The following is a 57,671-nucleotide window of genomic DNA, read 5'->3' on the forward strand; positions in this document are numbered from 1 at the left end:
TATCTCCGTCTGGGTTTTGCCTTGGTGTCACGTCCGAATCCCCGTCGCGTGTCCCCGGCGGGGCGGGTGCCCGCCCCGGCCACCCGCCCCGCCTCTGAAATGGCCCGCTCACGGGCCGCCGCAGCTCCTGCCGGAAGCTACGGCGTGACCTTCTCGATCCGGACGCTGCCGACGCCCGCCGCGGTCCCGCGGCCGTTGACGAGCTGGACCTCACCGAAGAACTGCCGTCCCTCGGGCGCCGGGCTCCCCACCACAACCTGGGCGGCGACCTGCGCCGAGGCGCCGTTGGCGAGCGCCACGGCCTTCGACTCGTCGACCTTGACCTCGCCGAGCGAGGGCGCGAAGTACACGTCCCGGTAGTCGTACTCGGTGGTGCCGGCCGGGACCGCGTAGCCGATGACCTCGAAGGTGTAGGTGCCGGCGGCCGGCTTGTCGAGGCTGACCGTCTCCTCCGAGTCGCCGTCCGCCGACGAGCCGACCAGCTCGCCGTCGCGGTAGACGTTCAGGTCCAGGTCGGCCGCGTTGTCGGAGACGCCGCCGATGGCCACGTCGAGCCGTTCGACGCCCTCGCCGACCGCAAGCTCGGTGGTCTGCGTCTCGCCCTCCTTGATCGACGGACGCGCGGACTTGGACGAACCGAGCGAGCCGCCCTTGAGCTTGCCGTCGATCGCCGCGAAGCCGTTGGTGACCTTCCACTCGACCGGGGCCGGCGTGCCGACCTTGGCTTCGGGGAGCGTCTTCACCTCGGGGTCGAAGGACGCCCCGAGCGCGGTGACGTCGAGCTTGTACGGGTTGTCGAGCAGCGGTGAGGTGCGGCGCGCCTCGACCTCGATCTCCCAGACGCCCGGCTGCGGGTCGGCGTAGCTGCGCAGGTCCGGACGGCAGGTGTTGGCGGGGTTGTCGTAGTTGTTGTAGCAGTTCGGTGTGGAGGTCGGATCGACCGGGACGCCGTAGGGGTGGACGGCGATGAAGCGGGTCTGGCTGGTCTTCTTCAGTCCGCCGATCGTGACTTCGAGGGTCTTGGCGCCCTCGGGCACCGTCACGAAGTACGACTTGGAGCTGTTGCGCTGCACAGTGCCGGAGGTCGGGACGGTGTACCCGGGCTTGGCGAGCGGCGTGGCCACCACCACGGTGGTCATGATCTGCCGGTCCACGCCCTCGGTGCGCTCGTCGTCCACGGTGAGGATCGCGCTGTGCAGTCCGGCGGTGGCGGCCTTGGCCTCGACCCGGACGGTCACCGGCTTGTTCAGCGGCAGGTCGGCCTCGTCGTAGCTCGCGAGGCGGAAGGTGCCGTCGTTGTTGGCCAGACCGATCTTGTGGCGCACCGCGCGGTCCGGGCCGGAGGTGCGGGTGACGGTGATGTCGTACGTCTTCTTCTGGTTCGCCTTGAGGCCGCCCTCGCGGTCGTAGAGACCGGTGCCGAAGCCCGGCTCCTTGAGCGCGAAGTCGATGGCGGTGTCGACCGGGGCCTTGACCGTGTAGTCATGGGCCGAGGCGTTGTTCCGGATGGACTTCCAGGCGCCGAGGATGTCGATCAGGCCGGAGCCCTCCTCGTACGCCTGAACTCCCTTGATGTGCTTGGCCGTGCTGGTCAGCGCGGTGCGCAGCTTCGTCGGCGGCAGCTCGATGTCCTTCTGCTTCGCGGCGGAGAGCAGCAGCGCGGAGGCGCCGGCGGCCTGCGGGGAGGCCATCGAGGTGCCCTGGAGCATGCCGTAGCCGGCCGGGAGGGTGTAGCCCGCCTCGGCGACCGGGGCGCCCGGCATCCAGGTCTGGATGGTGTTGATGGAGGCGCCGGGGGCGGAGATGACCGGTGTGAAGCCGCCGTCCTCGCGCGGGCCGCGCGAGGAGAAGGGCATCATGCTGTAGCTCTTCTCCACCTGTGAGCCGTAGTTGGCGGCCCAGGTCTCCTTGGAGACGGTGGCGCCGACGGAGATCACCTTGTCGGCCAGGCCCGGGTCGCCGATGGTGTTGGCGCCGGGGCCGCTGTTGCCGGCGGATATGACGAGTTGGACGCCGTAGTCGTCGATCAGACGCGTGTAGAGCTCGGCGCGCGCGTTGTTGCCGTCGTTGAGCGCGGGCAGGCCGCCGATGGACATGTTGACGATGTCGACGCCGCGTTCGGTGACGAGGTCGATCATGCCCTCGGTGAGTGCGACGTTGGTGCAGCCGCCGGTCCAGGTGCAGGCGCGCGAGGAGACGAGCTTGGCGCCGGGCGCCGCGCCGTTCATCTTCCCGCCGAAGAGGCTGTGGGCGGCGGTGATGCCGGCGACGTGCGTGCCGTGCTCGGACTCGATGATGCCGATGTTGACGAAGTCGGCGTGTCTGCCGACCCAGTCGCCGCCGTACGGGTCCGTGGGGACGTCCTTGCGGATCTCCACGACGAACGGAACGCGCTCGGCGACATCGGTCGACGGGTCGTCCTTGCCGAAGTACGCGACCTGGTGGCCATCCTTGTACGGCTTCATCACCTCGTCGTCGGTGAAGTCGCCGTTGTCGTCGAGGTCGACGCGTACGGTTCCCGCGGCCGGGTCGTAGAGCACACCCCACAGGTCGGTGGTGTCGCCGTCCCGGTTGAGGTCGCCCTTGGCGTCGCCGCCGGTGCTGGCCGACTCGCGGAAGACGTTGACCTGGTACGAGCCGGCGGGAGCCGTCCACGTACGCCCGTTGAAGGTGAACGTGGGCCCTTCGACCGGGTTGGTCATCCGCCGCCAGGTGGCGTCGGCGTCCACGATCGGGTCGGTGGCCGTCACCCAGTCGACGATCTTGCGCTCGCCGGTGGTGGTCTTCTGCAGCGCGGGATGACCGAGGTCCACGCCGGAGTCGAGGATGCCGATGGTCACGCCCCGGCCGTCCGCCTTCGGGTTCTGCTTCACGAAGTCGACGGCTCCGGTCTCGAAGGCCGGCTGGTACGGGTTCTTGGCCGGGGTGTTCTCGTCCGGCGCGGGATGGGTGCCCTTCGCCTTCACCGCCGCGCCCTTGGCCCGGTCGGCCTTGGGCGTCGGGTCGTCCAGCTCGATCTCCTGCCGGAGGTCGATGGCGTGGACGCTGGAGAGCTTCTTCGCCCCGGCGATCGCCGCGTCGGCCTTGCCGGTGGGCACGGTGGCGCGCACGTACCCCAGCTTGTCGTCGGTCCGGCCGACCGAACCGCCCTTGACCGCGTCGAGCCGGTCCGCGACCTGTTCGGTCCGGCCGGGTGCCGTGGCGATCATCAGGGTGACGTTCTTGTCGCCGTCGGCCTTGGCCTCGGCGAGGAGGTCGGCGTCGGCCGAACCGAGCTTGTCGTCCGCCGACTTGACCGGGGCGGGCGCCGGGGCGGCCGGGGCGGGGTCGCTGTCCGCGGCCAGTGCCGTGATCGGCGCGGCGGCGAGGGCGGCCACCAGTCCCGCGGCGATCGCGATCCGTACCGTGCGTCTCGGCCCGGGTGCGGGCGACTCGGGTATCGAAGGTGAAGGCATGGTCATCCCTGCTTCTCAAATGGAAAAGGGGGTCCGGATTTCGGAACCGGATGACCGAACTTTTATGTAAGGGACCGGTGTTTGGGGAGAGTTGCCCCACACGCAATGACCCCGTGGCACATTTCCGCCAGCCGCCACCGACCCCAAAGTGCAGCCAATGCGGGCAAGTCGACCCGCATATGGTCACCCGTGGTCGTCATCCGTACCGGCGCCGTGGCCGACAGGGGGCGCGCCCGACCCTCACCCGGTGCTTCCGGTGCGGGCCTCCGGCGCTCCGCGCGAGCTGTGGCGGCGCTCCGCGCGGGCAGCGGCGGCGTTCCGCAAGGGAAGTGGCGGTGCTCCGCGGGGATCCGGTGGAGCAAGCGCGTACCCGGCGGAGTGAACACCCGGTGAGCACCGGATCTCCGGCGTGCGAGGAGCGGATGGCGGTCCGTGGCGAACGTGATCCATGTGCCGTGATCGGCGTCGCTCGTTTCTGCTCCGTTCAAGCTCAAGCCACCCCGAGTGCCAAACATCCCAGAGGCGGGGAACCCCGCCCGCGACCCACCGCACTCGGGGAGAAAGCGCATGTCCAGGACCACGTCCGCCGCCTCCGCCCTCGACCGCCGCTCGCTGCTCGCGGCCGCCGGCGCGGTCGGCGTCTCCGCGGGGCTGGGCCTCGCGTTCGGTCCGGCCGGCGGTGAAGCCGAGGCGTCACCGCCCCCGCGGGCCGGCGGCGCGGGGCAGCGCGCCGTTCGGGCCGCACCCGGCGCGCCCGGCCGCCCGGCCGCGCCGTCGACCGCCGGCACCACACTCCGTACGGTCTCCGCCCCGCGCGGCACCGGCGGCTACCGGCGGCTGACCGGTGGACCCGCCTGGGTCCGGGTCGTGCGCACGGAGACGGCCGCCGCGGGGTCCGGCCGAGAGGACCGCCGTACGGCCCTGGCCTCCTTCGTCCAGTTCACCGACCTCCACGTCGTCGACGTCCAGCACCCGCTGCGCTACGAGTACCTGCGCTCCCGGACGGCCAGCGCCTGGCGGCCCCAGGAGGCCCTGTCCGTCGCAGGCGCGGTCTCGCTCGTCGAGCGGGTGAACTCCCTGCGCGGCGGCCCCGTCACCGGTGCCCCGCTGTCCTTCGTCATCACCACGGGCGACAACACCGACAACAACTCCCGCACCGAGCTGGACTGGTTCCTCACCACGATGAGCGGGGGCCGCATCGTCCCCAACTCCGGTGACCCGAAGGTCTACGAGGGCGTGCAGGACAGCGGTCTGAGGCTGTACTGGCAGCCGGACTCCGCCGTGCGCGACAGCGACAAGCGGCTCGGCTTCCCGCGCATCGAGGGCTTCCTCGACGCCGCGATCCGCGCGGTCAACAGCCCCGGCCTGCGCATGCCCTGGTACTCCACCGTCGGCAACCACGACAGCCTGCCCGGCGGTTGCTATGCGCCCGGCCGCGGCTTCTTCGCCGACTTCGCGGTGGGCGGCCGCAAACTGGAGACGCTGCCGGAGGCCGAGGGCGCAGCCTTGTGGAAGGCGGTGAAGAAGGGGCTCGACCCCGCGGGCGAGAACTTCCAGGAGCTCCTGAAGAAGTACGCCCCGAAGATGCGCAGCGTGACGCCCGACCCGGGCCGGGCCCCCTTCACCCCGCGCGAATATCTCCAGGCCCACCTCGACCCGCGGTACAAGGGCGCGGGTCCCGTCGGTCACGGCTACACAGCGGCCGATCTCGACGCCGGCCGCCTGTACTACACCTTCCGCATCTCCGACGACGTCATCGGTATCTCTCTGGACTCCACCGACCCCGGCGGACACTACGAAGGCTCCCTCGGTACGGCCCAACTCCGCTGGCTGGAGCGCACGTTGGAGCAGCACCGGGGCGACTGCGCCCTCATCTTCAGCCACCACACCAGCGCCTCGATGCGCAATCTCCGCCCCGACCCGGAACGGCCCGGGGAGAAGCGGCACGGCGGCGACGAGCTGGTCTCCGTACTGAAGCGCCACCGCAACGCCGTGGCCTGGATCAACGGCCACAGCCACATGAACCGGATCACTCCGCACGGCACCTTCTGGGAGATCTCCACGGCCTCGCACATCGACTTCCCCCAACTCGCCCGGATTGTCGAGCTGGTGGACAACGGAGACGGCACCCTGTCGCTGTTCACCACCCTCATCGAGTCGTCCGCCCCGTACCGTACGGACTTCACCGACCTCTCCCAGACGGGTCTGGCGGCGCTGTACCGCGAACTGTCCTTCAACGCGCCCGGGACACGGTCCACCCTGGCGGGCGACCCGGCCGACCGGAACACCGAGCTGCTGCTGAAGAAGCCCTGAGCCCGCCTCCTCACCGGGGACGCGTGGTCGCCGGGGCGCCCTCTTCACCTGGGGAGCACGATCACATACTCCGCTGGCTCCCGGTCCCCCGCCGACATCAGCGCCGTGCGGACGACGGCTGCCTGCTGGTCCATCGCCTCCCGCAGCTTCTTCGGGGTGGTGTGCACGACGGTGATGCCCAGCCGCTCCAGGCGCTCACGCTTGCGCGCGCCCTCCGCCCATGCGGTGTTCTCGTCCTGGCGGGGGGAGCGGGCGTCGATCGCCAGGGCCACCGAGCAGTCCGGCCAGTACGCGTCCACGCTGCCCAGGTGCGGGCCGCCGGGCAGGCGCAACTCGACGTTCCACAACGGCTCGGGGAGACCCGACGACCGGACCAGCTCGTAGAGCCGGCCCTCGGCCAGAGCCCTGCCCTCGGCGAGGAGAGTGTCGACGGCGTCGATGACATGCGGGCGCGAGAGCAGCCGTGCGCGGCTCAACTCACTGACGACGGCGCCGGGTTCGCAGTGCCCTCCCCGTACGGCCTCGGTCAGCAGGCGGCGCACGGCGGTGGCGCTGGAGAGCTGTGCGACGGCGTCGGCCAGAGCCCGCGGCACCGGGACGACGGGCAGTCCGGTGATCTCCTCCGGCTCGGGCAGCTCGCCGGAGCGCAGGATGCGGGCCAGTCCCGCGGAGCGGACCCGGCGGGTCCGCGGTACGAGCACGTCGATGCGTTCCAGGGCGCGCAGCGGGGGTGTGGAGGAGAAGCCGTGCAGGGTGAGTGCGGCGAGACCGCTGATCATCGCCGTCTCCCCGGAGCCTTCGGCGGATGGAGGCGCACCCGGGCGCAGACCGGTCGCGGGAGGGCGGTCGGCGTACAGCAGGGCGGCGTGCAACCGCTCCTCGCTCGTGGGCGGTCCGGGGTGGAGCAGGTAGACGCCGGGCAGTAGGCGCTGCCAGCAGCCGCCGGGGCGGGTTCGCTCGGCGGCGTCGGCCGAGGAGATGCCGTGCTCGCGAAGCTGACGAAGCGACAGAACGCGGCGCTGGGCGTCGGAGAGGTGGCGCAGGGGGCGGGGGGAGAGAGGGGTGTTGGAGTTCATGACCCGCCGATTCCCGTCGGCCTGCCGCCCGCTAACCGCTGTTACACGCTCGTCGATAAACCCGGACAGTACCGCCCTAAAGTACGGGCGTTCGATTGCCGAGAGCGGTTCCGCCGAACGGGGGTTCCGGACGGCCGGTCACCGCTCCGTCCCTGGCGGGAGGGGTTGTGTGCAAGGTTGTCGGTCGCGCCGGGGCGCCTTCGGTCGCGGACATGCCCGCGTTCTTCGGCGTGCGCCCCGGCGTGAGGGGTTCGCGGAGCGCACCCCATCGGCTCCGCGCGCCCGCGTTGGCTTCCTCAACGTCAAGCGCCCGTAAGGGAGTTGGTCGACCTCGGTTCTCGAATCACTGCGTACCCGGGTGTTTCCGGCGGTGAACGGCCGGTGACCGCGGACACCGGCCGATAGCCACCCGCCTCAACAGGAGCCCAACGCCAGCCGCTCTCCAGGGCGTTGAAGGGCGGCGGGGCCTGCCGCGTCCGTGCGACGGCCCGGCACGGCCGTCCTACGGACAGACGTCTCACCTGTCGTGCGACAAACGTCTCATGTCCCGGCCGCGGCAACCTTCGCGTCGCAGTCCTGCGCGCGCACGGCCCGTGCCAGGTCGTCGTGCGCCTCGAGCACCAGGCGCCGGAGCGCGGACGGCGCGTCCGGGTGCTCGTCCAGCCACACTTGGGACATCTCCAGTGTCCCGCGGTCGTCCTGGAGCGACGGGTAGAGCCCGCGGACGATCGCCATCGCGATCTCGATCGACCGCTCCTCCCAGACCCGTTCGATCGCGGCGAAGTACCGCGGCGCGTACGGCGCCAGCAGCTCCCGCTGCCCCGCCTGGCAGAGGCCCGAGATCGTCGCCTCAACCAGCGCGTTGGACAGTTCGTCGGATTCCACCACGTCCGCCCACGCCCGCGCCTTCACCTCGGCGGAGGGGCGTGCGGCCCGACAGCGCACCTGGTGCCGTTTGCCGGACGCCGTGTCGTCCCGCGCGAGTTCGGCGTCGATCACGGACGCGTCGGCATCGCCCTGCGCGGCCAGCGGCTCCAGAAAGGTCCAGCGCAGCTCCTGGTCCACGTCCAGCCCGTCGATCCTGGCGGTGCCCGCCAGCAGGCCGTTCAGCAACTGCCGGTCCGCGTCCGAGGACGCGACGTGCGCGAAGAAGCGCGCCCACGCGAGCTGGTGCCCGCTCCCCGGGGCGGCCAGGCGCAGTTCGCGCAGCGCGCCCTCGGCGAGCGCCCGGCCGCCCTCCTCGCGCCACCCGGGTGCCGCGTAGTGGGTCAGCGCCGACTGGGCCCAGGCGTGCAGCATCTGCAGTACGCCGATGTCGCTCTCCCGTCCGGCGAAGCGCAGCACCAGGTCCACGAAATCGCGGGCGGGCATCAGCCCGTCCCGGGCGAGATTCCACAGCGCGGACCAGCACAGGGCGCGGGCCAGCGGGTCGCCGAGGTCCCCCAGGTGCGCCCGCAGCGTGGCGAGCGAGTCCTCGTCGAAGCGGATCTTGCAGTACGTCAGGTCCTCGTCGTTGACCAGGATCAGATCCGGCCGCTGGGCCCCGGCCAACTCGGCCACGACCGTACGCGGCCCGGCGACGTCAGCCTCCGCGCGGGCGTACCGGACCAGCGCCCCGACGTCGGAGGCCTCACGCCGGTAGAGCCCCACGGCGACACGGTGCGGCCGGAGCGTGGGGTGCGCCTGAGGAGCCTCTTGGAGGACGGCCAGTTCGGTGATGCGGCCCTCGGCGTCGTAGGTCGCCTGCGGGGTGAGCGTGTTGACGCCCGCGGTCTGCAACCAGGCCCGCGACCAGGCGGACATGTCGCGCCCCGAGGTCTCCGCGAGCACCTCCAGCAGATGCTCGAGCCGGGTATTGCCGTACGCGTGCCGCCGGAAGTAGCGCCGGGCGCCCTCCAGAAAGGCGTCCCGCCCGACGTAGGCGACGAGCTGCTTGAGTACCGAGGCGCCCTTGGCGTAGGTGATTCCGTCGAAGTTGAGCTTGGCGTCCTCCAGATCACCGATGTCGGCCGTGACCGGGTGGGTGGAGGGGAGCTGATCGGCGCGGTAGGCCCAGGACTTGCGGCGGTTGGCGAACGTGATCCAGCCGTCGGTGAATCGGGTCGCCTCGACCAGTGAGAAGGCGCCCATGAAGTCCGCGAAGGACTCCTTCAGCCACAGGTCGTCCCACCACTCCATGGTGACGAGATCGCCGAACCACATGTGCGCCATCTCGTGCAGGACGACGTTGGCCCGGTGTTCGTACGAGGCCTGGGTGACCTTGCCGCGGAAGACGAACTCCTCGCGGAAGGTCACACAGCCCGGGTTCTCCATCGCGCCGATGTTGTACTCCGGCACGAACGCCTGGTCGTACTTCCCGAACGGATACGGGTAGTCGAAGTGGTCGTGGAAGAAGTCCAGGCCCTGCTTGGTGACGGTGAAGATGTCGTCCGCGTCGAAGTGCTTGGCCAGTGAGCGCCTGCAGAGCGCGCCGAGCGGGATCTCCAGGGCCGAGCCGTCCGGCAGCTCGCGCCGGTAGTGGTCGTGCTCGATGTGGTAGGGACCGGCGACGACGGCCGTGATGTACGTGGAAATGGGCTGGGTTGTCATGAAACGCCAGGTTGCGGAGGACTCCCCGACCGGTTCCGGATCGCCGTCCGCCGCCCCGTTGCTCAGCACCGTCCAGTCCGCGGGGGCGGTGACGGAGAAGGCGAAGGGTGCCTTGAGGTCCGGCTGCTCGAAGCCCGCGAAGACGCGCCGGGCGTCCGCCGGCTCGTACTGCGTGTAGAGGTAGACCTCACCGTCCTCCGGATCCGCGAACCGGTGCATCCCCTCACCCGTCCTGCTGTACGCGCACTGGGCGTCGACGGTCAGGACGTTCTCGGCGCGGAGCCCCTCGAGGGCGATCCGTGCTCCGTCGAAGACAGCGGCGGGGTCCAGCTCCTGTCCGTTGAGAACCACCGAGGTCACCGATGGTGCGACCAGATCGGCGAAGGTGGACGCGCCGGGCTCCGCGCAGCGGAAGCGGATCGTCGTCACCGACCGGAAGGTGCGCCGGCCCTCGCCGGGACCGGGGGCGGACGCGGAGCCGGCGCCGATGGCCGACCGCACGTCCAGTGCGACCTCGTACCCCTCGACGGACAGCAGCCGGGCCCGCTCGCGGGCCTCGTCACGGGTCAGGTTCTCACCGGGCACGGCGGCTCCTCAGCCAGTCTCACATTCCGAACGCCCGTCATCGTGTCACGCGGCTGCGGGCCACGGGTACGAGGCCCGGCGGGAATGCCAGGGCCACCGTGCACCGTTGACTTGAGCGACCTGTGCGACCGTTCGGGTAGTGATCACGAGGAGCATTTGTGACAGATTCCGGCAAAACCCTCCCGTCGACCTCTTCAGGGGCAACCCCGGTCGACTTCTGGTTCGATCCTCTCTGTCCGTGGGCGTGGCTGACCTCACGCTGGATGCTCGAGGTCGAGAAGGTGCGGCCGGTCGAGGTGCGCTGGCATGTGATGAGCCTGGCCGTCCTCAACGAGAACAGGACCGAGGAGCTGCCCGAGGCCTACCGCGAGATGATGGCCACCCGCGCGTGGGCCCCGGTCCGCGTCGCGATCGCGGCCGAGCAGAAGTACGGCAACGGGGTGCTCGGCCCGCTCTACACCGCGCTCGGCACCCGCTTCCACAACCGGGGCGAGGGCCCCACCCCGGAGGCGATCGCCGGAGCCCTGGAGGACGCGGGCCTCCCGGCCGATCTGGCCGACTTCGCGGACTCGGACGAGTACGACACCGAGCTGCGCGCCTCTCACCGCGAGGGCATCGGGCTGGTCGGCGAGGACGTCGGCACGCCGGTGATCGCGCTCCCCGGCGCCGATGGCGACCGCATCGCGTTCTTCGGGCCCGTGGTGACCCCGGCGCCGAAGGGTGAGGCGGCGGCAAAGCTCTGGGACGGCACCCTGATGGTCGCCTCCACCCCCGGATTCTTCGAGATCAAGCGGACCAGGACGGTCGGCCCATCCTTCGACTGAGCACCCTCCGGAGGCCGCCCGAGCGGTGGAACTCCGATGCGGGAGAGCCCCCGCGCGTCACGTCCGCGCGGAGGGCTCTTCCTCTTTTCTCCGCCCGCAAGGTGAACGGTGAGAAGACGATCACGCCTGCAGGAGGCCTCGGCGGGTCCGCGGACCGGCGGCCCCGGTACCTCGGGGAGGGCGGATGGCCGGGGGTCTACGGCGCGACCAGCAGCCCGGTCGCCCGCTCCTTCGCCGCCGCGTAACGGGCCGCCACATCCTGCCAGTTGACGACCTTCCACATGGCCTCGATGAAGTCCACCTTCTGGTTCCGGTACTGCAGGTAGAAGGCGTGCTCCCAGGCGTCGAAGACCAGGATCGGGATGCTGCCCTGGCCGACGTTGCCCTGGTGGTCGTAGACCTGCTCCACGATGAGGCGGCCGCTCAGCGGCTCGTAGGCCAGGACGCCCCACCCAGAACCCTGCGTGGTGGCGGACGCCTTGGAGAGCTGGGCCTTGAAGCGGTCGAAGGAGCCGAAGTTCTCGGCGATGCCCTCGGCGAGCTCGCCCACGCCGTCCTTGTCCAGCGGCTCGCCGCCACCGTCACCGCTCATGTTCTGCCAGTAGATGCTGTGCAGGATGTGGCCGGACAGGTGGAACGCCAGGTTCTTCTGGAGTCCGTTCACCGACCCCCACTCGTCCTTCGTGCGGGCCTCTTCGAGTTGCTCCAGCGTGTCGTTGGCGCCCTTGACATAGGCGGCGTGGTGCTTGTCGTGGTGCAGCTCGATGATCTCGCCGCTGATGACGGGCGCCAGCGCCGAGTAGTCGTACGGCAGCTCAGGAAGTGTGTAGGTGGCCATGCCAACGCCCTTCGAAACACTTATTGCAATGAAGTTGCAACTGCACGATACCAACAGCAAGCACGGAACTGCGGCAGGAGCGGACACGAAAGGTCCCCGCACGCGGGGCGTGCGGGGACCTGGTGGGCCTGAGGTGCGGACGGTCAGGATCGCCGTTCCGCCGACGCCCGCCGGCGTACGGAGCCGATGAGGGCCAGCACCACCGCCAGGCCGCCGGTGAAGTAGAGCTGGGTACGGGTGTCTCCCTCGCGCAGCATCAGCAGCAGGATGGCCACCACCCCCGCCAGCGCCAGCCAGGTCAGATACGGGTAGGCCCACATGCGGACCGTCAGCTTCTCCGGGGCCTCGCGCTCCAGGCGGCGGCGCATGCGGAGCTGCGCGACCGCGATGAACCCCCAGACCACCAATACCGCGGCACCGACCATGTTCAGCAGCCACTTGAAGACGGTGTCCGGCCACCAGTAGCTCAGCAGCACGGCGAAGAAGCCGAAAGTGGAGGACGCGAGCACCGCGCGGCGCGGGACGCCGCCGCTGACCTTGCCGAGGGCGCGGGGGCCCTCGCCGCGGGCGACGAGGGAGTACGCCATGCGGGAGGCGCCGTAGATGTTGGCGTTCATCGCGGACAGCAGGGCGACGAGGACGACCACGTTCATGATCTGCCCGGCGGCCGGAATGTCCAGGAACTCCAGGACGGCGACGTACGGGCCGTCGCCCACCACGGACTTGTCGTCCCAGGGGATCAGCGTGACGATCACCAGCATCGAGCCCACGTAGAAGAGGGCGATCCGCCACATCGCCGTGCGCACGGCCTTGGCCACGCCCTCGCGCGGGCGCTCGGACTCGGCGGCGGCGATGGTGACGGTCTCCAGGCCGCCGTAGGCGAAGACGGAGGCTAGGAGGCCGATGACCAGGCCGTTGACGCCGTTGGGCAGGAAGCCGCCGTCACCGGTGAGATTGGAGGTCCCGGGCGCGTCGGTGCCGGGCAGGATCCCGAGGATGGCCAGCGCGCCGAGTACGAGGAAGGCGGCGATCGCCGTGATCTTCAAGGCGGCGAACCAGAATTCGAACTCGCCGAAGTTGCTCACCGCGGCCAGGTTCGTACCGCAGAACAGGGCCATGAAGAGGGCGACCCACATCCATGACTCGGTGCCGGGCAGCCAGCCCGTCATGATCTGCGCGGCGCCGATCGCCTCGGCCGCGATGCCCACGCACAGCAGGACCCAGAACATCCAGCCTGCGGTGAAGCCCGCCCACGGTCCGATCGCGCGCTCGGCGTGGACCGAGAAGGAGCCGGAGGCCGGGTTGGCCGCCGACATCTCACCGAGCATGCGCATCACGAGCAGTACGAGCAGCCCGGATGCGGCATAGGCGAGCACAATGGCGGGGCCGGCGGCGGCGATGCCGGCGCCCGAGCCGATGAAGAGGCCCGCGCCGATGACTCCGCCGAGGGCGATCATGGACAGGTGGCGCTGCTTGAGGCCGTGCGAGAGCGGGGTGCCGCTCTGTGGGGACTCATCGGTCGTGCCCTGTGGGGGTGTGGGCCCGACGGACGTGGGGGTCCGGTCCATTGGCGTGCCGTCCATTGGTTGAGGCGACAGAGAACCGCAACAGTCTGGTGGTCTGCACCGCTCAGTGACAAAACGATCTCCGGATACGACCGCTATCCGGACACCTCGGTGACCAGGCGCGGTTGCGCCACGGCGGTACGCGAAACCGTGCAACGACCCAGTGGGCGACGGGCTTTGGTGGAACACAACAGCGGAGCACAGGCCGTCTCCCGCGCCGAGTCGATGCCGCACGGACGCCCGTCCGGCGCCGGACGCACCTGAGCGGTATCACTTGACCTGCCTCAACGGCCCGTATCCAAGCGGTCGTTCGGTTCCCTGCCGTGCTCCGGAACCGCCAAGGACTTGAGGGTGCGTTTGTCGACTGCCCACGGTGATCGGGCCATTGCAGCTGGGTTAACGTCACGGTGTGTCAACCGTCCCGTCCCTTCTCACCCGCGGAGCCCACGAGATGAGCACTGCCGCCGCCACCAGCCGTCCCGGTACGGTCCTCGCGGACCTGCTGCCGGCCACCACCGCCGGCCGCGCCCGCGTCCGCGACGCCGCGCTGGTCTGCGGCGGTGCCGCGCTCACCGGCCTCGCGGCCCGGATATCCGTGCCCGTGCCCGGATCCCCGGTGCCCGTCACCGGCCAGACTTTCGCCGCACTGCTGGTGGGCGCCTCGCTCGGCGCGGGGCGCGGCTTCCTCTCTCTCGCCCTCTACACCCTGGCGGGAATGGCCGGAATGCCGTGGTTCGCGGGCGGGGCGGGCTCGGCCTCCTTCGGGTACGTCCTGGGGATGCTGCTGGCCGCCACCGTCGTGGGGGCGCTCGCCCGGCGCGGGGGCGACCGCGGCCTGCTGCGCACCGCGGGGACGATGGTGCTCGGCTCGGCGATCGTCTACGCGGTGGGAGTGCCGTATCTGGCGGTCGCTGCGCACCTCTCGCTCGGCGAGGCGGTCGCCGCGGGCCTCGTCCCCTTCCTCATCGGTGACGCGGTCAAGGCCGCGCTGGCGATGGGCGCGCTGCCCGCCGCCTGGAAGCTCGCCGGGCGCGAATGATCCGGGAGACCACGCCCGAGAACGGGCCGTGGCCCGCACCCGTTGCGATCGGCCGTGCGATCGGGTGCGGGCCACGGCCCGTTGTGCCGTCCGCCGCGTCGCCTCCCGCGCGGGGCGGGGAGGCGCGGCACTGCGGTCGGGGTCCTACGAGCGGGTGAGTGCCTCCGCGTCGTTGTCCTTCGTTCCGCCGGAGCCCGAGCCGACGCGCTCGCGCACCAGGGAGATGCCCACGACGATCGCCGCGACGAGCAGGGACAGCAGAACCTGCTTGCGCCCGGCGTCGTCCGTGAGCATGTAGACCAGCACGAACGAGATCATCGCGATCGTCGCCCAGGTCAGGTACGGGAAGAGCCACATCCGTACGGTCAGCTTCTCCGGCGATTCGCGCAGGATGATCCCGCGCATCCGCAGCTGGGTGATGCAGATGACCAGCCAGACGAAGAGGGCCACCGCACCGGATGAGTTGAGCAGGAACTCGAAGACAGTGTCCGGCCACCTGTAGTTGAAGAAGACCGCGACGAAGCCGAAGATCACCGAGCCGACGATGGCCGCCTGCGGAACGCCCTTGGCGTTCGTCCGCGCGAAGGCCTTCGGCGCGTCACCGCGCTGCCCGAGCGAGAACGCCATACGGGAGGCGGTGTAGAGACCGGAGTTGAGGCAGGACAGCACGGCGGTCAGCACGATGACGTTCATGACCTGGCCGGCGTGCGGGATGCCGATCGAGTCGAGCGCGGCGACGTAACTGCCGTGCTCGGCGATCGCCTTGGAGTCCCAGGGCAGCAGCGTGACCACGACGAAGATCGAGCCGAGGTAGAAGACGGCGATCCGCCAGATCACGCTGTTGGTGGCCTTGGTGACCGCACGCCGCGGGTTCTCCGACTCCCCGGCGGCGAGGGTGACGATCTCGCTGCCCATGAAGGAGAAGACGACCAGCAGCACACCGGTGAGGACCGCGCCGGGGCCGTTCGGCAGGAATCCGCCGTGCGAGGTCAGGTTGGCGAGACCGGCCGACTCGTTGTCCGAGCCGGGCAGCACGCCGAAGACGGCGAGGCCGCCGATGAGGATGAACGCGGCGATCGCGACGACCTTGATCCCCGCGAACCAGAACTCGAACTCACCGTACGAGCTGACCGAGGCCAGGTTCGTGGCGGTGAGCACCACCATCACGATGAGCGCCCAGGCCCACTGCGGTACGGCCGGAACCCAGCCCTCCAGGATCACTGCACCGGCGGTCGCCTCGACCGCCAGCACCACGACCCAGAAGAACCAGTAGAGCCAGCCGATCGAGAAACCGGCCCAGCGGCCGAGCCCGCGGTCGGCGTACTCGGAGAAGGATCCCGAGGTGGGGTTGGCCGCGGCCATCTCGCCCAGCATGCGCATGACGAAGACGACCATCACGCCGACCAGGGCGTACGACAGGAGGATGCCGGGGCCCGCGGCGGCGATGCCGGAAGCCGAGCCGACGAACAGGCCGGCGCCGATGACGCCGCCGATGGCGATCATGGAGAGGTGTCGGTTCTTGAGACCGGCCTTCAGACCGTCGGGGGAGGTGCCGCCCTCGGGGGTACCCGGGGCGGCCGACGTCTTCGTGGCCGTGGGTTGCGCGCTCATGTGCAACGATCCTTTGGCTCTGGGGTTACGAGCTCCGCCAGTGAAACGTAGGGGAAGCCAGCGGAAAACCTTTGAATCCAGAACGTTATCTTTGAGATTCCCTTGAGATGTGGCAGAAACGTCCCGCGGGACCCGAGCGCGCCTGCCCAGTTCTCCTCGTGCCACACTCGGATCATGCGCGTCTACCTCGGCTCCGATCATGCCGGTTACGAACTGAAGAACCACCTCGTCGAGTGGCTGAAGGCCCACGGCCACGACCCCGTCGACTGCGGCCCGCACATCTACGACGCCCAGGACGACTACCCGCCGTTCTGTCTCCGCGCGGCCACGCGGACCGCCGGGGACCCCGGCAGCCTCGGCATCGTGATCGGCGGCTCCGGGAACGGCGAGCAGATCGCCGCCAACAAGGTCAAGGGCGTACGTGCCGTGCTGGCCTGGAGCGAGCAGACCGCGGCGCTCGGCCGTGAGCACAACAACGCCAATGTGATCAGCGTCGGTGGGCGCATGCACACCCGGGACGAGGCGACCAAGTTCGTCGAGATCTTCCTGAACACCCCTTACTCCGGCGAGGAGCGCCACACGCGCCGCATCGCCATGCTCACGGAGTACGAGAACACCGGCCAGCTGCCTCCCGTCCCCGCTCACCACCCGCAGGAGGGCTGAGCGCCGGATGCCGGAGGGGCACACCATCCACCGGCTGGCCGCCGACCACTGCGAGAGGTTCGGCGGCCGGTCCGTGCGGGCCACCAGTCCGCAGGGCAAGTTCGCGGACGGTGCCGCACTCGTCGACGGCATGGAACTGGCGGAGACCGACGCCCACGGGAAGCACCTTTTCCTGGGCTTCGGGGCGGTCGGCTGGATCCACGTCCACCTCGGCCTGTACGGCACGTTCCGCTTCGGCGACGGGCCCGCTCCCGCCCCCGTCGGCGCGGTACGGCTGCGGCTCGCCACCCCCGAGGCCTACGCGGACCTGCGCGGCCCGACCGCCTGCGAGTTGATCACGGACGGCGAGAAGGAGGGGGTCCACGACCGGCTCGGCGACGACCCGTTGCGCACGGGGGACGACGGGGCGCGCGCCTGGGCCCGCATCGCGCGCAGCCGTACGCCGATTGCCGCGCTGCTCATGGACCAGAAGGTCGTCGCGGGTGTCGGCAATGTCTATCGCGCCGAGGTCCTGTTCCGGCATGGAATCGATCCGTACCGGGCAGGACGAGAAGTGTCCGAGTCGGAATGGGACGCGATCTGGGCGGACTTGGTGACGCTCATGCAGGACGGCGTACGGGACAACCGGATCGACACCGTCCGGCCCGAGCACACGCCCGAGGCGATGGGCCGCCCGCCGCGCGTCGACGACCACGGTGGCGAGGTGTACGTCTACCGCCGCGCCAGGCAGCCCTGCCACATCTGTGGCGGCGAGGTCCGCACCGCCGACCTCGCCGCCCGCAATCTCTTCTGGTGCCCGGCCTGTCAGCCGCCGCGGGTGTAGACCGCACCCCAGCCCCCGGGACCTGCACGCGGCGCCGGAGGCGCGCAACACGCCCGTGCCGGGCCCGGGTTCAGAATCCGTGCGGCAGCCAGGGCTGGACGTCGCACGCGAACGCCACCGACGCCTCCCGCAGCGCGCCCTGCCGCAGTTCCCGCACCCGCCCGGCCGCCGCCAGCTCGGAGAGCGTGATCCCGCCGAGATAGGCGGCCCCCAACTCCTGTACGGACAGGGCCAGATCGGCCGGCTCCCCGGTCCGCCGGCAGACGGCGCCGTCCTTCGCGTCGGCCGTCAGCCGCCAACGCCCTTCGTTCCAGGGGCAGAAGGAGTCGGTGACCTCCAGCACGACATCGGCCCGCGTCGTGTACGCCCGCGACTCCAGCGCCGCGCCGACCTCCACGAGGCGCACGTGCAGCGAATCGCGGATCCCTATCCTGCAGCGGCGGATGTCGGATGCCAGATGCAGCAAGGGGTCATCCACCGGACGGTTCCGGAACGTCACCGTCGACGTCAGATCGATCCCGAACAGGAACTGCCACAGCGCCGCGTACGCAGCCGGGTCCGGAGCGCAGATGTCGCGCAGCACGACGACGCCCTTCGCGCCGGCCGCGTCCCACTCCGGCTTGATCGCGTATCGCGCATAGCCCACGATCTCGCCGTCGTCCTCCGCCACAACGCACTGCAGGGGCGAAGCGCCCGCACGCTCCGACTCGGGATCCAGCAGCGGCAGCCGCTCCCAGCCCGGAAGCCGCGCCAGCATGCCGGGGCGCAGCGGGACCGAGGCCGCGTACACCGCCTCGCACGCGTCATCCACCGCGGCGGGATCCGCCAGGCGCAGCCGCAGTTCGTCCGTTTCCGGCGGGACCGCCAGCCGGATCCGGTGGGTGTCCACTTCCGCCGTCATCTGCCGCGTGGCGATCCCGTAGCCGAAGCGGCCGTAGATCTCCGGCTCAGAGGCGGTCAGCACGGCGAGCGGCTCTCCCCAGGCCCGTACGTCGTCCAACTGCCGCCGCATCATGGACCGCAGCACCCCGCGGCGCCGGTGCGTCGGGGCAACACCGACCATCGTGACGCCGGCCGCCGGGACCAGTCCTCCGCCCGGCACCGTCAGACGGAAGCTGAACGCCCCGGCCGTGCCCACGCACGCCCCGTCGTCCCAGGCGCCGATGGAGCGCTCCGACTCGGTCAGCTCGCGCCACAGGGAGCGCTCCTCGGAGGACTCGGCGACCCAGCCGAAGGCACGGGTGAGCGAGTCGTACCACTCGTCCCACTCGGCGGATCGCAGCACGCGCAGCTCAGCCGCCACTTCTGTCGTCATAAGCCATCCCTATCAGCGCATTCCTGGACGTGCGAGCGCATTTTCCGTACGAATGTGCCTCACCCTGCGGCCGACGGTGCACAGCGGTGGCCCAGGTGGATAGGGTCCCGGTGCAATGGCACGCGTCGTGGGAGCAGAGACCCTGACGGCCCGGATGCGCATGAGGTGGCACCGGGTCCGGGTCGGTGTGCGCCGCGCGGGCGTCGACTACTTCCGCGGCGACGGATCCGACTGGATCGCCCTCGCCGCGCTCGCGCTCACCATCCCGGGGATCGTGGCGGGAACCATCGCCGTACCCGACTGGTGCCCGCCCGCGACCCTCGTCCTCCCCGTCGTCCTCGGCGGACTGCTGCTGCGGCCGGCGAGCCTGCTGCTGCTGTACGGCGGCTCCGCGGTGGGGCTGATCCTCGAGGCGGCGATCCTCGGCCCGTACAGCCAAGGCCCCTCGCGCGTCACCCCGGGCACCATCCTGCTGGTCGGGGCGGTCGGCTTCGTGGGACTGATCATCGCCCAGTTCCGCAGCCGGGTCGGCGTTCCGTGGCGGCGCGGCGGCACGATGCTCTTCGACCTGCGCGAGCGCATCCGGGTGCAGAGCAAGCTCCCGAAGCTCCCCGCCGGCTGGCATCGCGAAATGGCCCTCCGGCCCGCAGGTGGACAGTCCTTCTCCGGCGACTTCGTCGTCGCGGCCCGTACGAACGGCGGCCGTACCCTCGAGGTCGTCCTCACCGACGTCTCCGGCAAGGGCATGGACGCGGCCTCGCGCGCCCTGCTGCTCTCCGGGGCCTTCGGCGGGCTGCTCGGCTCGCTGCCGCCGCACCAGTTCCTGCGGGCGGCCAACGGCTATCTGCTGCGCCAGGACTGGCAGGAGGGCTTCGCCACCTCCATCCACCTCGTCCTGGACCTGGACAGCGGCGACTACGAACTCCTCTCCGCCGGCCACCTGCCCGCTCTCCAGCGCAGCGCCGGTACGGGCACCTGGGAGCAGAAGGCCGGCGAGGGGCCGCTGCTCGGGGTGTACGACGGTGCGCAGTTCGACCCGGTGAAGGGGACGCTGCGCCCTGGTGATGTGCTGATGCTCTTCACCGACGGTCTCGTCGAGTCCGCGGACCGCGATCTGACGGAGGGCATCGACCGCCTGACGGGCGCCGCGGACCGCTACATCACCGCGGGGTTCCAGGGTGCGGCGTGGCACCTGATAGAGGCGGTGGCGAGAGACGTCAACGACGACCGCGCGCTGTTGCTGCTGTGCCGCGAACGGGGCTCGTACGCGGCGTAGGTCCAGCGGCAGACGTCGCTCTGCCGGCGCCGAGTCGCTGGGGCCCGTCTGCCGGGGCCCATCTGACAGGTCCCGTCCGCCAGGTTCCGTCTGCCACGTTCCGTGACAGGGCCCGTGCCAGGCTCAAGGGGCCGCGCGGCCGGGGGAGTTGCGCCCTGGGCGGCCGGGGAATGCGTTGCGCGGCCCTGGCCTCCCCGTGTACCGCAGCCACGTGCTCGCTGTCGGGATCCGCCGTCCCGGGGGGCAGCGGCGATCCGCCCCCGGGCCAGCAGTGACCCCTGGGGAAGCGAAGGGGCTGCGCCACAGAACGGCCCCGGAGCGGGCTCCGGGGCCGTTCGCACGGGCGGTGTGTCGCAAGGGCGGTGTGCGGCGGATCGCCGCCTCAGGCGGCCTTGGCCGTCTTCGTACGGTCGCGCGCCAGCTCGGCGGCGTCCTTCTTGAAGGCCCACTCCATCCGGGGTTCCATCGCGAAGCGGAACATCCGCTGCACCGGCCGGGTGCAGAGCACCGTGACCACGGCCGCGGCGATGATGGTGACCGCGATGGCGCCGAGCGGCGTCCGCAGCCACTCGTACGTGTCGAACCAGCCCCAGAAGCGCGAGCCCTTGGCGAGGAAGCCGTGCAGCAGGTAGCCGTACAGCGTCCCGGCGCCCAGCGCCGTGAACCACATCTTCCGCCGCGGCACCCAGGCGAAGAAGCAGGCGACGAGGACCATCGAGCAGCCGAAGAGTGCGAGCGTCATCACCAGGCCGCTCCACCACGGCGCGGTCAGCTCCTGGGCGCTGTCGCGGTGGTAGAACCAGGCCGAGGACATGCGCGGGGCCGCCCAGTAGGCCACGACGGTCGCGGCGGCCATGATCGGCACGGACAGGATCCTGACCTCGCGCCGCCGCATCATCTGGAAGTGCTCGGGCTTCATGACGAGGCCGATCACGAAGAACGGCAGGAACTGCAGCACCCGCTGGAGATCGAGGTCGTCACCGATGTCCGGCGAGACCGAGGCGAGACCGGCGATGGCCAGCGCGAGCGCCACCGGCCAGCGCACCATCTTCCACAGCGGAGTGGTCAGCCGCCACACGAACAGGGCAGCCAGGAACCAGGTCAGATACCAGGGGTCCAGCAGGCTGATCGGTTGCGTCGGATCGTCGTCCGCCCAGCGCTTGAAGAAGGTGTAGGCGACCTCGAAGAGGATGTACGGCACGGCGATCCCGGACACCAGCCGCTTGAGCCGGTCCGGCCGCATGTCGAAGCTGCGGGAGAAATAGCCGGAGATGATGATGAACGCCGGCATGTGGAACCCGTAGACGACCATGTAGAGCGCCTCGGCTGCGCGGCTGCCGTCGGTGAGCGGCTCCCAGGAGTGGCCGCAGGCCACCAGAACGATGGCCAGGTATTTCGCGTTGTCGAAGAACGCGTCGCGCTGCTTCGCGGTACCGGGCTGCTGTGAAGTGTCCGGTTTGTCGCGTACGGGCGGGGATGAGGCGGTTTCCTGCTTGATGTCCGACGGTTCCCGGGCCGGGGGAAGGGGCGTCCGCCGATAGCCGTGCGGGCTCAGTGAGTTGGTCACAGGCCCTCCCACCAAGAGCTGGGGGAGACGATTCGCGACCTCACTGCACATGCGGGGGTCAGAGCAGCGTGGAACATCTGAGGCACGATAGCGCCGGGTGCTGAATCCGTAAAACCTTCCCGGCTATGCCCGTCAAGCGTCCGTTCTATCACGGCTAGTCCTACTTAAAACGGTCAAATCCATCGACTGGTGGACGGCGTCACGGGGCTGGAACAGTTGGCCGACGAAGTGTCACCGGGGAGCATTACTGGCCGTGTTGGTGGCACGATGGTGAAAGTGGGGGGTGGCCGGGCATGCTCCCCGGGCCGGTATGACGATCCGGCCGAGCCGGTGTGGCGTTCCGACCGAAGGTGTGATCCGTTGTGGCCATTTCGCTGTCCGTGGTGGTGCTGTTGGCGATCGTCCTGGTGGTCATGATCCGCTCAGGTTCGATCAAGACTGGGCCTGCCATCGTGGCGGCACTGTTCGGATTCTTCGTGGCCTCGACCGACATGGCCCCCTCGATCAATCGCTTTCTGAACTCCATATCGGAGACCATCAGCCAGATCAATCTCTGAAACGTTCCGAATCGTTCTGATTCCGAACGCTCCGAGCGTGCGCCGCCGCGCACTGCGGAATCCACCTCCCTGTGGAGCGGGGTCGTGTGCGCGGGGGTGTGCGGGCACCGGGCATGTGGGCGCGCGGGACCGGGGCACGTAACCAGCGGCCAAGGACACGTACATGACCACGTGCGTGAGACGGACACGGGACGCCCTCCATGACGTACGCGCCGTACGCCGAAAGACCTCCGGCCCGATCCGGCGCGCCTCCCCACGGGAGCGCGCCGGATCGGGCCGGAGGTCGCTGAGCGGGCGACGGGAATCGAACCCGCGTAGCCAGTTTGGAAGACTGGGGCTCTACCATTGAGCTACGCCCGCGTGCGCCGGACGGTCACATGGAGTCGGCCGCACGGACTGCATGTTAGCGGTTCCCGGGGGTCCCGCGCACACTCGATCCCGGCCCCTCGAAATGCGGCGGCCGCACCTTGGCTGGGCATGTACCCTACGTGTCGCACCAGCGGGGTGTGGCGCAGCTTGGTAGCGCGTCCGCTTTGGGAGCGGAAGGTCGTCGGTTCGAATCCGGCCACCCCGACCATCAAGATCACCTTGTGGGGCCCGTCCCGCTTGCGGTTACTATGCAAGCTACGTGCCCGTGTGTCTCTCTCCGGGCGCGATCCGCCGAACTCGGCCGTGCTGAGACGGCAGAAACCCGAAATTCAGCCCCCAAGGAGACCCAACCGTGAAGAGCGCCGTGGAGACCCTGAACCCGACCCGGGTTCGGCTCACTGTCGAGGTGCCCTTCGAGGAGCTCAAGCCCAGCCTCGACGCGGCGTACAAGAAGATCAACCAGCAGGTCACGGTGCCCGGTTTCCGCAAGGGCAAGGTGCCCGCGCGCGTCATCGACCAGCGTTTCGGGCGTGGTGCGGTGCTCGAGGAGGCCGTCAACGACGCGCTCCCGAAGTTCTACACCGAGGCGGTCAACGAGGGTGAGCTGAACCCGCTGGGCCAGCCCGAGGTCGACATCACCGAGCTCAAGGACAATGAGCTCCTCGCCTTCACCGCCGAGGTCGATGTCCGCCCGGCCATCGAGATCCCGGACTACTCCGGCATCGAGGTCGAGGTCGACGCCGTCGAGGTCTCCGACGAGGACGTGGAGAAGTCCGTCGAGCAGCTCCGAGAGCGCTTCGCCTCCACCACTCCGGTCGAGCGTGCCGCCGCCGACGGCGACGTCGTGACGATCGACCTCGAGGCCAAGGTCGACGGCGAGGTCCTGGAGGACGGTGTCGCCAAGGGCGTCACCTACACCATCGGTTCCGGCGAGCTCCTCGACGGCATCGACGAGGCCCTCACCGGCGTCGAGGCCGGCGGCTCCGCCACCTTCACCTCCGAGCTCAAGGGCGGCTCCGCCGCGGGCAAGGAGGCCGAGGTCAAGGTCGACCTCGCCACCGTCTCGGCCCGCGAGCTGCCCGAGCTGAACGACGAGTTCGCCCAGATGGCGAGCGAGTTCGACACCTTGGAGGAGCTGAAGGCGGACAGCCGCATGCGCCTCGAGCAGATGAAGAAGTACGACCAGGCCACCCAGGCCCAGGAGAAGGTCCTGGACGCCCTCATCCAGCTCGTCGAGGTGCCGATCCCCGAGAAGCTCCTCGAGGAGGAGATCCGCACCCGTAAGCACAACCTGGAGCACCACCAGCTCGGTCAGATGGGCCTGGACCTGGAGGCGTACCTCAAGATCCAGGAGAAGACCGCCGAGGAGTTCGACGCCGAGCTGAAGGAGCAGGCGGAGAAGGGCATCAAGACCCAGTTCGTCCTCGACGAGCTGGTGAGCAAGGAGCAGCTCAACGTCGGCCAGGAGGAACTCACCGAGCACCTCATGCGCCGTGCCCAGTCCTCCGGCATGAGCCCCGACCAGTTCGCACAGGCCGTGGTCGAGGGCGGCCAGGTGCCGATGCTCGTCGGTGAGGTCGCCCGCGGCAAGGCCCTCGCGGTGGTCGTCGAGGCCGCCACGGTCAAGGACACCAACGGCGAGATCGTGGACCTGGACGACGAGGACGAGACCGGCGAGACGGTCGAGGCCGGCGCCGAGGGCGACAGTGGCGCCTCCGAGGAGGCCGCCGCGCCCGCCGAAGCCGCTGAGGCCGCCGAGACCGCGGAGGGCAAGTCCGAGGCCTGAGTCTCGGCCGACCACCCGTCGACGGGCCCGGACGCGTACGCCGCGTGCCGGGCCTGTCCCGCCTCGCCGCCGGGCCGCGCGGCGCCCACCGGAACCGCCCGTACGGGGGGCCTGCGCTCACAGCGAACAGTTCCCCATGCGGGATGGCCGCCGCCGACCAGCGCGTTAGGGTCCGTAGATATGAGGGCAGGGGAGTCCCCGCGCCCAGAAGAAGACGCTGACGGCGCGCTGCCGTCAACCAATCGAGCAGGTGGATACGTGACGAATCTGATGCCTTCCGCCGCCGCCGGCGAGCCGACCTTCGGTGGCCTCGGCGACCAGGTCTACAACCGACTGCTCAACGAGCGGATCATCTTCCTCGGCCAGCCCGTGGACGACGAGATCGCCAACAAGATCACGGCGCAGCTTCTCCTCCTTGCGGCGGATCCGGACAAGGACATTTACCTCTACATCAACTCCCCGGGCGGCTCGATCACGGCCGGCATGGCGATCTACGACACGATGCAGTACATCAAGAACGATGTCGTCACCATCGCCATGGGCCTCGCCGCCTCGATGGGGCAGTTCCTGCTGAGCGCGGGCACGCGCGGCAAGCGCTTTGCGCTGCCGAACGCCGAGATCCTCATTCACCAGCCGTCGGCGGGCCTGGCCGGCTCCGCGTCGGACATCAAGATCCATGCCGAGCAGCTCCTGCGCACCAAGAAGAAGATGGCGGAGCTCACCTCGCTGCACACCGGCCAGAGCATCGAGCAGATCACCCACGACTCCGACCGCGACCGCTGGTTCTCCGCGGAGGAGGCCAAGGAGTACGGCCTGGTCGACGAGGTCATGGCCACGGCGACCGGCATTCCGGGCGGAGGCGGCACCGGCGCATGAGCGCCCGCCCCGTGACCCGCAGCCGACCCCAGCCCACTGATCGCCTCCAGGATGTGAACACCCAGATGAACAACTTCCCCGGTAGCGGCCTGTACCAAGGCCCGGTCGCCGAGTCCCGCTATGTCGTTCCGCGCTTCATCGAGCGCACCTCCCAGGGCGTGCGCGAGTACGACCCGTACGCGAAGCTCTTCGAGGAGCGCGTGATCTTCCTGGGTGTCCAGATCGACGACGCCTCCGCCAACGACGTCATGGCGCAGCTCCTGTGCCTGGAGTCGATGGACCCCGACCGGGACATCTCCGTCTACATCAACTCGCCCGGCGGCTCCTTCACCGCGCTCACGGCCATCTACGACACGATGCAGTTCGTGAAGCCCGACATCCAGACGGTCTGCATGGGACAGGCGGCGTCCGCCGCGGCCGTGCTGCTCGCCGCCGGCACGCCCGGCAAGCGGATGGCGCTGCCCAACGCCCGCATCCTGATCCACCAGCCGTACAGCGAGACCGGCCGCGGCCAGGTGTCCGACCTGGAGATCGCGGCCAACGAGATCCTGCGGATGCGCTCGCAGCTGGAGGAGATGCTGGCGAAGCACTCGACCACGCCGATCGAGAAGATCCGTGACGACATCGAGCGCGACAAGATCCTCACGGCCGAGGAGTCGCTCGCGTACGGCCTGGTCGACCAGATCGTCTCCACCCGCAAGAGCTCGGTCGGACTCGGCGGCTGACGCCGCACTGTCGACAAATCCCCTTGGGTCGGTCACGGTCAAGTGAACCGGCCCAAGGGGGGCCCGCACGGGGGGTCCGGCAAGGTACCGTCGGTAGGCAAGCACCCGGGTCTGCGTACGTGATGCAGATCCCAGGCGAAGGGGAAGCACCTCGTGGCACGCATCGGTGATGGCGGCGACCTGCTCAAGTGCTCGTTCTGCGGGAAGAGCCAGAAGCAGGTGAAGAAGCTCATCGCAGGCCCCGGTGTGTACATCTGCGACGAGTGCATCGACCTCTGCAACGAGATCATCGAGGAAGAGCTCGCCGAGACGTCAGAGGTGCGGTGGGAGGAACTCCCCAAGCCCCGCGAGATCTACGAGTTCCTCGAGGGCTACGTCGTCGGCCAGGAGGCGGCCAAGAAAGCGCTGTCGGTGGCTGTCTACAACCACTACAAGCGCGTACAAGCGGGTGAGAACGGGCAGAACGGGCGCGACGACGGCATCGAGCTGGCCAAGTCCAACATCCTGCTGCTCGGCCCCACCGGCTCGGGCAAGACCCTGCTCGCCCAGACGCTTGCCCGGATGCTCAACGTCCCCTTTGCCATTGCCGATGCGACAGCCCTGACCGAAGCGGGCTACGTCGGTGAGGATGTTGAGAACATCCTTCTCAAACTCATTCAAGCCGCTGACTATGACGTCAAAAAGGCTGAAACGGGCATCATCTACATCGACGAGATCGACAAGGTCGCCCGGAAGAGTGAGAATCCGTCGATCACGCGCGATGTCTCCGGAGAGGGTGTCCAGCAGGCCCTCCTCAAGATCCTTGAGGGCACGACGGCTTCGGTCCCCCCGCAGGGCGGACGCAAGCATCCGCACCAGGAGTTCATCCAGATCGACACGACGAACGTGCTGTTCATCGTGGGCGGCGCCTTCGCCGGTCTGGAGAAGATCATCGAGTCGCGGGCCGGTGCCAAGGGCATCGGCTTCGGCGCAACCATCCGCTCCAAGCGCGATGTCGACTCCTCGGACCACTTCCGCGAGGTCATGCCGGAGGACCTGGTGAAGTTCGGGATGATCCCGGAGTTCATCGGCCGCCTCCCCGTCATCACCTCCGTCCACAACCTCGACCGCGAGGCGCTCCTCCAGATCCTGGTGGAGCCGCGCAACGCGCTCGTCAAGCAGTACCAGCGCCTCTTCGAACTCGACGGCGTGGAGCTGGACTTCGACCGCCCGGCTCTGGAGGCCATCGCCGACCAGGCGATCCTGCGCGGCACCGGTGCGCGGGGCCTGCGCGCCATCATGGAAGAAGTCCTCATGTCCGTGATGTACGAGGTGCCGTCCCGCAAGGACGTCGCCCGTGTTGTCATCACCGAGGACGTCGTCCACTCCAACGTCAACCCGACCCTCGTACCGCGCGAGCCGCGCGCGATCGGCAAGGGCGAGCGCCACGAGAAGAGCGCTTAGCGCGCACGCGAACGGATGGAGGGGCGCCCGGCAACTGCGGGCGCCCCTCCACCCGTTCGCGATCCGACCCGGCAAGGGGGGCCGGGCGGGACGTCAGGCCTGTCGTCGGCCAAGCCGCAGGCCCATGTCGCTCATCTGCCACGTGCCCGCGAACGAGGGGCTCTCTGTGGGACCGCGGACAAGCGAAGGGGCGCCCGGAAGACCCGGGCGCCCCTGACGGTCGCAGACTCCGTGCGCTACTTCTCGACGCGTACGTCCTCGCGGAACTTCGCGGTGGTCTCCGCCCACTCCTCGACCGAGGGCGCCTTCAGATCACTCGGGTCGGTGGCACCCTGCTTCGGGCCCCAGATGACGACCGCGGCGGTGCTGTCGTCGCCCCAGGCACAAGCGGGCAGCTTGACGAAGCCGGCGTTGACCTCGGCGCACTTCATGACGTCACCGTCGAAACCGGAGGGCTTCTGCTCCTTCGGTGAGGCCCCGGAGGAGGCGCCCTTGAGGATCGCGTCCACGGCCTCCTCGGGGTCGGTGACATTGCCGTATCCGCCACCGAACGAAATCACGTTGCTGTCACCGGAGTAGACGGCGCTGGCGGTCTTGCCGTCCTCGATGCCGCTGCCGCTGCCGGACTGGGGCTTGGCCCCCTGCCGCTGCGTCAGCTTCTCGTCCTTCTTGTACTCACCGCCCAGCACCGTGTCCGGCGTGTCCAGTTTGTAGTCGCCGCCACCGCCGCCCAGCAGCGCGACGGCGGCGACGACTATGACCACGACGGCGACCGCACCGGCGACGATGCCGAGGATCTTGCCCTTGTTACTGCCCGGCGGCGGGGGCGGGGGAGTGCCCCAACCCGCCTGCGGCTGCTGCCCGTACGGGCCGGGCTGCTGCGGCTGACCCTGCGGGTAGCCGTAACCGCCCTGCTGCGGAGGCACGGGGCCGCCCTGCTGCCCCTGCTGCGGGTAGCCGTACCCCGGCTGGCCCTGCGGCTGCTGCGGCGGCTGGCCGTAGGGGCCGGGCTGCTGCGGCGGCTGGCCACCGTACGGACCGGGCTGCTGCGGCTGACCGCCGTACGGGCCCGGCTGGTTGTGACTCATGGGGTTCCTCTCGGTGCGTGTGTGTCGCTAGTTCTTGAGCGGGACGCGGGCGTTGCCACGGACCTTCGCGGTGGTGTCCGCGGCCTCGTCGAGGTCGGCCTTGCCGGCGATCGCGGCCAGCGGGTCCATGAGGACGACTCCGGCGACGGTGCTGGAGTCGCCCCAGATGCACATCGGGATGGTGGCCGACTTCACGACGGCGCTGGGGTCGTCGCTGGTGAGCCTGAACCTCTGGCACTTCATCACGGCGCCGCCGAGGCCCTCCGGCTCCACTTCTTCCGGGCTGCCCACGGGCTCGGCCTCGCCCCCGTCCTCCGCGGACTTCGTCAGTACGACGAACATCGCGTCGACGACCTGCTCCGGGTCGTCGATCTCGCCCCAGACCCCGGTCAGCAGCATCTGCTTCTTCGAGTCCGTGACGTATTCGGCCTGGACGGGGTGCGCATCGGAGATGCCTGGGAGCTCCGCGAGATCCTCCCCGCTGCGGGGGCCGATGCCGGGGCCGTGCAGGCCGTCGCCCTTGCGTTCGTACTCCGTCGCCACCGTGGCCGGCGTGGTCAGTTTGTGCGGCCCGTCGTCCCCGCCCGTTCCGCTGCCTCCTTCCGCGAGGAAGAAGATCCCGAGGCCCACCGCGGCGACGGCCACGGCCGCCCCGATGATGATTCCGGCCTTCTTGCCGTTGCCGCCGCCCTGCGGAGGCGGGGGCGGCATCATGCCGTACGGCTGCTGTCCGTAGGGTCCCGGCTGCCCGCCGTACGGGGCGGGCTGCTGCGGCCCGCCTCCGTACGGACCCGGCAGGGCCTGTCCGGGATAGCCGTGGACCTGCTGGGGAGGGGCCTGTCCCGGTCCCGGCTGGGACGGGTATCCGTAGCCGGGCTGCCCTGCCGTACCGCCTTGAGCGTAGGGATGGGGGGTGCCGCCCCCATGGGGCCCTGGCCGTGGTGGCGGCTGGTGACTCATTGCATCCCCTCGTTGACAAGACAGTTGGGCCACATCCTCCCGGATGCCTTATGCGGGCTTTACCTCGGGGCGTGCATCAGGTTCAAAACTGTTGCGGACAGGTGGGAATCGATGGGTTCATGTCGGGTGATCCCGGACCCAGGAGCGGTACGGGCGGGCCCCTGGAATCGGTTCGTAACCGCCCCGACGCGGCCCTTACACTGGCCGTCGTGACCGACAACACCCAGCGCCCCGAGGCCGGGGCCAACAGCGCGCGCCCAGCAGATCTGCCGACTCAGTACGCACCGGCCGAGGTAGAGGGGCAGCTGTACGACCGCTGGGTGGAACGCGGCTATTTCGAGGCGGACGCGGGGAGCGACAAAGAGCCGTACACGGTCGTCATTCCGCCTCCCAATGTCACCGGTTCGCTCCATCTCGGCCACGCCTTCGAGCACACGCTGATCGACGGCCTCACCCGCCGCAAGCGGATGCAGGGCCACGAGACTCTGTGGCAGCCCGGCATGGACCACGCCGGCATCGCGACGCAGAACGTCGTGGAGCGCGAGCTCGCCAAGGAGGGCAAGTCCCGGCACGACCTGGGCCGTGAGGCGTTCGTCGAGCGCGTGTGGAAGTGGAAGGCCGAGTCCGGCGGCCAGATCTCCGGCCAGATGAAGCGCCTCGGCGACGGCGTCGCCTGGTCCCGCGAGCGCTTCACCATGGACGAAGGCCTCTCGCGAGCCGTCCAGACCATCTTCAAGCGGCTCTACGACGACGAGTTGATCTACCGCGCCGAGCGCATCATCAACTGGTGCCCGCGCTGCCTGACCGCCATCTCCGACATCGAGGTGGAGTACCAGGACGACGAGGGCGAGCTGGTCTCGATCCGCTACGGCGAGGGGGACTCCTCGATCGTCGTCGCCACGACCCGCGCCGAGACGATGCTCGGCGACACCGCCGTCGCGGTCCACCCCGACGACGAGCGCTACGGCCACCTCGTCGGCACCGAGATCGAACTGCCGCTCACCGGACGCCGTATCCCTGTCGTGGCGGATGAGCACGTCGACCCGGAGTTCGGCACCGGCGCCGTCAAGGTGACGCCCGCCCACGACCCGAACGACTTCGAGATCGGCCGCCGCCACGATCTGCCGAACCTGGCGGTCATGGACGAGCACGCGGTCATCACCGCCCACGGCCCGTTCCAGGGGCTCGACCGGCTGGAGGCCCGGTCCACCATCGTGGCCGCGCTGCGTGCCGAGGGCCGGATCGTCGCGGAGAAGCGCCCGTACACGCACTCCGTCGGGCACTGCTCGCGCTGCAAGACCACCATCGAGCCGCGGCTGTCGATGCAGTGGTGGGTCAGGGTCGGCCCGCTCGCGAAGGCCGCGGGTGACGCCGTCCGCGACGGCCGTGTAACCATCCACCCCAAGGAGATGGAGTCCCGCTACTTCGGCTGGGTCGACAACCTCCACGACTGGTGCATCTCGCGCCAGCTCTGGTGGGGCCACCGCATCCCGGTCTGGTACGGGCCGGAGGGCGAGGTCGTCTGCGTCGGCCCCGACGAGGAGCCCCCGAGCGGCGAGGGCTGGCGCCAGGACAGCGACGTCCTGGACACCTGGTTCTCCTCCGGCCTGTGGCCCTTCTCCACGCTGGGCTGGCCGGCGCGGACGGAGAGCCTGGAGAAGTTCTATCCGAACTCGGTTCTGGTGACCGGCTACGACATCCTTTTCTTCTGGGTCGCCCGCATGATGATGTTCGGGCTGTACGCGATGGACGGCACCCCGCCTTTCCGCACCATCGCCCTGCACGGCATGGTCCGCGACCAGTTCGGCAAGAAAATGTCCAAGTCCTTTGGGAACGCGGTCAATCCGCTGGACTGGATGGACAAGTACGGCTCGGACGCGGTCCGTTTCACCCTCGCCCGCGGCGCCAACCCGGGTGTCGACGTGCCGATCGGCGAGGACTGGGTCCAGGCGTCCCGCAACTTCGCCAACAAGATCTGGAACGCGACCCGCTTCGCGCTCATGAACGGCGCGACGATTTCCGGAGACCTCCCCGACCCCGGGGAGCTGCGCGCCGAGGACCGCTGGATCCTCTCCCGCCTGAACAGCGTCATCACCGAAGTCGATGCGTACTACGACGACTACCAGTTCTCCAAGCTCAGCGAGGCGCTCTTCCACTTCGCCTGGGACGAGGTCTTCGACTGGTACGTCGAGCTGTCCAAGACCACGTTCGCCAAGGGCGGCCCGGCGGCCGACGCCTCCCGGCGCGTCCTGGGCGAGGTCCTGGACGTCACGCTGCGGCTGCTGCACCCGGTGGTGCCGTTCGTCACCGAGGCGCTGTGGACCACGCTCACGGGCCAGGAGTCGGTCGTCATCGCCGACTGGCCGAGGGACAGCGGGTTCCGCGACCGGGCGGCCGAGCAGGAGATCGAGACGGTCCAGCAGGTCGTCACCGAGGTCCGCCGGTTCCGCGCCGACCAAGGTCTCCAGCCCGGCCAGAAAGTCCCGGCCCGTCTGGACCTGACCGCGAGCCCGGCGCTCGCCGCCCATGAGGACGCCATCCGGCAGCTTCTGCGCCTCCAGCCTGAGGGCGAGGGCTTCACGCCCACGGCAACGCTTCCGGTGGCCGGTGCCACCGTCGCCCTCGACCTGTCGGGTGCCATCGACGTCGAGGCGGAGCGGAAGCGGCTCGCCAAGGACCTCGCGGCGGCGGAGAAGGAGCTCGCCCAGACCACGGCGAAGCTCGGCAACGAGGCGTTCCTGGCGAAGGCCCCGGACAACGTCGTGGAGAAGATCCGCGGACGGCAGGCGACCGCCAAGGCCGACATCGAGCGGATCTCCGCGCAGCTCGCGGGCCTGCCGCAGGCCTGATCCGGGCTTCGCTTCCCCGCCCGCCCTCCTGAGAGGCGGACGGGGACGGGCGTGGTGCGGACGGCGACAGGCGTGGTGGGGCCCGCGAGCCCCACCACGGGGCGGCCCCCTGCCGCCCGGAGCCCCCCGCCCCGCTCCGTAGACTGGGCGGGTGAGTGACTTCCCTCCGCACGACGACCCCGACGGCACAGACGGCACCCCGGACCCCCTCGACCGGTTCGACGAGATCGTGGGGGAGGAGACCAGCCGCGACCCCGACCTCGCGGTGATCGAAGCCGGCAGCCGGACCCTGCGGACGCAGGCCGGGCCGCCGCAGGGCGACGCCGTCCCCGCCCGTCCCGCCGACCCCGAGGTGGACAAGGCGCTGCGCGAGGTCGAGGCGGAGCTCGCGGGCCGCTGGGGGGAGACCAAGCTCGAACCGTCGGTGACGCGGATCGAGGCGCTGATGGACGTCCTCGGGGAGCCGCAGCGTGCCTACCCGTCCATCCACATCACCGGCACCAACGGCAAGACCAGCACGGCCCGCATGATCGAGGCCCTGCTGGCCACCTTCGAGCTCCGCACCGGCCGCTACACCAGCCCGCACGTCCAGGCCGTCACCGAGCGGATCAGCCTGGACGGTGCGCCGGTCTCCGCGAAGCGGTTCATCGAGACGTACCGCGACATCCAGCCGTACGTGGAGATGGTCGACTCCTCCCAGGACTACCGGCTCTCCTTCTTCGAGGTGCTGACCGGTATGGCGTACGCGGCCTTCGCCGACGCGCCCGTCGATGTGGCGGTCGTCGAGGTCGGCATGGGCGGCACCTGGGACGCCACCAACGTCATCGACGCCCAGGTGGCCGTGGTGACCCCGATCTCGCTGGACCACACCGACCGGTTGGGTGAGACGCCCGGCCACATCGCCGGGGAGAAGGCGGGCATCATCAAGGACGGTTCCACCGTGGTGCTCGCCCAGCAGCCGGTCGACGCGGCGCAGGTCATGCTCAAGCGCGCGGTCGAGAAGGACGCCACGGTCGCCCGAGAGGGCATGGAGTTCGGCGTCACCTCACGCGAGGTCGCGGTCGGCGGGCAGTTGCTGACCCTGCGCGGACTGGGCGGCGAGTACCCGGACATCTTCCTGCCGCTGCACGGCGCGCACATGGCGCACAACGCGGCGGTGGCGCTGGCCGCGGTCGAGGCTTTCTTCGGCATCGGCGCGGACCACGCCCGTACGCTCGACATCGACACGGTCCGTACGGCCTTCGCGTCCGTCGCCTCGCCGGGCCGCCTCGAGGTCGTACGGAAGAGCCCGACGGTCCTCCTCGACGCCGCGCACAACCCGGGCGGGGCGCAGGCGGTGGTGGCGGCGATCGGCGAGGCCTTCAGCTTCAGCCGGCTCGTCGGAGTGGTCGGCATGAGCGGCGACAAGGACGTGAAGGGCTTCCTGGAGGCTTTCGAACCGCTGTTCGCCGAGATCGTGGTGACCAGCAACTCCAGTCACCGGGCGATGGACGTGGACGAGCTGGCCGCGCTCGCGGTCGAGGTCTACGGCGACGAGCGGGTCCAGGTCGAGCCGCGGCTGGACGACGCCCTGGAGGCGGCGGTCACGCTCGCCGAGGAGGAGGGCGAGTACTCCGGTGGCGGTGTCCTGGTGACCGGTTCGGTGATCACGGTCGGCGAGGCCCGCCTGCTGCTCGGGAGGGGCTGAGATGCGAACCCTGTGCGCGTCCACGCTGATCGGTGAATTCTTCGTCATCGGCTTCGCGGGCCTGGTGGCCATGCAGACCACCGAGCTGTCGCCGGCGGCGGTCTGGGGCGTCAGCGGCACCGCAATGCTGATCTGCCTGCTGCTGTGCGGCATGCTGTCCCGCCCCGGCGCCGTGCCGATCGGGTGGGTGCTGCAGATCGGGCTGATCGCGGCCGGATTCGTCGTACCGCTGATGTTCTTCCTCGGCGTGCTGTTCGGTGCCCTGTGGTGGGCCTCGGTCCATTTCGGCCGGAAGGTCGACGAGGCGAGGGCCCGGTTCGCGGCCCAGGCGGAAGGCGCGGCGGGGCCGCGAGCGGACACTGCGTGACGGAGCGTCGGTTCACCCATGTAGCCTCTTCGCACCCGCACATTGCCGTAACTCATCGGCGTACCCCGAAGGAGCTCGCCCCGTGAGCCAGCGCACGCTCGTCCTGCTCAAGCCCGACGCCGTACGACGCGGTCTGATCGGTGAGATCATCGGCCGTATCGAGAAGAAGGCCGACTGGCGGATCAGTGCCCTGGAGATGCGCCGACTGGACCGTGGCCTGCTGGAGCAGCATTACGCCGAACACGTCGGCAAGCCGTTTTATGAGCCGTTGGTGGAGTTCATGTCCTCCGGCCCGGTCGTCGCGCTGGTCGTCGAGGGTGAGCGGGTCGTCGAGGGTTTGCGGGCTCTGGCCGGCCCGACCGACCCGATCGCGGCAGCTCCCGGCAGCATTCGCGGCGATTTCGGCACCATCGTGCGGGAGAACCTCATCCATGCGTCCGACTCGGCCGAGTCCGCCGAGCGTGAGCTGAAGCTGTTTTTTCCCACGGTTGGGTGAAGGCAGTATTTTCCCGATTTTCCCCTGACGGCACGTCAGTCGTTTCCGCCTTGTGACCTGGGGCGACCGAATTTCCGCGGTCGCCCCTTGGCATATGCTGGGCATATCGGGGAACCTGTCACTCCGACACGACGTCACCAATACGGGGGTAGGCGCGTGTTCCGCCGACAATGGCGGAGTAGCCCTCGCAGCGCGCTCGATCCCGGCGTGACTACGATGGACCCACGCCACTTCAAGCGTTCACCTCGCCGACCTACACACACTCGCTCCAGCTGGGAAGGCCAGACGTATCCTCATGGGGAACAATATGTCGTTCATCGGCCGTGACATGGCTGTCGACCTCGGCACCGCCAACACGCTGGTGTACGTCAGGGGTCGCGGGATCGTCCTCAACGAGCCATCCGTCGTCGCCATCAACACGAACACCGGCGGCATCCTGGCGGTCGGCGCGGAAGCGAAGAAGATGATCGGCCGCACCCCCGGCAACATCGTCGCGGTCCGCCCTCTCAAAGACGGCGTCATCGCCGACTTCGAGATCACCGAGCGGATGCTCCGGTATTTCATTCTGAAGATCCATAAACGCCGTTATCTCGCCCGTCCTCGGGTCGTCGTGTGTGTTCCTTCCGGGATCACCGGAGTCGAGCGCCGCGCGGTCATCGAGGCCTCCACGCAGGCCGGCGCGCGCCAGGTGCACATCATCGAGGAGCCCATGGCCGCCGCGATCGGCTCCGGACTTCCGGTGCACGAGGCCACCGGCAACATGGTGGTGGACATCGGCGGCGGCACCACCGAGGTCGCCGTGATCTCGCTCGGCGGCATCGTCACCGCGCAGTCGATCCGCGTGGCGGGCGACGAGCTGGACAACGCGATCATCCAGCACATCAAGAAGGAGTACAGCCTCCTGCTCGGTGAGCGGACCGCGGAGAGCATCAAGATCACGATTGGCTCGGCCTTCGACAGCGAAGAGGACGAGCACACCGAGATCCGCGGCCGCGACCTGGTCAGCGGCCTGCCGAAGACCGTGGTCATCTCCAGTGCCGAGATCCGCAAGGCCATGGAGGAGCCGCTCAACGCCATCGTCGACGCGGTGAAGACCACGCTCGACAAGTGCCCGCCGGAACTCTCCGGCGACGTGATGGACCGCGGCATCGTGCTCACCGGCGGCGGTGCACTGCTGCGCGGCCTGGACGAGCGGCTGCGCCGCGAGACCGGCATGCCCATCCATATCGCCGAGGACCCGCTGGACTCCGTGGCCCTCGGCTCCGGTAAGTGCGTGGAGGAGTTCGAGGCGCTCCAGCAGGTGCTGGACGCCCAGCCCCGCAGATGACGGAGCGACCGAACCCCCTTCCCACCTTCGAGTGAGGAAGCTCCACGCGCGGGTGACGCCTTCCGCGCGGTCCACCGTTCACCGAGCAGAAGAACAGCAGCGTCCGTATGGCAGACATGTGCTGACGATTCCCGGACAATGCAGGACACCCGCAACACCCGCATCCGACGAGGAAGGCACGGCCGCCGCACGTGAGGGACACACGAGAGAGCCGGTTGCTCCTGGTGCTGCTGATCGCCATCGCGTTCGCCCTGATCACGGTGGACATCCGCGGTGGCGAGAACTCCCCGCTCGACAGCGCGCGGCGTGCCGCGGCCTCGGCCTTCGGGCCGGTGGAGAACGGTGTCGCCTCGGCGATCAACCCGATCGGCAACGCCATCGGGGCGGTGCGCGACTCCGGCGAGCGGCACGGCCGGCTCGCCGAACTGGAGCGTGAGAACGCCGCCCTGAAGGCGAAGCTGGGCAGCGACGACCGGACCAGGGGCCGCGCCGCCGAGCTGGACAAGATGCTGAAGACCGCCGGCGCCGGCCGGTACGGCATCAAGGGCGCGGAGGTCATCGCCATAGGAGCCGCGCAGGGTTTCTCCTGGACCGTCACCATCGACGCGGGCTCCGACGACGGCATCGAGCGCGACATGACCGTGCTCAACGGTGACGGCCTGGTCGGCCGCGTCACCACCGTGTCCGTGTCCACCGCGACCGTTCTGCTCGCCAACGACCCCGACTTCACCGTCGGTACGCGCATGGAGAAGTCCGCAGAACTGGGCTTCGCCACCGGCCAGGGCGACCGGCCGCTGCGCGTCCAACTCCTCAACGGCAAGGCCAAGGTGAAGAAGGGCGACCGCATGGTCACCTTCGGGTCGCGCGCCGACAGACCGTTCGTGCCCGGCGTCCCCGTGGGCGAGGTCGTCCGCGTCGACCCGTCCAACGGCGACCTCACCCGCACCCTGCAGGTCCGCCCCTTCGTCGGCTTCACCAAGCTCGACATCGTCGGCATCGTCGTCCAGCCGCCGCGCAAGGATCCGCGTGACGCCGTCCTGCCCCCGCCGCCCAAGACGAAGCCGACGCCCACGGTGACCGTCACCGTCAGCCCGTCGGCCGGGGGCTCCGCCGACCCCTCCGGCGCGGCGAGCCCTCCGTCGGATGACGACGCGGCCACGCCCGCGGGCGGCGGAGCCACGCCCGAGCCGAGCCCGACCAGGAGCTGATCATGCGCCTCAACAGGATCCTGCTCTCCACCTCGCTCGTGGTCGTCGCGCTCGTCGTCCAGGTGTCGGTGCTCGCCCGGCTCCATCTGCCGGGCGCTGTCCCCGATCTGATGCTGCTCATCGTCCTGGCCCTGGCCCTGGTCTACGGCCACACCGCCGGCTGCGTCATCGGCTTCGGCGCCGGTCTGCTCTCCGACCTCGCACCACCGGCCGACCACGCCGTGGGCCGGTACGCCCTCGTGCTCTGCGTGACCGGCTATCTCGCCGGTCTCGCCAAGCCCGATACGGGACGCGTCCGTTCGGCCACCGGCCCTCTGCTGGTCGTCGTCGGCGCCGCCATCGGCACCACGCTGATGTACGCGGGCGTGGGCGCGCTCGTCGGCGACACCGCCGCCCGGCAGGTCGGCGTCACGAACCTGATCCTCACCGCCTCGCTCTACGACCTGCTGCTCGCCCCCTTCGTCGTGCCCGGCGTCATGTGGCTCGCGAGGAGAGCCGAGAACGACCCCATGGCCGAGACCACGAGCGGCCCCGCCGGAGGAAGCGACCACGCCCTGCGGGGCTTCGCAACCGCCGACAGCCTGCTGGGTACACGTTCGGGCCGCGGTGGCCTGCTCGGCAAGCCCTACCGGTCACGCCAGCGGAGCGGGCGCATCAAGCCGGCACGCATCAAGCCGGCGCGCATCAAGGGGGCCAAGCGGCTGTGAATTCCGAAGTCACCGGAGGGACACGGGGCCGGGCGGCGGCGACGCGGCCGGCCGGACCCAGGACGGAGAAACCGGAGGGGGCAAGGTGAGCAACATCCCGGAGACCGGTCGTACCTCGCGGGTCACGATCCGGCTGATCGCCATCCAGATCCTGGTGTTCTCCCTGCTGTTCACCCTCGGCGGCCGCCTCTGGTACCTCCAGATCCGCAACGGCGACGAGTACGCGCAGGAGGCCAAGAGCAACCACGTCCAGCAGGTCGTCCAGCCCGCGGTCCGCGGCTCCATCCTCGACGCCCGCGGCGTACCGCTCGCCGACAACGAGACCCGCCTGGTCGTCTCCGCGAACCGCACAGACCTGCTGAAGATGAAGGACGACGGCAAGGCCGTACTCGCCAAGCTCGCCGACGTCCTCGACATGTCGCCCAAGGACGTCGCCCAGAAGGTCAGGCTCTGCGATTCCAAGACCCCGCAGCCCTGTTGGAACGGCTCCCCATACCAGCCCATCCCCATCACCGACGAGACCACCACCCAGCAGGCCCTCCAGATCCGGGAGCGCGCGGAGGACTTCCCCGGCATCACCGCCGAACCCACCGCCGTACGCCGCTACCCGTCGCCGGTGAAGGCCAACACCGCCCAGGTCCTGGGCTACCTCTCGCCCGTCACCGACGAGGAGATCGAGGAGGCCAAGGACACCGACTCCCCGTTCCTGCGCTCCGACCAGATCGGCCGCTCCGGACTCGAGCGCGCCTACGACAAGTACCTCCGGGGCAACGCCGGTGTCACCCGCTACGAGGTGGACAACCTCGGTCGCGTCATCGGCCAGACCAAGAGCGACAAGGGCAAGGCCGGTTCGTCCGTCGTCACCAGCATCGATGCCCGCGTCCAGTCGCTGGCGGAGAAGGAACTGGACAACGCTATGAAGGAGGCGCGCAAGCAGGTCGACCGCAACACCGGCCGCCCGTACGAGGCGGATGCGGGTGCCATGGTCGTCATGGAGGCGAAGACCGGACGTGTGGTGGCGATGGCCTCCAACCCGGACTACGACCCCAACGCCTGGGTCGGCGGTATCGACGCCAAGGACTACAAGCGGCTCACCAGCAAGTCCTCCAACTACCCGCTGCTCAACCGGGCCATCCAGGGCCAGGCAGCCCCGGGCTCGATCTTCAAGGTCATCTCCACCGCGGCCTCGCTCAACGCCGGTTACGAGTTCAACGGCGGCTACCCCTGCACGAGCGCGTACAGCATCGGCGGCCAGGTCTTCAAGAACTTCGAGTCGCAGAGCCACGGCGCGATCAGCCTCGGCCGGGCGCTCGAGGTCTCCTGCGACACCGTCTTCTACCGGCTGGCGCACGAGCAGTGGAGGAAGGACGGCGGCCTCAAGCCGAAGAAGAGCGCCAAGGACTGGTTCTACAAGACCGCCCACCAGTTCGGCCTGGGCGCCGAGACCGGCATCGACCTCCCCAACGAGGTCAAGGGCCGCGTCCCGGACCGCCAGTGGAAGAAGGACTTCTGGAAGGCCAACAAGGACGGCTGGTGCGCACAGGCCAAGAAGGCCAAGGACAAGAAGGACTTCGACACCGTCTTCGCGCGGGAGAGCTGCCTCGAGGGCTTCAAGCTCCACGCGTACGACTCGATCAACTACTCCATCGGCCAGGGCGACACCCTCGTCACCCCGATCCAGATGGCGACCATTTACTCGGCCATCGCCAACGGCGGCACGCTCTACAACCCGACCGTCGGCAAGGCCGTCATCAGCCCCGACGGCAAGCACGTGCAGGACATCAAGCCCAAGTCGCACGGCAAACTGCCGGTTTCGAAGAAGAACCTGGCGCTGATGGACAACGCGCTCGCCGGCGTCGCCACCCGCGGTACCGCGGCCTGGCGGTTCGGCGGCTGGCCCCAGGACAAGATCGAGATGCACGCCAAGACCGGTACGGCCGAGGTCTACGGCAAGCAGACCACGTCCTGGTTCGCCACCTACACCAAGGACTACGCGATCGTGATGACGATCTCCCAGGGCGGCACCGGCTCCGGCGCCTCCGGTCCCGCGGTGCGCAACATCTACAACGCCCTCTACGGGGTCGACGAGAAGGGCGGTATCGACAAGAAGCGCGCCCTGCTGTCCAAGCCCCAGGCGAGTCTGCCGAAGATCGAGAAGGACGGCACGATCGAGGCCAAGCCCGCCGAGCCCTACGCGCCCGCCAAGCCCTCGGAGTCGGCGACCCCCGTCGAGCTGGCAGCCGCACTCACCAGGCGGAGGGGCTAGTGGCCGGTAGCAGCAGCTTCTCCATCAGCCGCTACCGGCCCGAACTCGGCCTGTGGGGCAAGCTCACCGCGCGCGACTCCATGGTCCGGCGCATGGACTGGATGATGCTCGGCTCCGCGCTGATGCTCTCCGGTCTCGGCTCCTTGCTGATCTGGTCGGCGACGCGCAACCGCACCGAGCTCAACCAGGGCGACCCGTACTACTTCCTGTTCCGCCACGTGCTGAACACCGGCATCGGGATCGCCCTCATGATCGGCACGATCTGGCTCGGGCACCGGACGCTGCGCGGCGCCGTGCCCGTCCTGTACGGCATCTCCGTCCTGCTGACCACCGCCGTCCTCACCCCGCTCGGTTCGACCATCAACGGCTCCCACGCCTGGATCCAGATCGGCGGCGGCTTCTCCCTCCAGCCCTCCGAATTCGCCAAGATCACGATCATCCTCGGGATGGCGATGCTGCTGGCGGCCCGGGTGGACGCGGGAGACCGCGTCCACCCCGATCACCGTACGGTCGTCCAGGCGCTCGCCCTGGCCGCGCTGCCCATCGGGATCATCATGCTGATGCCGGACCTGGGCTCGGTGATGGTCATCGTGGTGATGGTGCTCGGCATCCTGCTGGCCTCGGGCGCCTCCAACCGCTGGGTCATCGGACTCGTGGCGATCGGAGCCACCGGCGCCGTAGCGGTCTGGCAGTTCGGACTGCTCGACGACTACCAGCTCAACCGCTTCGCCGCCTTCGCCAACCCCGAACTCGACCCCGCAGGCGTCGGCTACAACACCAACCAGGCGCGGATCGCCATCGGTTCGGGCGGCCTGACCGGGACCGGTCTCTTCAACGGCCACCAGACCACGGGCCAGTTCGTGCCCGAGCAGCAGACCGACTTCATCTTCACCGTCGCGGGGGAGGAGCTCGGCTTCCTCGGTGCGGGACTGATCATTCTGCTGCTGGGAATCGTCCTCTGGCGTGCCTGCCGCATCGCCCGGGACACCACCGAGCTGTACGGCACGGTGGTGGCCGCCGGGATCATCGCCTGGTTCGCCTTCCAGGCCTTCGAGAACATCGGGATGACGCTGGGCATCATGCCGGTCGCGGGGCTTCCGCTGCCCTTCGTCTCGTACGGCGGTACCTCGATGTTCGCCGTCTGGATCGCCATCGGGCTGCTGCAGTCGATCAAGATGCAGCGGCCGGTCTCCGCCTAGGCCACGTCATGCGGGGATGTCGTGAGCCGGACAGGGCCGGTAGATTCAGTTCATGGCGGATCAGTCACGCGAGATCGAGCGCAAATACGACGCCCCCGAGAGCGGACTGCCCGACCTGACCGCTGTCCCCGGGGTGGCGGCCGTCGTCGACAAGGGCGTGACCGGCCTCGACGCGATCTACTACGACACCGAGGACGAGCGGCTCGCGGCGGCCGGCATCACCCTGCGCCGCCGAACCGGCGGCAGTGACGAGGGCTGGCATCTCAAACTGCCGGTCGCCACGGATGTGCGCGAGGAGATCCGCGCACCGCTCTCCGCCCGTCTGCCGGACGAACTGGCGGGACTCGTACGGTCCCGGGTCAGGAACTCCCCGGTCGTGCCGGTCGTCCGGCTGCGGTCAGAGCGAGACGTACGCCATCTCGTCGACGCCGAGGGGCGGCTGGTGGCGGAGGCGAGCATCGACGAGGTCACCGCGGAGCGGCTGAACGGCCGCGAGGGGAGGGCGCCGCGGACCGTCGCGTGGACCGAGGTCGAGGTGGAGCTGTCGGAGGGCGCCGACCGGAAGCTTCTCGACGCCGTCGAACGGGCCCTCGTAAAGGCCGGGGTACGGCGCGCACAGGCGCCCTCGAAACTGGCCCGCGCGTTGGCGGAGACGCGCGAGCAGGGCACGGAGGGCGCAGAGGGCGCGGCAGGGGCAGAGGAGGGCGGCGAGGCGGAGACGCCCGGCAAGACCGGTGAGGCGGGCGGGGGCAAAGGCAAGAGGGGCGACGGCGAGGCCAAGGCGGGCAAAGGCAAAGGCAGAGGGAAAGGCAAAGGCAAGGGCAAAGGCAAAGGCAAAGGCAAAGGGAAAGGCAATGCGGGCGAGGGCAGCGCGGAAACCCCGGCCGCGACCGCCGATGCCGCCGGGGGAGTGGCACCCGTCGCCGGGACCACGGCCGGGGACCACGTCCTCCAATACCTCCGCGCCCAGGTCGACGCCATCGTCGAGCTCGACCCCGCGGTACGCCGCGACCAGCCCGACTCCGTCCATCGCATGCGCGTCGCCTCCCGCCGCCTGCGCAGCGCCTTCAAGTCGTTCGGCAAGATCGTCGACCGCGAGGTGACCGACCCGATCAGTGACGAGCTGAAATGGCTCGCCGCCGAGCTGGGGGTCGACCGGGACCGCGAGGTCCTCACCGCACGCCTCCACCAGCGGCTGGCCGAACTCCCGGGCCACCTGATCATCGGTCCCGTCCGCGGCCGACTCCGCACCTGGTCCGACGCCCGCCGCCGCGGATCCCGGCACCATGTCATCGAAACCCTCGACAGCGCGCGCTACCTCGACCTCCTCGAGGCCCTTCACGCGCTGCTCGTCGACCCCCCGCTGCACAGCGCCGCCCGGCGCCCCGCACGCGCCGTACTGCCCCGCGCCGTGCTGCGCGACTTCGCCCGCCTCGCGCGCCGTGTGGACGTCGCCTTCGCCACGCCGCACGGCCGCGACCGGGACGTCGCCGTGCACGAGGCCCGCAAGGCGGCCAAGCGCGCGCGGTACGCCGCCGAAGCCGCCCGGCCCGCCCTGGGCGAGCCGGCGAATCGCCTCGTGCAGCAGATGAAGGCACTCCAGGACGCCCTCGGCGATCACCAGGACAGTGTGGTCGCCCGCACGGCCCTACTCGAGCTTGCGGACGAGGCCCGGAACGCCCATGAGAGTTCATTCACCTTCGGGCTGCTGTACGGGCACGAGGAGGCGCAGGCAGCCGCACGCGAGGCCGAGATGCCCCGGGCCTGGGGCGAGGCGTCCCGCAAGAAGCTGCTCTCGGCGCTGCGGAGCTAGTGCCCCCTTGGCGCGGGTGGCGCCGGTCCGCTCGCCCGGGCCCCGCTCGCGCCGCCGAAGCCGACGCGGCAGTGCCGCCGATCGCGGCTTCGGAGCCGATCATGCGGCCTCCGGGCGCTCCAGCCGCACACGGTACGCTGGATGGTCACCCCCGCCCGCTCACGAGAGACACAGTGATGCCTGTCGAGTCGGTCTTCCCACGCCTGGAAGCGCTTCTCCCGCACGTCCAGAAGCCCATCCAGTACGTCGGAGGAGAGCTCAACTCCACCGTCAAGGACTGGGACGCCTGCGATGTGCGCTGGGCGCTCATGTACCCCGACGCGTACGAGGTCGGGCTGCCCAACCAGGGCGTCATGATCCTCTACGAGGTGCTCAACGAGCGCGAGGACGTCCTCGCCGAGCGGACGTACAGCGTCTGGCCGGACCTCGAGGAACTCATGCGCGAGCACGGGGTCCCGCAGTTCACCGTGGACTCCCACCGCCCCGTCAGCGCCTTCGACGTCCTCGGCGTCTCCTTCGCGACCGAGCTCGGCTACACCAACCTGCTGACCGCCCTCGAGCTCTCCGGCATCCCCATGGAGGCCAGGGACCGTACCGATGACCACCCGGTCGTGATGGCCGGCGGCCACGCCGCCTTCAACCCCGAGCCGATCGCGGACTTCATCGACTGCGCCGTCATCGGCGACGGCGAGCAGGCCGTCCTCGAGATCACCGAGATCATCCGCGCCTGGAAGAGCGAGGGCCGCCCCGGCGGCCGGGACGAGCTGCTGTTCCGTCTCGCGAGGACCGGCAGCGTCTACGTGCCGAAGTTCTACGACGTGGAGTACCTGGCCGACGGCCGGATCTCCCGTGTCGTACCGAACCGTTCCGGTGTGCCGTGGCGCGTCTCCAAGCACACCGTCATGGACCTCGACGAGTGGCCCTACCCCAAGCAGCCGCTGGTCCCCCTCGCAGAGACCGTGCACGAGCGGATGTCCGTGGAGATCTTCCGCGGCTGCACCCGCGGCTGCCGCTTCTGCCAGGCGGGCATGATCACCCGCCCGGTGCGGGAGCGCAGCATCACCGGCATCGGAGAGATGGTCGACAAGGGCCTGAGGAACACCGGCTTCGAGGAGGTCGGCCTCCTCTCGCTCTCCTCCGCGGACCACAGCGAGATCGGCGACATCGCCAAGGGCCTGGCCGATCGTTACGAGGAGGACAAGATCGGCCTGTCCCTCCCGTCGACCCGGGTGGACGCCTTCAACATCGACCTGGCCAACGAGTTGACCCGCAACGGCCGCAGGTCCGGCCTCACCTTCGCCCCCGAGGGCGGTTCCGAGCGCATTCGCAAGGTCATCAACAAGATGGTCTCGGAGGAGGACCTGATCAGGACCGTTGCCACGGCGTACGGCAACGGCTGGCGCCAGGTGAAGCTGTACTTCATGTGCGGTCTGCCGACCGAAACCGACGAGGACGTCCTGCAGATCGCCGACATGGCAATCAAGGTCATCGCCAAGGGCCGCGAGGTCTCCGGCAAGAACGACATCCGCTGCACGGTGTCCATCGGCGGCTTCGTGCCCAAGCCGCACACGCCGTTCCAGTGGGCGCCGCAGCTCTCCGCCGAGGGCACCGACGCGCGTCTGGAGAAGCTCCGCGACAAGATCCGCGGCGACAAGAAGTACGGCCGCTCCATCGGCTTCCGCTACCACGACGGAAAGCCCGGCATCGTCGAGGGTCTGCTCTCCCGCGGCGACCGGCGCGTCGGCGCGGTCATCCGGGCGGTGTACGAGGACGGCGGCCGTTTCGACGGCTGGCGCGAGCACTTCTCCTACGACCGCTGGATGGAGTGCGCCGGGAAGACGCTGCCGGAGTACGGCGTGGACGTCGACTGGTACACGACCCGCGAGCGTGCCTACGAGGAGGTCCTGCCCTGGGACCACCTGGATTCGGGCCTGGACAAGGACTGGCTCTGGGAGGACTGGCAGGACGCGCTCGACGAGACCGAGGTCGAGGACTGCCGCTGGACGCCGTGCTTCGACTGCGGGGTGTGTCCGCAGCTCGACCTCGACATCCAGATCGGCCCGACCGGCAAGAAGCTCCTGCCGCTGACGGTCGTGAAATAGGTCCGAGAAGCTCCGACGGCCCGTCCGCCCACCCGGGCAGGGAGGCGACCGGGCCGTCGTGCAACCGAGCGGCGTCACCCGTGCGTGTGCGTAGGTGACGGAACACCACGGGGAGCCTGGGAGCGGCATGGACGACGGGCCGGTGTCACTGGTCGGGCACGGTGGGAGCACCGGGGCCGAGCGGCCGGCCGAGCAACTGCCCGACCGTTCCGCGCCCGCCGAAGGCTGTCTGACCGTGGCCATCCGCATGCCCGTACGGATCTTCGCCCTGGTCGTCGTGGTGCCCGTACGTCTGGTGTGGGATGCGCTCGCCGCGTGCGGCAAGGCGCTGGAGCGTACGGTGCTGCGACGCCTCGCCCGCGGGCTGGGGTGGCTGGGGCGCACGCTGATCCTCGTCCCGTTCGGCGCGGTCGGCCGGGCGCTCGCCCGGGTGTGGACCACGCTGATCGTCCTTCCGTGCGGTGCGGTCGGCCGGGCCCTGGCCTGGGCCGGCCGGACCCTGGTCGCGGCGCCGCTCGCCTGGTTCTGGCACCGGCTGATGGTCCCGGCGGGCCGCGGCCTGGGGGCCGGCCTGGCCCGGCTGGCGAGGGCCCTCTTCGTCCTGCCGTGGGTCGCCCTCCACCGGTACGTCCTCGCTCCCGTCGGCCGCGCCATCGGCACCGCCCTCGTGTGGCTGGGCCGCCACCTCGTCGCGATCCCCGCCTCCGCGCTGTACGCCCATGTGCTCACACCCCTCGGCCACGCCCTCGTGCGGCTCGGCCGCACGCTGCGCTCGGGTGCGGCAGCAGTCGTGTGCGGTGCCGGCATCGCCCTGGCCGCGCTCGGCCGCTACGCGATCGTGGTGCCCGCCGTCGCACTCCACCGGTATGTGCTGACACCGCTGGGTCATGCGCTGGTGTGGCTGGGCCGGACCCTGATCGTCGTTCCGCTCGTGGCGGTCCGGCGCTGGGTGCTGAGGCCTCTCGGGCACGGCATCGCCATCGTCGGGCGGGAGATCGGCGAGTCCCTGCGCCATGCCTGGAGGGTGGCGGCGTACATCTCACGTGCCGTGTGGCGGTTTCTCGCGACGCTCTTCCGGTGGATCTTCGTCCGGATCTTCGCCGAGCTCGCCCGCCGGGTGTACCGCGCGGTGCTGACGCCGGTCGGGCATGTCGTGCGCGACCAGCTGTGGCGCCCGGCGCGCCGTGCCGTGCGTGAGGCGCGCCGGAGTGTGCGCCAGGCGGTGGCGGCCGCGTGGCTGACGGTCCGGCAGACGCGTGCGGAGGCCGGGCGGCTGCTGTTCGGCAAGCCCCGCCGGGAACCCCTGGGCGCCGGGGCACGTACTCTAGGCAGCAGTAAGACCGCTCCGACGAAGGACTGAACGACACTGGGCAAGCGACAGCCCGAAGGCCCTCCGCCCGCACCCGCGGTGCAGCGCATCCGATTGCGCTACACCAAGCGCGGCCGCCTCCGGTTCACCAGTCACCGCGACTTCCAGCGCGCTTTCGAGCGGGCCCTGCGCCGCGCCGAGGTGCCGATGGCCTATTCGGCGGGCTTCACCCCGCACCCCAAGGTGTCCTACGCCAATGCCGCACCCACCGGCACGGGCAGCGAGGGGGAGTACCTGGAGATCGCCCTCACCGAGCCGCGAGACCCCGAGACGTTGCGCGTGCTGCTGGAAGAGTCGCTGCCCGCCGGTCTCGACGTCATCGAGGCCGTCGAGGCGCGGACGCCCGGCCTGCCCGACCGTCTGGAGGCGTCGGTCTGGGAGCTGCGGCTCGACGGGGTCGGGACCCCGGAGGCCCAGCGGGCCGTGGCGAGCTTCCTCGCCGCGGAGGCCGTCGAGGTCGAGCGGCGGACGAAAAACGGGATGCGCACCTTCGACGCCCGTGCTGCGGTCGTCGATCTCGAGGCGGTCGAAGGGGCGGCTGATAGGCCCGAGGAGGGGGCCTGTGCGATACTGCGGCTGGTCGTCCGGCATTCGACACCAGCCGTACGACCCGACGACGTCCTGTCCGGCCTCCGAGCCACGGCCGACCTGGCGCCGCCGGTCCCCGCTGCGGTGACCAGGCTGGCGCAGGGGCCGCTCGATGCGGAGTCCGGCACGGTGACCGACCCGCTCGCACCCGACCGCGAGGCAGCCATGGCCGCCCCACCCACGGCCGCCGGGCTGACCGCCGCGACGGGGGCACCGCCCTTTAGCGAGGGAGCGCCGGAAGGTTCCGCGTAGGACCCGTCGATGCGCCGCCGATGCACCAGGGAGCCACCCGGGTCCGGCCGGCGCACCGAGACAGCAGACTTTCGCCGGGGCCGGCCACACGGCTCCGGCGAGTGAGACATAGCTCCCGTGTGGCGCCCGCGCCCCGGGCCGCGGCACGCGTTCATTGCGCGGCCGTGGACGGAACCCGGTGCGGCGCCCGGGAGCGTGACGGGAGAACCGCCCGCATGCTCGAGCCGATGGAGCCCACGGAGGCGCTGAGCAGCGCCACCGGGGACAGCTCAGAGAACAACAGCCCCAGCGATCACCTGCCGCCGCGTCGCAGGCGTCGCGCCGCGTCCAGGCCGGCGGGCCCGCCGGCCGCACCGGCGGCGGATGACACGGCGTCGGCCATACCGGCCACGGATGTCACCGCCGAGGCTACGGAGGAGACGGCAGTGTCCGCCGCCGTGACCGGTTCGTCCGGTGACGCGCCTGCACAGGCGCCGCCCGTACCGGCGGCCGAGGAGAGCGCCGCGGCGGCCGGTGCGACGGATCCGCTCGCCGAGGACGAGGAAGAAGCCGCCGAGGAGGCGGAGACGGTGGTGCGGCCCGTGGCCGCCGATGCCGGTGCCGTTGCCGCCGGAAAGGCCGCCCGCTCGCGCCGTCGCGTGACGCGTAAGGCGACGTCCGCGGCCGGTCCGCCGCAGCAGCAGGAGGCCGACGCGATCACCGGGGCCGGGACCGACGCTGCCGCGACCGCCGAATCCGTGACCTCCGGTCCCGCGGCCGTGGAGCCCGCGGCCGTGGAGCCCGCGGCCGTGGAGCCCGCGCCCGTCAAGCCCGTGGCCGAGACCGCCGGCGGTGCGTCCGGTGGCGAGGAGGCCGCGGAGGCTGAGCCGACCCGTACGCGCCGTCGCGCGACCCGCAAGGCGACGGCTCCTGCAGGACCGCCGCAGGCCCATGAGGCCCCGGCGGACGCCGCCGGAACCCTGTCCGGCGCCGAGCCGACGGCCGACGCCCCGGCGACCGGCGAGAGCGCGGCTCCCGCGGAATCCGCTGGATCGCCCGAGTCGGCCCAGTCGGCCGAATCCGCTGAGTCCGCCGCGCCCGCCGAGGAGACGAAGCCCACGCGGACCCGCCGTCGTGCGACCCGCAAGACCGCCGCGCCCGCGGAGCAGGGGGCTCCCGCCGCCGATACCGGTACGGCCGATACCGGTACGGCAGAGTCGCCCGTTGCGGCCCAGGACGCGGAAGCCGCTCCTGTCGAGGAGGACGAGGCGCCTCGCGGCCGTACACGCCGCAGGTCCCGCAAGGCGGCTGCCGAGGCTGCGGCGGAACCGGGCAAGAGCGCGGAAGCGGGGGAGCCCGCTGCCGCCGAGGAACCCGCTGCCGCGGAGGAGCCGAAGCAGCGGCGCGCCCGCCGCGCGCCGACCGCGGTCTTCCAGGCGCCCGTCTTCACCGAGCCGATGTTCCAGACCCCGGAGCGTGCCGCGGCCGCCGCCGCGGAGGCGGCCTCCGAAGAACCGGACGAGGGCGAGGCGGTGGAGGAGTCGAAGCCCGCGGCCACCACCGGTTCCCGCCGGCGTCGCCGCCGTGGCGCTGCCGCCGCGGAGCAGCCCGCCGCCGAGTCCGCCGAGTCCGCGGAGTCCGCCGAGTCCGCCGAGTCCGCCGAGTCCGCCGAGTCCGCCGAGTCCGCGGAGTCCGCCGAAGAGCCCTCCGGCGAGGATGCCGAGGCGGACGGCGCCGAGGACGAGGGTGCCGAGTCCGCCGAGGAGTCCGGTGAGCGCCCGACCCGTCGCCGCCGTCGCGGTGGCCGTCGCCGCCGCCGTGGCGAGGCGGCCGAGGGCGCCGAGTCCGCGGATTCCGCCGAGGACGAGGGCGGCGAGGCCGAGGAGGAGGGGGAGACCGAGGAGTCCGATGCCCCCGCCACCTCCGGAACGAGCAGCAGCAGCCGTCGCCGCCGTCGTCGTCGCCGCCGCAGCGGGGAGACCGCCGACACGGCTGAGGCGGTCGGGGACGACCCGGAGCGTACGGTCGTCAAGATCCGTGAGCCGCGCCCGAAGGCCGAAGTGACGGACGAGGTGCAGTCCATCAAGGGCTCGACCCGGCTGGAGGCTAAGAAGCAGCGCCGCCGCGAGGGCCGCGAGCAGGGCCGCCGCCGTGTGCCGATCATCACCGAGGCCGAGTTCCTGGCCCGCCGGGAGGCCGTCGAGCGCGTCATGGTGGTGCGCCAGCAGGGCGACCGCACCCAGATCGGTGTCCTGGAGGACAACGTCCTCGTCGAGCACTTCGTCAACAAGGAACAGGCCACCAGCTACGTCGGCAACGTCTATCTCGGCAAGGTCCAGAACGTCCTGCCGTCGATGGAGGCCGCGTTCGTCGACATCGGCAAGGGGCGGAATGCCGTCCTGTACGCCGGTGAGGTCAACTTCGAGGCGCTGGGCATGGCCAACGGTCCGCGCCGGATCGAGACCGCACTGAAGTCCGGCCAGTCCGTCCTCGTACAGGTCACCAAGGACCCGATCGGTCACAAGGGCGCCCGGCTCACCAGCCAGGTGTCCCTGCCCGGCCGCTATCTGGTCTACGTGCCCGAGGGCTCGATGACCGGCATCAGCCGCAAGCTCCCCGACACCGAGCGCGCGCGCCTGAAGCAGATCCTCAAGAAGATCGTCCCCGAGGACGCGGGCGTCATCGTCCGCACCGCCGCGGAGGGCGCGAGCGAGGACGAGCTGCGGCGCGACGTGGAGCGTCTGCAGGCCCAGTGGGAGGAGATCCGGAAGAAGGCGAAGAACGGCAACGCGCCGACGCTCCTCTACGGCGAACCGGACATGACCGTGCGCGTGGTCCGCGACATCTTCAACGAGGACTTCTCCAAGGTCATCATCAGCGGCGACGAGGCCTGGGAGACCATCCACGGATATGTCTCGCACGTCGCGCCCGACCTCACCGAGCGCCTCCAGAAGTGGACGTCGGAGGTCGACGTCTTCGCCTCGTACCGCGTCGACGAGCAGCTCATGAAGGCGCTGGACCGCAAGGTCTGGCTGCCGAGCGGCGGTTCGCTGGTGATCGACCGGACCGAGGCGATGATCGTCATCGACGTCAACACCGGCAAGTTCACCGGTCAGGGCGGCAACCTCGAGGAGACGGTCACCAGGAACAACCTGGAGGCGGCCGAGGAGATCGTGCGCCAGCTCCGGCTGCGCGACCTCGGCGGCATCATCGTCATCGACTTCATCGACATGGTCCTGGAGTCCAACCGGGACCTGGTGCTGCGCCGTCTGCTGGAATGCCTGGGCCGGGACCGTACGAAGCACCAGGTCGCCGAGGTCACCTCGCTCGGCCTGGTCCAGATGACCCGTAAGCGCGTCGGTCAGGGGCTGCTGGAGTCGTTCTCCGAGACCTGCGTCCACTGCAACGGGCGCGGTGTGATCGTCCACGTCGACCAGCCGACGTCGGCCGGAGGCGGGGGCGGCGGCAAGCGCAAGCGGAAGGGCAAGGGCGGTGGGCAGCCCGAGCCGACGCCCGTCCACGCGCATGTGCACGAGCCTGAGGTCATCGAGGCCGAGGCGGAGACGGCGCCCGAGGTGGTCGCGGACGTCCGCCCGGAGGTCCCCGAGCCGAAGGCGCTTCCGGAGCCTGCCTTCGAGCCGGACGAAGAGCTGTTCAGCAGCGCCGAGGAGGCGGAGGCCGCGGCGAGCCGCGGTGGTCGTCGGCGCCGCCGGGCGACCCGCAAGGTGTCCGCGCCGGCCGGGCCTCCGAAGGCAGCCGAAGATGCCGCGGTGGTGGTCACGCCGACTTCGCCGCACCGCGAGGCAGGCGAGGACGAGGCACCGTCGCCCGAGCCCCCGGCTGAGGCGGCCGAGACTGCGGAGACGGCCGAGCCGGCGCCTCCGCGGACTCGTCGCCGGGTGACGCGCAAGGCCACGTCCCCGGCCGGCCCGCCGAAGGCCTCCGAGGACCGGGCCACGGCCGGGATGTCCGACGGTGAGCCGGACTCTGCCGCTCCGGCCGAGGCGTCCGAGGCCGCGGCCGAGGTGACGGAGACCGGCTCCGAGGCACCGGCCAAGAAGTCGGCCCGCAAGTCGGCCGCCAAGAAGGCACAGGCCAAGAAGGCACAGGCCAAGAAGGCGGCCACCAAGAAGACCGCGGCGAAGAAGACCACGGCCAAGAAGGCGGCGGCGAAGACGGCCACGTCCAAGAAGGCCGCGAAGAAGTCGGTCGCGGCGGACCGGTCCGCGCCTGCCGTCTCCGCCCCGGCCGACGAGTAAGGACAACCCCCGGGCCGCTCCCGCGCGGAGCGGCCCGGGGCCGGTTTGACCGCCTGGTCATGGCCCCGTAACCTTGACCGTCGGCGTTTGTACGCCAACCCCTGAGCAACTTCCTCCCGGGGCGCCGGGAGAGGCCGCTCGTCCTTCCGGATGTCACGGGCTCCCCGAGTCCGTGTGAGCGGCTGGCGTCATGGGTTCCCGTTAGCGAGCAGAGAGTGAGTTCCGCGTGTACGCGATCGTGCGCAGCGGTGGCCGCCAGCACAAGGTGGCCGTCGGCGACATCGTCGAGGTTGACAGGATTCCCACGAGCAACGTGGGCGACACGGTCGAGCTCTCGACCCTGCTCGTTGTCGACGGCGAGTCCGTGACCAGCGACCCGTGGGTGCTGGCCGGGATCAAGGTGCAGGCCGAGGTCGTGGATCACCACAAGGGTGCCAAGATCGACATCCTGCGTTACAAGAACAAGACCGGTTACCGTCGGCGCCAGGGCCACCGTCAGCAGTACACGGCTCTGAAGATCACCGGCATCCCCGCGGCTGCGAAGTAAGGGACTGAGAAGAGATGGCACACAAGAAGGGCGCATCGTCCACTCGGAACGGTCGCGACTCCAACGCGCAGCGGCTCGGCGTGAAGCGCTTCGGCGGCCAGGTCGTCAACGCCGGTGAGATCCTGGTCCGCCAGCGAGGCACCCACTTCCACCCGGGCAAGGGCGTGGGCCGTGGTGGCGACGACACGCTGTTCGCTCTCGCCGCCGGTGCGGTCGAGTTCGGCACCAGCCGTGGCCGCAGGGTCGTGAACATCGTCCCGGTCGCCGAGTAATCGGCCCCGGCACGACACAGAACACCTCTCCGAGGGCGGACCGCCCTTCCCCCGAGCGGGGAAGCGGGTCCGCCCTCGGCGCGTTGACCACGGTGCCGGCCGCAGGCAGCACCACGACATCCCGTACGCCCGGCCCCGTCCGGCAGGACCGGCGTACGCCACATCCCGTACGTCCCACCCGTACGTACGACGTCACTGGAGGCACACCGCATGACCACCTTCGTGGACCGCGTCGAGCTGCATGTCGCCGCGGGTAACGGGGGCCACGGCTGCGCCTCCGTGCACCGTGAGAAGTTCAAGCCGCTGGGCGGCCCGGACGGCGGCAACGGCGGCCGCGGCGGCGATGTGATCCTGGTCGTCGACCAGTCCGTCACCACGCTGCTCGACTACCACCACAGCCCGCACCGCAAGGCCACCAACGGCAAGCCCGGCGAGGGCGGAAACCGCTCCGGCAAGGACGGCACGGACCTCGTCCTGCCCGTCCCGGACGGCACCGTCGTCCTCGACAAGCAGGGCAACGTCCTCGCCGACCTGGTGGGGCAGGGCACGCGCTTCGTCGCCGCCCAGGGCGGCCGCGGCGGGCTCGGCAACGCGGCGCTGGCCTCCGCCCGCCGCAAGGCCCCCGGCTTCGCGCTGCTGGGCGAGCCCGGCCAGAGCGGTGACATCGTCCTGGAGCTGAAGACGGTCGCCGATGTGGCGCTCGTCGGCTACCCGAGCGCGGGTAAGTCCTCGCTGATCTCGGTGCTCTCGGCCGCCAAGCCGAAGATCGCCGACTACCCCTTCACCACGCTCGTCCCCAACCTCGGTGTGGTGACGGCCGGTTCGACCGTCTACACCATCGCGGACGTACCCGGCCTGATCCCGGGCGCCAGCCGGGGCAAGGGCCTGGGCCTGGAGTTCCTGCGCCATGTCGAGCGCTGCTCGGTGCTCGTCCACGTGCTGGACTGCGCGGCCCTGGAGTCCGAGCGCGACCCGGTCACCGATCTGGACGTGATCGAGGCCGAGCTCGCGGAGTACGGCGGCCTGGACGACCGGCCGCGCATCGTCGCCCTCAACAAGACCGACATCCCCGACGGCAAGGACCTCGCCGACATCATCCGCCCCGATCTCGAGGCCCGCGGCTTCCAGGTCTTCGATGTGTCCGCGGTCTCCCACGCCGGCCTGAAGGAGCTGTCCTTCGCCCTGGCCAGGATCATCGCCGAGGCGCGGGCGGCCAAACCGGTGGAGGAGGCGACGCGGATCGTCATCCGGCCGAAGGCCGTGGACGACGCGGGCTTCACGGTTACCGAGGAGAACGGCTTCTACCGAGTGCTCGGCGAGAAGCCCGAACGCTGGGTGCGCCAGACGGACTTCGCCAACGACGAGGCCGTCGGCTACCTTGCCGACCGGCTCAACCGCCTCGGTGTCGAGGAGGAGTTGATGAGGGCCGGCGCCCGTCCTGGCGACGAGATCGTCATCGGCGGCGGGGACGACGCGGTCGTCTTCGACTGGGAGCCGACCATGGCGACCGGTGCGGCGATGCTCGGCCGTCGAGGCGAGGACCACCGCATGGAGTCCTCGCGGCCGGCCGCGCAGCGCCGCCGCGACCGTCAGGCGGCGCGTGACGAGGCGCAGGAGGAGTACGAGGGCTTCGACCCCTTCGCGTAGCGGAGCCGGGCCGCCTGGCGGCTGGTGAGCGCCAGGGGCCCGGCCCCGCAGCTTCACGGGTCGGACCAAGCAGTGGCACCGGCCCCGCGCAGCATGAAGGCCCGGGAACGATACCTGTCGTTCCCGGGCCTTCGGCGTTCTTCCCCCACCCCGGCAACGCCCGTACGCGGCCGCCTCGTTGAGCGCGCTCGGCCCGGAGGCGCTATGCGGTGACGGAGTCCTCCGCACCGGTCGCCTCGACCTCCGCGTCCTCCTCGACGCCCTCGACCTCACGCTGCGCCGGCAGCTCGGTCGCGAGCCGCGCCGCCATACGCGCCCGCCGCTCGTCCGCTTTGATCGCAAGGTCCCGGGCGGCGCCGTCGAAGCGGACCAGGGACGGCGGGTCGGAGGGGCCGAGCAGGTGTTCCTTCAGCTCGGCGCGGGCGGCCAGGAGGGTGTCCTTCTCCGGGTTGCGCACGGCTTCCAGCAGTGCCGGGATGCCCTTCGCCTTCGGCTCCAGGATCGTGGCGGCCCTTACGGTCGGGAACCCGGCCTTGAAGTCCTCCTCGCGGAGGCCGCTGGTGTTCGCCACCGCGTACGGCTTCTCGCTGGTCAGGTAGTCGGAGACCACGCTGGAGACATCGCTGATCAGCAGATCCGCCTGGTTGAAGCAGGTGTAGATCGCGGGGCGGGCCTCGGTGATGATCTGGTGCTCCCACTCGGGGAAGGATGCCCAGTAGGCGGTCTCCCACGCCGCGGTGGCCTGGGCGACGGCGGCCGCGCGGCCGGTGTCGGGGGAGCCCTGGAGCTTCATCCGCTCGATCTCGTCCGCGCTGGACCGGAAGTCGGTGCTGGTCAGATGGTCCAACTCAGCGGTGCGGCGGGCCAGTTCGACCGCGGCCTCGGGGCCGGGACGCTTCCCGGAGCGGCGCTCGTTCGCCTCGGTGATCATCGTCTGGATGCGCTCGTTGGCGCGGCCCGCGCGCGGGTCGACGGAGCCGGTCATCGGGTGCGGCTTGTAGAGCAGACGCACCTTGGGGTCGGCGAGCAGCTTGCGGACGATGTTCTCGCCGGCCAGGATGACCGAGGTGTTGCCCGGGTCGTTGGTCCAGCCCTCCCAGGTGGGGGCGTAGAGGACGGTGGTGTACGGGGAGGCCGGCGGGCCCGCGTACGGCCGGATCGGCGCGAGCTGCGGCCGGCCGACCTCCACGACGTCCTTGTCCTCGACGCCGATGTCGGCGAGCTGGTAGCGCTCGCGCGCCGCGGGACCGGCGACCCACACCTCGTCGTACGCCTTCGCGTACGGGTTGCAGCTGGAGAGCTTGTCGCTCTCGCCGTGGTTGATGAAGGCGTGCTTGATCGAGGGGATGCGCAGCACTTGCGAGGTCTTGCCGGAATTCGCCGGGTGCAGCAGCAATTTGAGCGTCGAGTGCTCCAGGTTCATCAGGTGCGCGACCTTCGGGATGCAGACGATCGGCACGTCGGTCGCGTCGATCTTCTGCACCATGAAGCGCTCGCGCAGCACGATGAGCGGCCGGCCCTCCAGCGAGGAGAGCGTCGAGAGCCACATATTGGCCTGATACGCGGACGTGGTGCCGCCCGAGAAGTACATGCCGACGGTCGGCCGGTACTCGGCGAGCCATGCGTCCAGCCACTCCAGAGCTGCCCGCTCGCTCGCGGGCCGCTTGCGCGGCAGCAGCCAGGTGGCCAGGTACACGGTGCCGAAGAAGCCCAGAGCCAGGGCCAGGCCGAGCCCGATGGCCCCGTGGCGCGCGTCCTTGGTGACGGCCGTCACCAGCAGGCCCGCCGTTGCCGGGACGGAGTAGCTCAGCAGCCGGTGCCCGGGGCGGCGCGCCAGGATGCGCGGCGGGGCGGTGGTCAGGTGCAGGGCGGAGGCGTCGATGTTCCGGGTGACGATCGGCATCGTACGGCTGCGGCGGACCAGCACGGCGACCGCCTGGCAGGCGAAGTGCACCAGGTAGAAGGCCAGAAGCGCGATGGTGAGCGGCGACTGCTCGTGCAGCGGGTCGATGCCGTCGATCCGCAGCAGCCCCACGAGGATCAGCATGTCGCGCAGGAGCTGCCGTACGGTGACGTCGAACCGGATTCTGCCCAGCAGCGACAGCAGGCCCGGCTGCTTGTGCTGCAGATAGAGGTCGAGGCCGAGACCGACCGCGGAGGCGGCGACGAAGGTCGGCACGTTGGGCAGCAGGGCCCCCGCGAGTTGGGCCGTGAAGGCCGCGAACATCGTGAACAGCGCGACGAGCTGCACGATGCGGCGGGGGGCGAGTCCGGCAGATGGCACGGGCTGGGCTCCTGGTGGAGGCGATCGGATGGGGAGGACCGGCAGGCGGCCGCCTCACGCCGGTGCCGCGCGAGGGCGACGGCGGCGAGAATGACCCCTGACCGTATTGCGTACGCGTCCCGCATGACAATCTGCCGTGACCGCATCCACCGTGAATGGGACCAAAGCCACTGAACCAAATGGCCGATTGTGGTCTCCGCCACGTCGGTACCGGCGCGTTGATGTGCGCCGGACCACGTCCGTCGTGTAGTCCGCGCCCCGGTCGACCGCCGCGGCCCGGCGTCCGTCCGCGCCCGGTCGACCTCCCCCCGACGTCCGTCCGCGCCCCCGTCGCCGGGCGTCGCGGCACCCGGCGTCCGCCGATCGGGACGGGCCGTCGTCGTCGTCGCCCGCTGACGTAGATTGCGAGGCGGAGAGCAGGACCGATCAGTGGGGACGCAAGGTGTCAGGGGCAGCAGGGTCAGCAGGGGCGCGGGACGGGGTCGCGGGCGCGCGCAGGGTCGTGGTCAAGGTCGGCTCGTCGTCCCTGACCACCGCGGCGGGCGGCCTCGACGCAGACCGGGTGGACGCGCTCGTCGACGTCCTGTCGGCCGCCCGCAGCGGAGGCGAGCGGGAGATCGTCCTCGTCTCCTCCGGCGCGATCGCCGCCGGGCTCGCTCCCCTCGGTCTGCGCCGCCGGCCTCGCGACCTGGCCCGGCAGCAGGCCGCGGCGAGCGTCGGCCAGGGCCTGCTGGTGGCCCGCTACACCGCCTCCTTCGCCCGCTACGGCGTACGCGTCGGACAGGTCCTGCTGACCACAGACGACACCAGCCGCCGGGCCCACTACCGCAACGCCTACCGCACGCTGGACAAGCTCCTCGCGATGGGTGCCGTGCCCGTCGTCAACGAGAACGACACCGTCGCCACCGACGAGATCCGGTTCGGCGACAACGACCGCCTGGCCGCGCTCGTGGCCCACCTCGTCCGGGCCGACCTGCTCGTACTTCTGTCCGACATCGACGGCCTCTACGACTGCGACCCGACGAGCCCGGGCACCACCCGCATCCCCGAGGTCGCCGGCCCCCAGGACCTCGAAGGGGTCTCGATCGGCAGCGCGGGCAGGGCCGGCGT

At 70.2% G+C, this 57,671-nt stretch carries 40 protein-coding genes and 2 tRNA genes (1 of these 42 running past the window's edge); 30 read left to right on the plus strand and 12 right to left on the minus strand.

The window, feature by feature from the left end; translation table 11 throughout:
- Positions 1-137: 137 nt before the first annotated feature.
- Positions 138-3,461, minus strand: a complete 3,324-nt coding sequence (locus AB0M26_RS24450) for a S8 family serine peptidase (protein ID WP_365263967.1) — start codon at positions 3,459-3,461, stop codon at positions 138-140.
- Between the two features lie 561 nt (positions 3,462-4,022).
- On the opposite strand from AB0M26_RS24450, the gene AB0M26_RS24455 reads away from it, so the two are divergent.
- Positions 4,023-5,768 (plus strand): TIGR03767 family metallophosphoesterase, encoded by a 1,746-nt coding sequence (locus tag AB0M26_RS24455; protein WP_365263968.1) that lies wholly within the window; start codon positions 4,023-4,025, stop codon positions 5,766-5,768.
- Positions 5,769-5,812: 44 nt separating this feature from the next.
- On the opposite strand, the gene AB0M26_RS24460 is transcribed toward AB0M26_RS24455, so the two are convergent.
- Both AB0M26_RS24460 and pepN read right to left on the minus strand, forming a co-directional pair.
- Entirely contained in the window at positions 5,813-6,844 is a 1,032-nt protein-coding gene (locus AB0M26_RS24460) for a hypothetical protein (protein ID WP_365263969.1), read from the minus strand.
- Positions 6,845-7,384: 540 nt separating this feature from the next.
- Positions 7,385-10,018, minus strand: coding sequence for an aminopeptidase N (gene pepN / locus AB0M26_RS24465; protein ID WP_365263970.1), 2,634 nt, complete (start codon positions 10,016-10,018; stop codon positions 7,385-7,387).
- A gap of 158 nt (positions 10,019-10,176) precedes the next feature.
- On the opposite strand from pepN, the gene AB0M26_RS24470 reads away from it, so the two are divergent.
- A complete protein-coding gene (locus AB0M26_RS24470) occupies positions 10,177-10,842 on the plus strand; it encodes a DsbA family protein (protein ID WP_365263971.1) in 666 nt (221 codons plus the stop codon).
- A 196-nt stretch (positions 10,843-11,038) separates the two neighbouring features.
- On the opposite strand, the gene AB0M26_RS24475 is transcribed toward AB0M26_RS24470, so the two are convergent.
- Together AB0M26_RS24475 and AB0M26_RS24480 are read right to left on the minus strand one after the other, a co-directional pair.
- Positions 11,039-11,680 (minus strand): superoxide dismutase, encoded by a 642-nt coding sequence (locus AB0M26_RS24475; RefSeq protein ID WP_365263972.1) that lies wholly within the window; start codon positions 11,678-11,680, stop codon positions 11,039-11,041.
- A 143-nt stretch (positions 11,681-11,823) separates the two neighbouring features.
- A complete protein-coding gene (locus tag AB0M26_RS24480) occupies positions 11,824-13,137 on the minus strand; it encodes an amino acid permease (RefSeq protein ID WP_365264012.1) in 1,314 nt (437 codons plus the stop codon).
- A gap of 559 nt (positions 13,138-13,696) precedes the next feature.
- Here AB0M26_RS24480 and AB0M26_RS24485 point away from each other — a divergent pair.
- Positions 13,697-14,284 (plus strand): biotin transporter BioY, encoded by a 588-nt coding sequence (locus AB0M26_RS24485; RefSeq protein ID WP_365263973.1) that lies wholly within the window; start codon positions 13,697-13,699, stop codon positions 14,282-14,284.
- A gap of 144 nt (positions 14,285-14,428) precedes the next feature.
- On the opposite strand, the gene AB0M26_RS24490 is transcribed toward AB0M26_RS24485, so the two are convergent.
- Positions 14,429-15,895 carry an amino acid permease gene (locus tag AB0M26_RS24490; RefSeq protein ID WP_365263974.1) on the minus strand — a complete coding sequence of 489 codons (1,467 nt, stop codon included), beginning with the start codon at positions 15,893-15,895 and terminating at the stop codon, positions 14,429-14,431.
- Between the two features lie 174 nt (positions 15,896-16,069).
- Between AB0M26_RS24490 and AB0M26_RS24495 the strand changes: the two genes are divergently transcribed.
- Both AB0M26_RS24495 and AB0M26_RS24500 read left to right on the plus strand, forming a co-directional pair.
- Complete coding sequence (locus AB0M26_RS24495) at positions 16,070-16,558, plus strand: ribose-5-phosphate isomerase (protein ID WP_365263975.1); 489 nt, start codon at positions 16,070-16,072, stop codon at positions 16,556-16,558.
- Between the two features lie 7 nt (positions 16,559-16,565).
- The gene (locus tag AB0M26_RS24500; RefSeq protein WP_365263976.1) at positions 16,566-17,381 is read left to right on the plus strand and encodes a DNA-formamidopyrimidine glycosylase family protein; all 816 of its coding nucleotides are present in this window, start codon (positions 16,566-16,568) and stop codon (positions 17,379-17,381) included.
- Between the two features lie 70 nt (positions 17,382-17,451).
- Here the strand turns inward: AB0M26_RS24500 and AB0M26_RS24505 are convergent, their stop codons facing one another.
- Complete coding sequence (locus AB0M26_RS24505) at positions 17,452-18,696, minus strand: GNAT family N-acetyltransferase (protein ID WP_365263977.1); 1,245 nt, start codon at positions 18,694-18,696, stop codon at positions 17,452-17,454.
- A gap of 115 nt (positions 18,697-18,811) precedes the next feature.
- Between AB0M26_RS24505 and AB0M26_RS24510 the strand changes: the two genes are divergently transcribed.
- Complete coding sequence (locus AB0M26_RS24510; protein ID WP_365263978.1) at positions 18,812-19,972, plus strand: PP2C family protein-serine/threonine phosphatase; 1,161 nt, start codon at positions 18,812-18,814, stop codon at positions 19,970-19,972.
- 382 nt (positions 19,973-20,354) lie between these two features.
- On the opposite strand, the gene AB0M26_RS24515 is transcribed toward AB0M26_RS24510, so the two are convergent.
- Positions 20,355-21,539, minus strand: a complete 1,185-nt coding sequence (locus tag AB0M26_RS24515) for an acyltransferase family protein (protein WP_365263979.1) — start codon at positions 21,537-21,539, stop codon at positions 20,355-20,357.
- A 362-nt stretch (positions 21,540-21,901) separates the two neighbouring features.
- Between AB0M26_RS24515 and AB0M26_RS24520 the strand changes: the two genes are divergently transcribed.
- Positions 21,902-22,096 carry a hypothetical protein gene (locus AB0M26_RS24520; protein WP_365263980.1) on the plus strand — a complete coding sequence of 65 codons (195 nt, stop codon included), beginning with the start codon at positions 21,902-21,904 and terminating at the stop codon, positions 22,094-22,096.
- A gap of 289 nt (positions 22,097-22,385) precedes the next feature.
- Here AB0M26_RS24520 and AB0M26_RS24525 read toward each other — a convergent pair.
- Positions 22,386-22,456 (minus strand) — tRNA-Gly (locus tag AB0M26_RS24525).
- Between the two features lie 140 nt (positions 22,457-22,596).
- On the opposite strand from AB0M26_RS24525, the gene AB0M26_RS24530 reads away from it, so the two are divergent.
- The 5 genes from AB0M26_RS24530 (at position 22,597) to clpX (ending at position 27,295) form a co-directional block, all read left to right on the plus strand.
- A tRNA-Pro gene (locus AB0M26_RS24530) sits at positions 22,597-22,673 on the plus strand.
- A 144-nt stretch (positions 22,674-22,817) separates the two neighbouring features.
- Positions 22,818-24,251, plus strand: a complete 1,434-nt coding sequence (gene tig / locus AB0M26_RS24535; RefSeq protein ID WP_365263981.1) for a trigger factor — start codon at positions 22,818-22,820, stop codon at positions 24,249-24,251.
- Between the two features lie 258 nt (positions 24,252-24,509).
- The gene (locus tag AB0M26_RS24540; protein ID WP_365263982.1) at positions 24,510-25,127 is read left to right on the plus strand and encodes an ATP-dependent Clp protease proteolytic subunit; all 618 of its coding nucleotides are present in this window, start codon (positions 24,510-24,512) and stop codon (positions 25,125-25,127) included.
- 65 nt (positions 25,128-25,192) lie between these two features.
- Positions 25,193-25,852, plus strand: coding sequence for an ATP-dependent Clp protease proteolytic subunit (locus AB0M26_RS24545; protein ID WP_365264013.1), 660 nt, complete (start codon positions 25,193-25,195; stop codon positions 25,850-25,852).
- A 153-nt stretch (positions 25,853-26,005) separates the two neighbouring features.
- Entirely contained in the window at positions 26,006-27,295 is a 1,290-nt protein-coding gene (gene clpX, locus AB0M26_RS24550; RefSeq protein WP_365263983.1) for an ATP-dependent Clp protease ATP-binding subunit ClpX, read from the plus strand.
- 236 nt (positions 27,296-27,531) lie between these two features.
- Here clpX and AB0M26_RS24555 read toward each other — a convergent pair whose 3' ends face one another.
- Positions 27,532-28,383, minus strand: coding sequence for a hypothetical protein (locus tag AB0M26_RS24555; protein WP_365263984.1), 852 nt, complete (start codon positions 28,381-28,383; stop codon positions 27,532-27,534).
- Between the two features lie 27 nt (positions 28,384-28,410).
- A complete protein-coding gene (locus AB0M26_RS24560) occupies positions 28,411-29,343 on the minus strand; it encodes a hypothetical protein (RefSeq protein ID WP_365263985.1) in 933 nt (310 codons plus the stop codon).
- A 209-nt stretch (positions 29,344-29,552) separates the two neighbouring features.
- On the opposite strand from AB0M26_RS24560, the gene AB0M26_RS24565 reads away from it, so the two are divergent.
- The 17 genes from AB0M26_RS24565 to obgE all read left to right on the plus strand — a co-directional run bounded on the left by AB0M26_RS24565 (position 29,553) and on the right by obgE (position 54,277).
- Positions 29,553-32,192, plus strand: coding sequence for a valine--tRNA ligase (locus AB0M26_RS24565; RefSeq protein WP_365263986.1), 2,640 nt, complete (start codon positions 29,553-29,555; stop codon positions 32,190-32,192).
- Between the two features lie 151 nt (positions 32,193-32,343).
- Positions 32,344-33,879 carry a folylpolyglutamate synthase/dihydrofolate synthase family protein gene (locus tag AB0M26_RS24570; protein WP_365263987.1) on the plus strand — a complete coding sequence of 512 codons (1,536 nt, stop codon included), beginning with the start codon at positions 32,344-32,346 and terminating at the stop codon, positions 33,877-33,879.
- A gap of 1 nt (position 33,880) precedes the next feature.
- Positions 33,881-34,246, plus strand: coding sequence for a DUF4233 domain-containing protein (locus tag AB0M26_RS24575; RefSeq protein ID WP_365263988.1), 366 nt, complete (start codon positions 33,881-33,883; stop codon positions 34,244-34,246).
- An 82-nt stretch (positions 34,247-34,328) separates the two neighbouring features.
- Positions 34,329-34,742, plus strand: coding sequence for a nucleoside-diphosphate kinase (gene ndk, locus AB0M26_RS24580; protein WP_365263989.1), 414 nt, complete (start codon positions 34,329-34,331; stop codon positions 34,740-34,742).
- 307 nt (positions 34,743-35,049) lie between these two features.
- On the plus strand, positions 35,050-36,069 hold the full coding sequence (locus AB0M26_RS24585; protein ID WP_360850470.1) for a rod shape-determining protein: 1,020 nt from the start codon (positions 35,050-35,052) through the stop codon (positions 36,067-36,069).
- Positions 36,070-36,260: 191 nt separating this feature from the next.
- On the plus strand, positions 36,261-37,277 hold the full coding sequence (gene mreC / locus AB0M26_RS24590; RefSeq protein ID WP_365263990.1) for a rod shape-determining protein MreC: 1,017 nt from the start codon (positions 36,261-36,263) through the stop codon (positions 37,275-37,277).
- A 2-nt stretch (positions 37,278-37,279) separates the two neighbouring features.
- Positions 37,280-37,984, plus strand: a complete 705-nt coding sequence (gene mreD, locus AB0M26_RS24595) for a rod shape-determining protein MreD (protein ID WP_365263991.1) — start codon at positions 37,280-37,282, stop codon at positions 37,982-37,984.
- Between the two features lie 85 nt (positions 37,985-38,069).
- Positions 38,070-40,250 (plus strand): penicillin-binding protein 2, encoded by a 2,181-nt coding sequence (mrdA, locus tag AB0M26_RS24600; RefSeq protein ID WP_365263992.1) that lies wholly within the window; start codon positions 38,070-38,072, stop codon positions 40,248-40,250.
- Positions 40,250-41,449 carry a rod shape-determining protein RodA gene (rodA, locus tag AB0M26_RS24605; RefSeq protein WP_365263993.1) on the plus strand — a complete coding sequence of 400 codons (1,200 nt, stop codon included), beginning with the start codon at positions 40,250-40,252 and terminating at the stop codon, positions 41,447-41,449. Before mrdA ends, rodA begins: the two co-directional genes overlap by 1 nt.
- Positions 41,450-41,501: 52 nt before the next feature.
- Positions 41,502-43,262, plus strand: a complete 1,761-nt coding sequence (locus tag AB0M26_RS24610; RefSeq protein ID WP_365263994.1) for a CYTH and CHAD domain-containing protein — start codon at positions 41,502-41,504, stop codon at positions 43,260-43,262.
- A gap of 176 nt (positions 43,263-43,438) precedes the next feature.
- Entirely contained in the window at positions 43,439-45,364 is a 1,926-nt protein-coding gene (locus AB0M26_RS24615) for a TIGR03960 family B12-binding radical SAM protein (protein ID WP_365263995.1), read from the plus strand.
- Positions 45,365-45,491: 127 nt separating this feature from the next.
- A complete protein-coding gene (locus AB0M26_RS24620; protein ID WP_365263996.1) occupies positions 45,492-46,724 on the plus strand; it encodes a hypothetical protein in 1,233 nt (410 codons plus the stop codon).
- A 48-nt stretch (positions 46,725-46,772) separates the two neighbouring features.
- Positions 46,773-47,573, plus strand: a complete 801-nt coding sequence (locus AB0M26_RS24625) for a TIGR03936 family radical SAM-associated protein (protein WP_365263997.1) — start codon at positions 46,773-46,775, stop codon at positions 47,571-47,573.
- Positions 47,574-47,788: 215 nt separating this feature from the next.
- Positions 47,789-51,811 (plus strand): Rne/Rng family ribonuclease, encoded by a 4,023-nt coding sequence (locus AB0M26_RS24630; protein ID WP_365263998.1) that lies wholly within the window; start codon positions 47,789-47,791, stop codon positions 51,809-51,811.
- A 226-nt stretch (positions 51,812-52,037) separates the two neighbouring features.
- Positions 52,038-52,358, plus strand: coding sequence for a 50S ribosomal protein L21 (gene rplU, locus AB0M26_RS24635; RefSeq protein ID WP_365263999.1), 321 nt, complete (start codon positions 52,038-52,040; stop codon positions 52,356-52,358).
- Positions 52,359-52,372: 14 nt separating this feature from the next.
- On the plus strand, positions 52,373-52,630 hold the full coding sequence (gene rpmA / locus AB0M26_RS24640; protein WP_365264000.1) for a 50S ribosomal protein L27: 258 nt from the start codon (positions 52,373-52,375) through the stop codon (positions 52,628-52,630).
- 210 nt (positions 52,631-52,840) lie between these two features.
- A complete protein-coding gene (gene obgE, locus AB0M26_RS24645; protein WP_365264001.1) occupies positions 52,841-54,277 on the plus strand; it encodes a GTPase ObgE in 1,437 nt (478 codons plus the stop codon).
- Between the two features lie 202 nt (positions 54,278-54,479).
- On the opposite strand, the gene AB0M26_RS24650 is transcribed toward obgE, so the two are convergent.
- Positions 54,480-56,561: a hypothetical protein gene (locus AB0M26_RS24650; RefSeq protein WP_365264002.1), complete on the minus strand. Its 2,082-nt coding sequence runs from the start codon at positions 56,559-56,561 to the stop codon at positions 54,480-54,482.
- Positions 56,562-57,003: 442 nt separating this feature from the next.
- On the opposite strand from AB0M26_RS24650, the gene proB reads away from it, so the two are divergent.
- Positions 57,004-57,671, plus strand: partial view of a glutamate 5-kinase gene (gene proB, locus AB0M26_RS24655; RefSeq protein WP_365264003.1) — the 5' portion only. It continues 478 nt past the right edge of the window; 668 of the gene's 1,146 nt are visible here — the first part of the coding sequence; the start codon lies at positions 57,004-57,006; its stop codon lies beyond the right edge, outside the window.

The organism is Streptomyces sp. NPDC051776, from assembly GCF_040681345.1.
In the GTDB taxonomy this organism is placed as follows: domain Bacteria; phylum Actinomycetota; class Actinomycetes; order Streptomycetales; family Streptomycetaceae; genus Streptomyces.

Excerpts from the sequence above, each read along its gene's own strand:
- AB0M26_RS24450 (WP_365263967.1), bottom strand. The coding sequence starts at position 3,461 with ATGACCATGCCTTCACCTTCGATACCCGAGTCGCCCGCACCCGGGCCG.
- AB0M26_RS24455 (WP_365263968.1), top strand. The coding sequence starts at position 4,023 with ATGTCCAGGACCACGTCCGCCGCCTCCGCCCTCGACCGCCGCTCGCTG.
- AB0M26_RS24460 (WP_365263969.1), bottom strand. The coding sequence starts at position 6,844 with ATGAACTCCAACACCCCTCTCTCCCCCCGCCCCCTGCGCCACCTCTCC.
- AB0M26_RS24475 (WP_365263972.1), bottom strand. The coding sequence starts at position 11,680 with ATGGCCACCTACACACTTCCTGAGCTGCCGTACGACTACTCGGCGCTG.
- AB0M26_RS24480 (WP_365264012.1), bottom strand. The coding sequence starts at position 13,137 with ATGATCGCCCTCGGCGGAGTCATCGGCGCGGGCCTCTTCATCGGCTCG.
- AB0M26_RS24485 (WP_365263973.1), top strand. The coding sequence starts at position 13,697 with ATGAGCACTGCCGCCGCCACCAGCCGTCCCGGTACGGTCCTCGCGGAC.
- AB0M26_RS24490 (WP_365263974.1), bottom strand. The coding sequence starts at position 15,895 with ATGAGCGCGCAACCCACGGCCACGAAGACGTCGGCCGCCCCGGGTACC.
- AB0M26_RS24495 (WP_365263975.1), top strand. The coding sequence starts at position 16,070 with ATGCGCGTCTACCTCGGCTCCGATCATGCCGGTTACGAACTGAAGAAC.
- AB0M26_RS24500 (WP_365263976.1), top strand. The coding sequence starts at position 16,566 with ATGCCGGAGGGGCACACCATCCACCGGCTGGCCGCCGACCACTGCGAG.
- AB0M26_RS24505 (WP_365263977.1), bottom strand. The coding sequence starts at position 18,696 with ATGACGACAGAAGTGGCGGCTGAGCTGCGCGTGCTGCGATCCGCCGAG.
- AB0M26_RS24510 (WP_365263978.1), top strand. The coding sequence starts at position 18,812 with ATGGCACGCGTCGTGGGAGCAGAGACCCTGACGGCCCGGATGCGCATG.
- AB0M26_RS24545 (WP_365264013.1), top strand. The coding sequence starts at position 25,193 with ATGAACAACTTCCCCGGTAGCGGCCTGTACCAAGGCCCGGTCGCCGAG.
- AB0M26_RS24555 (WP_365263984.1), bottom strand. The coding sequence starts at position 28,383 with ATGAGTCACAACCAGCCGGGCCCGTACGGCGGTCAGCCGCAGCAGCCC.
- AB0M26_RS24560 (WP_365263985.1), bottom strand. The coding sequence starts at position 29,343 with ATGAGTCACCAGCCGCCACCACGGCCAGGGCCCCATGGGGGCGGCACC.
- AB0M26_RS24575 (WP_365263988.1), top strand. The coding sequence starts at position 33,881 with ATGCGAACCCTGTGCGCGTCCACGCTGATCGGTGAATTCTTCGTCATC.
- AB0M26_RS24585 (WP_360850470.1), top strand. The coding sequence starts at position 35,050 with ATGTCGTTCATCGGCCGTGACATGGCTGTCGACCTCGGCACCGCCAAC.
- mreD (WP_365263991.1), top strand. The coding sequence starts at position 37,280 with ATGCGCCTCAACAGGATCCTGCTCTCCACCTCGCTCGTGGTCGTCGCG.
- AB0M26_RS24610 (WP_365263994.1), top strand. The coding sequence starts at position 41,502 with ATGGCGGATCAGTCACGCGAGATCGAGCGCAAATACGACGCCCCCGAG.
- AB0M26_RS24615 (WP_365263995.1), top strand. The coding sequence starts at position 43,439 with ATGCCTGTCGAGTCGGTCTTCCCACGCCTGGAAGCGCTTCTCCCGCAC.
- AB0M26_RS24620 (WP_365263996.1), top strand. The coding sequence starts at position 45,492 with ATGGACGACGGGCCGGTGTCACTGGTCGGGCACGGTGGGAGCACCGGG.
- AB0M26_RS24630 (WP_365263998.1), top strand. The coding sequence starts at position 47,789 with ATGCTCGAGCCGATGGAGCCCACGGAGGCGCTGAGCAGCGCCACCGGG.
- rpmA (WP_365264000.1), top strand. The coding sequence starts at position 52,373 with ATGGCACACAAGAAGGGCGCATCGTCCACTCGGAACGGTCGCGACTCC.
- obgE (WP_365264001.1), top strand. The coding sequence starts at position 52,841 with ATGACCACCTTCGTGGACCGCGTCGAGCTGCATGTCGCCGCGGGTAAC.